Origin of the sequence: Burkholderia sp. Ac-20344, assembly GCF_017104975.1 — a bacterium.
GTDB lineage: Bacteria > Pseudomonadota > Gammaproteobacteria > Burkholderiales > Burkholderiaceae > Burkholderia.
On sequence record NZ_JAAGPP010000073.1, the window covers coordinates 1 to 43,304 of the forward strand.

44 protein-coding genes and 1 tRNA gene are annotated in these 43,304 nt (G+C 66.3%); 16 read left to right on the plus strand and 29 right to left on the minus strand.

Annotation, left to right across the window (positions count from 1 at the left end; translation table 11 throughout):
* The coding region (locus G3N64_RS22025) for a hypothetical protein (protein ID WP_205785810.1) at nucleotides 1-182 on the plus strand (182 nt) is incomplete at its 5' end.
* Between the two features lie 104 nt (nucleotides 183-286).
* Here the strand turns inward: G3N64_RS22025 and cydX are convergent.
* The 5 genes from cydX to rpoH all read right to left on the minus strand — a co-directional run bounded on the left by cydX (nucleotide 287) and on the right by rpoH (nucleotide 4,787).
* Nucleotides 287-403, minus strand: coding sequence for a cytochrome bd-I oxidase subunit CydX (gene cydX / locus G3N64_RS22030; RefSeq protein WP_011353251.1), 117 nt, complete (start codon nucleotides 401-403; stop codon nucleotides 287-289).
* Nucleotides 404-467: 64 nt separating this feature from the next.
* Nucleotides 468-1,604: a cytochrome d ubiquinol oxidase subunit II gene (gene cydB / locus G3N64_RS22035; RefSeq protein WP_205785811.1), complete on the minus strand. Its 1,137-nt coding sequence runs from the start codon at nucleotides 1,602-1,604 to the stop codon at nucleotides 468-470.
* A 31-nt stretch (nucleotides 1,605-1,635) separates the two neighbouring features.
* Nucleotides 1,636-3,216 carry a cytochrome ubiquinol oxidase subunit I gene (locus tag G3N64_RS22040; protein WP_205785812.1) on the minus strand — a complete coding sequence of 527 codons (1,581 nt, stop codon included), beginning with the start codon at nucleotides 3,214-3,216 and terminating at the stop codon, nucleotides 1,636-1,638.
* A complete protein-coding gene (gene cydP / locus G3N64_RS22045) occupies nucleotides 3,206-3,490 on the minus strand; it encodes a cytochrome oxidase putative small subunit CydP (RefSeq protein ID WP_174971627.1) in 285 nt (94 codons plus the stop codon). The genes G3N64_RS22040 and cydP overlap by 11 nt, the downstream gene beginning before the upstream one ends.
* 361 nt (nucleotides 3,491-3,851) lie before the next feature.
* Nucleotides 3,852-4,787, minus strand: a complete 936-nt coding sequence (rpoH, locus tag G3N64_RS22050) for an RNA polymerase sigma factor RpoH (RefSeq protein ID WP_205785813.1) — start codon at nucleotides 4,785-4,787, stop codon at nucleotides 3,852-3,854.
* Nucleotides 4,788-5,147: 360 nt separating this feature from the next.
* On the opposite strand from rpoH, the gene G3N64_RS22055 reads away from it, so the two are divergent.
* Entirely contained in the window at nucleotides 5,148-5,717 is a 570-nt protein-coding gene (locus G3N64_RS22055; protein ID WP_205785814.1) for an acyloxyacyl hydrolase, read from the plus strand.
* 45 nt (nucleotides 5,718-5,762) lie between these two features.
* Nucleotides 5,763-6,146: a nuclear transport factor 2 family protein gene (locus G3N64_RS22060; protein WP_205785815.1), complete on the plus strand. Its 384-nt coding sequence runs from the start codon at nucleotides 5,763-5,765 to the stop codon at nucleotides 6,144-6,146.
* Nucleotides 6,147-6,289: 143 nt separating this feature from the next.
* On the opposite strand, the gene leuA is transcribed toward G3N64_RS22060, so the two are convergent.
* Both leuA and ybiB read right to left on the minus strand, forming a co-directional pair.
* Entirely contained in the window at nucleotides 6,290-7,936 is a 1,647-nt protein-coding gene (gene leuA / locus G3N64_RS22065) for a 2-isopropylmalate synthase (RefSeq protein ID WP_205785840.1), read from the minus strand.
* 379 nt (nucleotides 7,937-8,315) lie between these two features.
* A complete protein-coding gene (ybiB, locus tag G3N64_RS22070) occupies nucleotides 8,316-9,290 on the minus strand; it encodes a DNA-binding protein YbiB (protein ID WP_205785816.1) in 975 nt (324 codons plus the stop codon).
* Between the two features lie 176 nt (nucleotides 9,291-9,466).
* Between ybiB and maiA the strand changes: the two genes are divergently transcribed.
* The gene (gene maiA / locus G3N64_RS22075; protein WP_205785841.1) at nucleotides 9,467-10,111 is read left to right on the plus strand and encodes a maleylacetoacetate isomerase; all 645 of its coding nucleotides are present in this window, start codon (nucleotides 9,467-9,469) and stop codon (nucleotides 10,109-10,111) included.
* Between the two features lie 85 nt (nucleotides 10,112-10,196).
* Here the strand turns inward: maiA and ftsY are convergent, their stop codons facing one another.
* Nucleotides 10,197-11,351, minus strand: a complete 1,155-nt coding sequence (gene ftsY / locus G3N64_RS22080; RefSeq protein WP_205785817.1) for a signal recognition particle-docking protein FtsY — start codon at nucleotides 11,349-11,351, stop codon at nucleotides 10,197-10,199.
* Nucleotides 11,352-11,566: 215 nt separating this feature from the next.
* Between ftsY and rsmD the strand changes: the two genes are divergently transcribed.
* The 3 genes from rsmD (at nucleotide 11,567) to G3N64_RS22095 (ending at nucleotide 13,116) form a co-directional block, all read left to right on the plus strand.
* A complete protein-coding gene (gene rsmD / locus G3N64_RS22085; RefSeq protein ID WP_205785818.1) occupies nucleotides 11,567-12,181 on the plus strand; it encodes a 16S rRNA (guanine(966)-N(2))-methyltransferase RsmD in 615 nt (204 codons plus the stop codon).
* Nucleotides 12,182-12,292: 111 nt separating this feature from the next.
* Nucleotides 12,293-12,790 (plus strand): pantetheine-phosphate adenylyltransferase, encoded by a 498-nt coding sequence (gene coaD, locus G3N64_RS22090; RefSeq protein WP_039346084.1) that lies wholly within the window; start codon nucleotides 12,293-12,295, stop codon nucleotides 12,788-12,790.
* 59 nt (nucleotides 12,791-12,849) lie between these two features.
* Nucleotides 12,850-13,116, plus strand: a complete 267-nt coding sequence (locus G3N64_RS22095) for a YfhL family 4Fe-4S dicluster ferredoxin (protein ID WP_205785819.1) — start codon at nucleotides 12,850-12,852, stop codon at nucleotides 13,114-13,116.
* An 83-nt stretch (nucleotides 13,117-13,199) separates the two neighbouring features.
* On the opposite strand, the gene hisC is transcribed toward G3N64_RS22095, so the two are convergent.
* From hisC to G3N64_RS22135, 8 genes are all read right to left on the minus strand, one after another.
* The gene (hisC, locus tag G3N64_RS22100) at nucleotides 13,200-14,267 is read right to left on the minus strand and encodes a histidinol-phosphate transaminase (RefSeq protein ID WP_205785820.1); all 1,068 of its coding nucleotides are present in this window, start codon (nucleotides 14,265-14,267) and stop codon (nucleotides 13,200-13,202) included.
* 115 nt (nucleotides 14,268-14,382) lie between these two features.
* On the minus strand, nucleotides 14,383-14,982 hold the full coding sequence (gene pth / locus G3N64_RS22105; protein WP_205785821.1) for an aminoacyl-tRNA hydrolase: 600 nt from the start codon (nucleotides 14,980-14,982) through the stop codon (nucleotides 14,383-14,385).
* A gap of 120 nt (nucleotides 14,983-15,102) precedes the next feature.
* Nucleotides 15,103-15,708 (minus strand): 50S ribosomal protein L25/general stress protein Ctc, encoded by a 606-nt coding sequence (locus tag G3N64_RS22110; protein ID WP_085042200.1) that lies wholly within the window; start codon nucleotides 15,706-15,708, stop codon nucleotides 15,103-15,105.
* Nucleotides 15,709-15,869: 161 nt separating this feature from the next.
* Nucleotides 15,870-16,832: a ribose-phosphate pyrophosphokinase gene (locus tag G3N64_RS22115; protein ID WP_205785822.1), complete on the minus strand. Its 963-nt coding sequence runs from the start codon at nucleotides 16,830-16,832 to the stop codon at nucleotides 15,870-15,872.
* A 44-nt stretch (nucleotides 16,833-16,876) separates the two neighbouring features.
* Nucleotides 16,877-16,953, minus strand: a tRNA-Gln gene (locus G3N64_RS22120).
* 55 nt (nucleotides 16,954-17,008) lie between these two features.
* Nucleotides 17,009-17,890 (minus strand): 4-(cytidine 5'-diphospho)-2-C-methyl-D-erythritol kinase, encoded by an 882-nt coding sequence (gene ispE, locus G3N64_RS22125; protein ID WP_205785823.1) that lies wholly within the window; start codon nucleotides 17,888-17,890, stop codon nucleotides 17,009-17,011.
* 25 nt (nucleotides 17,891-17,915) lie between these two features.
* Entirely contained in the window at nucleotides 17,916-18,536 is a 621-nt protein-coding gene (lolB, locus tag G3N64_RS22130; protein ID WP_205785824.1) for a lipoprotein insertase outer membrane protein LolB, read from the minus strand.
* Nucleotides 18,536-20,359: a tetratricopeptide repeat protein gene (locus G3N64_RS22135; protein ID WP_205785825.1), complete on the minus strand. Its 1,824-nt coding sequence runs from the start codon at nucleotides 20,357-20,359 to the stop codon at nucleotides 18,536-18,538. Before G3N64_RS22135 ends, lolB begins: the two co-directional genes overlap by 1 nt.
* 86 nt (nucleotides 20,360-20,445) lie before the next feature.
* On the opposite strand from G3N64_RS22135, the gene mutM reads away from it, so the two are divergent.
* Together mutM and mutY are read left to right on the plus strand one after the other, a co-directional pair.
* A complete protein-coding gene (mutM, locus tag G3N64_RS22140; RefSeq protein ID WP_166965048.1) occupies nucleotides 20,446-21,273 on the plus strand; it encodes a bifunctional DNA-formamidopyrimidine glycosylase/DNA-(apurinic or apyrimidinic site) lyase in 828 nt (275 codons plus the stop codon).
* 24 nt (nucleotides 21,274-21,297) lie between these two features.
* Nucleotides 21,298-22,404: an A/G-specific adenine glycosylase gene (mutY, locus tag G3N64_RS22145; RefSeq protein WP_205785826.1), complete on the plus strand. Its 1,107-nt coding sequence runs from the start codon at nucleotides 21,298-21,300 to the stop codon at nucleotides 22,402-22,404.
* 101 nt (nucleotides 22,405-22,505) lie between these two features.
* Here the strand turns inward: mutY and G3N64_RS22150 are convergent, their stop codons facing one another.
* The 11 genes from G3N64_RS22150 to kdsD form a co-directional block, all read right to left on the minus strand.
* Entirely contained in the window at nucleotides 22,506-23,141 is a 636-nt protein-coding gene (locus tag G3N64_RS22150) for an LON peptidase substrate-binding domain-containing protein (RefSeq protein ID WP_205785827.1), read from the minus strand.
* Nucleotides 23,142-23,168: 27 nt separating this feature from the next.
* On the minus strand, nucleotides 23,169-24,077 hold the full coding sequence (rapZ, locus tag G3N64_RS22155; protein ID WP_205785828.1) for an RNase adapter RapZ: 909 nt from the start codon (nucleotides 24,075-24,077) through the stop codon (nucleotides 23,169-23,171).
* A 75-nt stretch (nucleotides 24,078-24,152) separates the two neighbouring features.
* Nucleotides 24,153-25,121 (minus strand): HPr(Ser) kinase/phosphatase, encoded by a 969-nt coding sequence (hprK, locus tag G3N64_RS22160; protein WP_011353227.1) that lies wholly within the window; start codon nucleotides 25,119-25,121, stop codon nucleotides 24,153-24,155.
* A 129-nt stretch (nucleotides 25,122-25,250) separates the two neighbouring features.
* Nucleotides 25,251-25,706, minus strand: a complete 456-nt coding sequence (locus tag G3N64_RS22165) for a PTS sugar transporter subunit IIA (protein ID WP_006491636.1) — start codon at nucleotides 25,704-25,706, stop codon at nucleotides 25,251-25,253.
* Nucleotides 25,707-25,958: 252 nt separating this feature from the next.
* Nucleotides 25,959-26,318, minus strand: coding sequence for a ribosome-associated translation inhibitor RaiA (raiA, locus tag G3N64_RS22170; protein ID WP_006477786.1), 360 nt, complete (start codon nucleotides 26,316-26,318; stop codon nucleotides 25,959-25,961).
* Between the two features lie 158 nt (nucleotides 26,319-26,476).
* Nucleotides 26,477-27,982, minus strand: coding sequence for an RNA polymerase factor sigma-54 (locus tag G3N64_RS22175; RefSeq protein WP_205785829.1), 1,506 nt, complete (start codon nucleotides 27,980-27,982; stop codon nucleotides 26,477-26,479).
* A 159-nt stretch (nucleotides 27,983-28,141) separates the two neighbouring features.
* Nucleotides 28,142-28,918 carry an LPS export ABC transporter ATP-binding protein gene (lptB, locus tag G3N64_RS22180; RefSeq protein ID WP_059233172.1) on the minus strand — a complete coding sequence of 259 codons (777 nt, stop codon included), beginning with the start codon at nucleotides 28,916-28,918 and terminating at the stop codon, nucleotides 28,142-28,144.
* A complete protein-coding gene (lptA, locus tag G3N64_RS22185; RefSeq protein WP_006483139.1) occupies nucleotides 28,915-29,580 on the minus strand; it encodes a lipopolysaccharide transport periplasmic protein LptA in 666 nt (221 codons plus the stop codon). The genes lptB and lptA overlap by 4 nt, the downstream gene beginning before the upstream one ends.
* A gap of 20 nt (nucleotides 29,581-29,600) precedes the next feature.
* On the minus strand, nucleotides 29,601-30,215 hold the full coding sequence (lptC, locus tag G3N64_RS22190; RefSeq protein ID WP_205785830.1) for an LPS export ABC transporter periplasmic protein LptC: 615 nt from the start codon (nucleotides 30,213-30,215) through the stop codon (nucleotides 29,601-29,603).
* Between the two features lie 3 nt (nucleotides 30,216-30,218).
* On the minus strand, nucleotides 30,219-30,755 hold the full coding sequence (locus G3N64_RS22195) for an HAD family hydrolase (protein WP_205785831.1): 537 nt from the start codon (nucleotides 30,753-30,755) through the stop codon (nucleotides 30,219-30,221).
* Nucleotides 30,755-31,738, minus strand: coding sequence for an arabinose 5-phosphate isomerase KdsD (gene kdsD / locus G3N64_RS22200; protein ID WP_205785832.1), 984 nt, complete (start codon nucleotides 31,736-31,738; stop codon nucleotides 30,755-30,757). The genes G3N64_RS22195 and kdsD overlap by 1 nt, the downstream gene beginning before the upstream one ends.
* Before the next feature lie 125 nt (nucleotides 31,739-31,863).
* Here kdsD and G3N64_RS22205 point away from each other — a divergent pair, with 125 nt between their 5' ends.
* From G3N64_RS22205 to purU, 5 genes are all read left to right on the plus strand, one after another.
* Nucleotides 31,864-33,870, plus strand: a complete 2,007-nt coding sequence (locus tag G3N64_RS22205) for a monovalent cation:proton antiporter family protein (protein WP_205785833.1) — start codon at nucleotides 31,864-31,866, stop codon at nucleotides 33,868-33,870.
* A gap of 82 nt (nucleotides 33,871-33,952) precedes the next feature.
* Nucleotides 33,953-34,519, plus strand: coding sequence for an adenine phosphoribosyltransferase (locus G3N64_RS22210; protein ID WP_205785834.1), 567 nt, complete (start codon nucleotides 33,953-33,955; stop codon nucleotides 34,517-34,519).
* 50 nt (nucleotides 34,520-34,569) lie between these two features.
* Nucleotides 34,570-35,184 carry a LysE family translocator gene (locus G3N64_RS22215; RefSeq protein ID WP_205785835.1) on the plus strand — a complete coding sequence of 205 codons (615 nt, stop codon included), beginning with the start codon at nucleotides 34,570-34,572 and terminating at the stop codon, nucleotides 35,182-35,184.
* Between the two features lie 5 nt (nucleotides 35,185-35,189).
* Complete coding sequence (locus tag G3N64_RS22220) at nucleotides 35,190-36,056, plus strand: DUF4743 domain-containing protein (RefSeq protein WP_205785836.1); 867 nt, start codon at nucleotides 35,190-35,192, stop codon at nucleotides 36,054-36,056.
* Nucleotides 36,057-36,129: 73 nt separating this feature from the next.
* Nucleotides 36,130-37,014 carry a formyltetrahydrofolate deformylase gene (gene purU, locus G3N64_RS22225; protein ID WP_027789109.1) on the plus strand — a complete coding sequence of 295 codons (885 nt, stop codon included), beginning with the start codon at nucleotides 36,130-36,132 and terminating at the stop codon, nucleotides 37,012-37,014.
* Between the two features lie 108 nt (nucleotides 37,015-37,122).
* On the opposite strand, the gene G3N64_RS22230 is transcribed toward purU, so the two are convergent.
* Entirely contained in the window at nucleotides 37,123-38,208 is a 1,086-nt protein-coding gene (locus G3N64_RS22230; RefSeq protein ID WP_205785837.1) for an AI-2E family transporter, read from the minus strand.
* A gap of 254 nt (nucleotides 38,209-38,462) precedes the next feature.
* Nucleotides 38,463-41,348, minus strand: coding sequence for an excinuclease ABC subunit UvrA (gene uvrA, locus G3N64_RS22235; RefSeq protein WP_205785838.1), 2,886 nt, complete (start codon nucleotides 41,346-41,348; stop codon nucleotides 38,463-38,465).
* Nucleotides 41,349-41,612: 264 nt separating this feature from the next.
* On the opposite strand from uvrA, the gene G3N64_RS22240 reads away from it, so the two are divergent.
* Both G3N64_RS22240 and ssb read left to right on the plus strand, forming a co-directional pair.
* The gene (locus tag G3N64_RS22240; protein ID WP_059489870.1) at nucleotides 41,613-42,800 is read left to right on the plus strand and encodes an MFS transporter; all 1,188 of its coding nucleotides are present in this window, start codon (nucleotides 41,613-41,615) and stop codon (nucleotides 42,798-42,800) included.
* Nucleotides 42,801-42,901: 101 nt separating this feature from the next.
* Nucleotides 42,902-43,304, plus strand: a 403-nt coding sequence (gene ssb, locus G3N64_RS22245; RefSeq protein ID WP_205785839.1) for a single-stranded DNA-binding protein, incomplete at its 3' end; no start/stop codon positions are given.

A 43,304-nucleotide genomic window follows, 5' to 3' on the forward strand; every position in this document is an offset into this window, starting at 1 on the left:
TCCGCGCGCCGACGACGCGCAACCGGCCGCCGCACGCCGACGGCGAGACGGCGCGCACGCGCGCACCACAGACGGGATTCGCATGTCTCCCCCACCCAGATGGAATCGGCCTGTCAGCGGCCGTGTCCAAAGATCTTATGAAACCTTTTATTGGTATTCAAGTGGTATCAATCTGGCGCTAAATTGGCATCGGCGTGACGGGCTTCTCCGGCCGGCCGGGGCGAAAAAAAACCTCGCGCGAGGCGAGGTTCCTTCCGGACGGCGGCCGCATGACCGGCCGTGCGCGTCAGTCATGGCGCACGCGCGCTTCCTGCGTCTTCTGCCGCGCTTCGAGCCACATCGCATTGACGATGCCGAACGACAGCGCGACGCCGATACCGAGAATCCAGCTGAAATACCACATGATCCGACTCCTTGCGAAAACGGGGGCGGCGGGGCGCCTGCGCGCCCCGGCCGGGTTCAATGCATCAATACATCGAATGCTTGTTCTCTTCGAGCGACTGGTGCGTGACCTTGCCGCGCATCACGCGATACACCCAGCTCGTGTAGAGCAGGACGATCGGCAGGAACACGATCACCGCGAACAGCATCACCTGCAGCGTCATGTGGCTCGACGTCGAATCCCACACGGTCAGGCTGCTGCGCGGGTCGAGCGACGACGGCATGATGAACGGGAACATCGAGAAGCCGGCGGTCAGGATCACGCCGGCGATCATCAGGCCGGTGCAGAAGAATGCCGTCTTTTCCTGCTTCGAGCCGGCGAGCAGCAGCGCGAACAGGCCGCCCCCGATCCCGACGACGGGTGCCGCGATCATCCACGGGAATTCGCCGTAGTTCGCGAGCCACAGGCCCGAGCCGGCGGCGACGTCCTTGAGCAGCGGGTTCGCGACCGTGTCGGTCGGCGCGGCGTGCGTGATGTGGAAGCCGCCGATGGTGGATGCGATCAGCACGCCGGCCAGTACGAACAGCACGACCGCGAGGAACGACGCCACGCGCAGCGCGATCGACGCGCGGCGTGCGATCACGCCTTCCGTCTTCATCTTGATGAAGGCCGCGCCGTGCGCGACGAGCATCGTGAGGCTGACGAGCCCGCACAGCAGCGCGAACGGGTTCAGCAGCGCCCAGAAACCGCCGTAGTAGGTCACGCGCAGGTCGCTGTCGAACTTGAACGGCACGCCTTGCAGCAGGTTGCCGAACGCGACGCCGAACACGAGCGCCGGCACGAACCCGCCGACGAACAGGCCCCAGTCCCAGCCCGCACGCCAGCGCGGGTCAGGTCGCTTGCTGCGGTAGTCGAAGCCCACCGGCCGGAAGAACAACGCGAACAGCACGAGCAGCATCGCGAAGTAGAAGCCGGAGAACGACGCCGCGTAGACGAGCGGCCAGGCCGCGAACATCGCGCCGCCGGCCGTGATCAGCCACACCTGGTTGCCTTCCCATGTCGCACCGACGGTGTTGACGATGATGCGGCGTTCCTCGTCGGTCTTGCCGAGGAACGGCAGCAGCGCGGTCGCGCCCATGTCGAAGCCGTCGGTGACGGCGAAGCCGATCAGCAGCACACCGACGAGCAGCCACCAGATCAGCTTGAGAGTTGCATAGTCCATAGCGATTCCTTGTTCCGTTTCAGGTGCGTGCTCACGCCGTGGCGCGCTCGCTGGCGGCCGCGATTTCGTGGTGATAGCGGCCGGTATGCAGCGACGACGGGCCGAGGCGCGCGTACTTGAACATCAGCTTGATCTCGATGACGAACAGCGCGGTATAGAACAGGATGAAGCCCGCGAGACTCAGGTACAGGTCGCTCGGCTGCAGGCTCGACGCGGACAGGTGCGTCGGCAGCACGCCGGCGATCGTCCACGGCTGGCGGCCGAGCTCGGCGACGATCCAGCCGAATTCGATCGCGATCCACGGCAGCGGGATCGCCCACACCGCATAGCGGAGGAACCAGCGACGGTTGTCCTGCAGCAGTTCGCGGCGCGCGCAGAACCAGAACGCGGCAATGAACGTGGCAACGAACAGGAAGCCGAGGGCCACCATGATCCGGAACGAGAAGAACACGGGCGCGACCGGCGGGATCGTCTTCTTCGCGGCGGCCTTGATCTGCTCGGGTGTCGCATCGACCACGTTCGGCGTGAACTGCTTGAGCATCAGCCCGTAGCCGAGATACTGCTTGTGCTGGTCGAACAGCGCGCGGGTTGCGTCGCTCGTGTCGCCCTGCTTGATCTTCTGCAGCGCGCCGTACGCGATCATCCCGCTCTGGATGTGTTCCTCGCTGTGTTTCGCGAGATCGCGCAGGCCGATCACCGGTTCGTCGATCGAGCGCGTCGCGATCAGGCCGAGCGCGTACGGGATCTTGATCGCGTAGTCGGTGCGTTGTTCTTCCTGGTTCGGAATGCCGATCAGCGTGAACGACGCAGGTGCCGGCTGCGTTTCCCATTCGGATTCGATCGCGGCGAGCTTCATCTTCTGCACTTCGCCGGTCGTATAACCCGATTCGTCGCCGAGCACGATCACGCAGAGCGTCGCCGCGAGGCCGAAGCCGGCTGCGACCGCGAACGAGCGCAGTGCGAAGTCGACGTCGCGCTTCTTCAGCAGGTACCACGACGACACGCCGAGCACGAACATCGCCGCCGACACGTAGCCGGCCGACACCGTGTGCACGAACTTCACCTGAGCGACCGGGTTGAACAGCACGTCGAACAGGCTCGTCATCTCCATGCGCATCGTCTGGTAGTTGAACTCGGCGCCGACCGGGTTGTTCATCCAGCCGTTCGCGACGAGGATCCACAGCGCGGACAGGTTCGAGCCCAGCGCGACGAGGAACGTGACCATCAGGTGCTTGACCTTCGACAGTCGGTTCCAGCCGAAGAAGAACAGGCCGACGAACGTCGATTCGAGGAAGAACGCCATCAGGCCTTCGACCGCGAGCGGCACGCCGAAGATGTCGCCGACATAGTGCGAGTAGTACGACCAGTTCGTGCCGAACTGGAATTCGAGCGTGATGCCGGTCGTCACGCCCATCGCGAAGTTGATCCCGAACAGCTTGCCCCAGAACTGGGTCATGTCCTTGTAGACCTGTTTGCCGGTCATCACGTAGACGGCTTCCATGATGACGAGCAGCCAGGACAGGCCGAGCGTCAGCGGCACGAACAGGAAGTGGTAGAGCGCCGTGATGCCGAACTGCAGACGCGACAGATCGACGACTTCGCTACTTATCATGGTGGTCTCCCTCGGTGGGTGCAGGCGCCGGCACCGAGAGCAGCTTCTCGGCGACGGCGGCAGGCGGCAACGACATGTGCTCGGCCTGCGGATGATTGAAGAATGCGTATTTGAGCGACATCAGGAGGATCAGCTTGACGATCAGCACCAGGGTGATGTCGCGGGCGAGGGTCGGGCCGCGTGCCCACGCGGCGATGCGCGCGCGCCAGCCGATCGTACCGGCCGGCCGCGGGGGAGGCGGCGCAGGCTCTTTATTGATCGAGATCAAGGCGATTATCCTGAATCGATTTAGGTCTGATTTGGGGCGACTTTACGTCGGATTTATGACGGCCGTGAAGCTGTTTTAATCCTTTTGCGCCTGACATGCCAATTTTAAAAGGACGGCTTTCCGATGCCGAGTGCTGCGCTGCGGCAGACCGTCGCGAAACACGGGCTGAAACTTGAGGCAGATCAAGGTTATGCGGAAGGGGCCCGCAAACGGCCTATTGCCTGACGAATCAGGTCAATTAATCCGCACGGAAACGGGTGGAAAAACGGGCGAAAAAGCGGGTGAAAAACTGCGGAAAAGACGGGCGAAAAAAAACCGCTGCCGGTTAGGCAGCGGTTTTCGGTGAGGCGCGCTAAATCGCCGGGATTTATGCGTATTCGGCGAGGGCGGTGCGCATCTTTTTCATGGCGCTCGCTTCGATCTGGCGGATGCGTTCCGCCGACACGCCGAACTCGGCGGCGAGATCGTGCAGCGTCGAGCCGCCCGAGCCGTCGTCGTCGACGTGCAGCCAGCGCGCCTCGATGATGCGGCGGCTGCGTGCGTCGAGCGCGTCGAGTGCCTGCGCGATGCCGTCCGTCTGCAGCGTGTCGCGCTGACGCGCGGCGAGCACGGCGGTCGGTTCGTTGTGCGAGTCGGCCAGGTAGGCGATCGGCGCGTACGACTCCTCGCCGTCTTCGACCTGCCCTTCGAGCGCGATGTCGCCGCCCGACAGGCGCGTTTCCATTTCGGTCACGTCTTCGCGCTTGACGTTGAGTTCCTTCGCGAGGCCGTCGATCTCCTCGGGCGTCATCGCCTGCAGGCCCTTCTTGTGGCTGCGCAGGTTGAAGAACAGCTTGCGCTGCGCCTTCGTCGTCGCGACCTTCACCGTGCGCCAGTTGCGCAGGATGTACTCGTGGATCTCAGCCTTGATCCAGTGGATCGCATACGACACGAGACGCACGTTCTGGGCCGGATCGAAGCGCTTCACGGCCTTCATCAGGCCGATGTTGCCTTCCTGGATCAGGTCGCCGTGCGGCAGGCCGTAGCCGAGATAGTTGCGCGCGATCGACACGACGAGCCGCAGGTGCGACAGCACGAGGCGGCGTGCCGAGTCGAGATTGTTGCTTTCGCGGAATTCGGTCGCGTACTGGCGTTCCTCTTCGGGCGTCAGCAGCGGAATGCGATTGACGGCCTGGATATACGCGTCGATGTTGCCAAGCTGGCCCGGCAACATCGATTGAGCTGCGAGCGCCAGCGAGCCTGCCGATGCGGCCTTGGCCGGCGTCGGGCTCAGGGTGTTCGGGAGGGTCAGGGCATTGCTCACTAAAAAACTCCTTTGGAATCAGGGACAAGCCCCCGGTCTCGAATGAAATTCCGTGGGCCATCTTAGCACTCCCGTAAGCCGAGTGCTAATTCCTTAGAGCAAGCGTGGGCATCGGAGTTCCCACTTTTTCTATCGAGCTAGTCGAGTCGATAGTCTAATTTGCGACAGAGGGGGCGCAGCGAAGTTCCGTAAGCCGTTGTTTCTGATGGCAATCAGTAGACGATTTCAATTTTTGTCGTTTTGGAAGCAAGCCATTTCGCTTTGTGATGCCGATCCGAAAAGTCCTTTACCATACCATTCAGTTCGCTCGAGCTGGCCGAAGCGGCAGGCTCAATTCAACCCACAAAGTTGGAGTGTCAGATGAACAATAAGAAGAATCGCCGGCCCCGCAGCCGGCTTGCGCTGCACGCGATGCTGGCGGCGTCCCTCCTGGGCGGATCGGGTGCGGCATGCGCGGATCGATGGGGCATTCAGGCGGGCGGCGGTTTTTCGGATCGCCACGGGGTCGACAAGGCCGATCTCGGCGTGGTGTGGGATCCGGGCTGGAACTGGTGGGAAATCGGAGGCTGGCACTTCGCGTTCGTCGTGGAAGGGCACGCCGGCTACTGGCACACGGGCGGCAACGTCCACGGCAACATCGGTGAATTCGGCGTGACGCCGATGTTCCGCTTCATCAAGAGCGCCGGGGAGATCCGCCCGTACATCGAGGCCGGCGGCGGCGTCCGGCTGCTGACGCATCCGACGATCTCGGATCATTTTTCGATGGGGACCGCGTTCCAGTTCGCGCCGACGGCGGGGGTGGGCGTGCAGTTCGGCCAACGGCAACAGTATCAGGTCGGCTACCGTTTTGAACATGTGTCTAACGCGGGTATCAAAGAGCCGAATCCTGGTATAAATTTCCACCAGTTCTACTTGCAGTACAACTTCTGATCCGCACGCCCGCGCACGGCGTGCGCGTTGCCGAGGAGTCAGGCGATGGCGAAGGTGGTCGATGCGATCCGCGCGCTCGAGCGCGATCGGTTCCGGGCGATGGTGGACGGGGACGGCGAGGTGCTCGACGCGCTTTTGTCGGACAAGGTGTTCTTCGTGCACACCAACGGCAAACGCGAAACCAAGCAGCAGTTCATCGACGCGATCGTCGCCGGCCGCCGCCGCTATCGCCAGATCGAAATCCAGTCGCAGGACGTGCTGCCCGTCGGCGACGAAACCTGCGTCGTCACCGGGCGCGCGTTGATCGAGATGGAAACGAACAACGGCGGCCTGGTCTTCCCGATTGCATATACCTCCGTCCATACCCACGAACAGGGCCGCTGGAGCCTGTTCGCGTGGCAGGCGACGCGGTGCGCGACCGAGACATGAGCGCGCGTGGCGCTCCTTTTCATGTCCCGACCGAAGCGGCCTTCTGGGCCGCTTTTTGCTGCCTCGTGCGGCGCGGATCGCGCGGCGCACGGGCGGTCACGCCCCGCTCGCTGACGTTTGAACCCTGAAACGGAACCGGACGGTCAGGCCGCTGCGCGGCGATCCGTGCAGTGCCAGGCCGAGCGGTTGATCGCGCTGACGACCGCATCGAGCGCGGCGCTCGCCGCATCGGCGTGCAGGCCGACGCCGTGCCGCAGCGGCGCATCGCCGACCCGGCAGCCGACCGATACCGCGATCCGCCCGTCCGTCGTGCGCGTGTGTTCGCACGACGCGACGTCGATCGCGGCGCTGGCGGCCGCCGCGAATGCTGCGGCCAAACGCCGCACGGCATCGTCGGGCGTCGTGTCCGCCGCGGGCACTGCCGCGATCTCGCGGTTCTGCCAGCGCGCGCCGTTGCCGTGACGCGCGGCCGGCCCGTCGGTGTCGAAGAATTCGCGCGCGAACAGCGTGCAGATCGCGTCGCCCGTCACTTCCTCGCCGGACGCGTCGGCAAGCGTCTGCACCGCATGGCTGAATTCGATCTGCACGCGGCGCGTCGGCGTGAAGCCCATCCCGCGTTCGAGCAGGAACGTCGCGCCGCCCTTGCCGGACTGGCTGTTCACGCGGATCACGGCGTCATAGCTGCGGCCGAGGTCGGCCGGGTCGATCGGCAGGTACGGCACTTCCCAGGCCGCGTCGGGGCGCTGCTGCGCGAAGCCCTTGCGGATCGCGTCCTGGTGCGAGCCCGAGAATGCGGTGAACACGAGGTCGCCCGCGTACGGATGGCGCGGATGCACGGGAATCTGGTTGCAGCGTTCGACGACGCGGCGCACGGCGTCGATGTCGGAGAAATCGAGGCCCGGATCGATGCCCTGCGTGTAGAGATTCAGCGCGAGCGTGACGAGATCGACGTTGCCGGTGCGCTCGCCGTTGCCGAACAGGCAGCCCTCGATCCGGTCGGCGCCCGCGAGCAGCGCGAGCTCGGCCGCCGCGACCGCGGTGCCGCGGTCGTTGTGCGGATGCACGGACAGCACGATGCTGTCGCGATACGCGAGGTTGCGGTCCATCCACTCGATCTGGTCCGCGAACACGTTCGGGCTCGCGGCTTCGACGGTGGCCGGCAGGTTGACGATCATCTTGTGGTCGCGGGCCGGGCGCCAGGTCTGCGCGACCGCGTCGCAGATCTCGCGCGCGAACGTCAGCTCGGTCATGCTGAAGGTTTCCGGCGAGTACTGGAAGGTCCACTGCGTGTCGGGGCGGGCGGCGGCGTGCGCCTTGATGATGCGCGTGCCGTCGATCGCGAGCGCCTTCACGTCGGCCTTCGACATCCCGAACACGATGCGGCGGAACGACGGGCAGACCGCGTTGTACAGGTGCACGATCGCGCGCGGCACGCCCTCGAGCGCGTCGAACGTGCGGGCGATCAGGTCTTCGCGCGCCTGCACGAGCACTTCGATCGTCACGTCGTCCGGAATCCGCTTGTCGTCGATCAGCTTGCGGACGAAATCGAAGTCGGTTTGCGACGCCGACGGAAAACCGACTTCGATCTCCTTGAACCCGATCGCGACCAGCATCTCGAAGAACTCGAGCTTCTGCTCGATGCTCATCGGCTCGATCAGCGACTGGTTGCCGTCGCGCAGGTCGGTGCTCATCCAGACGGGCGCGCGCTCGATGGTGCGCGACGGCCATTTGCGGCCATTGAGGCGGACGGGTTCGAACGGACGGTACTTGTCTTGCGGATTGCGCTGCATCTTCTGGACCTCGGGTCTCAAGTCGCGAGCGAAGACGGGCGGCATGGGCGACGGTTGGCGCTGCCTCGCTCCACGGCACGTAAGCGCGCTGTGGATGCGGATGATCTTCGCGAATCGGCCGACGGATAGACGGACGAAGGCTGACGACTTCGGGTTGTAAAAACTGCGAGAGGGTACTGCGAGGAACTGCTGGGAGGGACCGTGCGGACAGCACACGGCGCTACGACAGCCTTAGGCTAGTCGTAGCGATAGCGGCCGCGCTAGGCGGCCGGAGGTAATTCGGAGGGTGTTCGGAAAGGAACGCATGACGGCAACTCTATGCCAGGATGTGCCAGCGTGTCAAATGCCCGGCAAGCGGGGCCGGTTCGCGTGCGTGCGGTCAGCGCGCGATGCGGGCGATCTGCGCGATCGTCGCGACCTGCCGGGCGACCGTGTCGGGCACCGGCTGCTCGCCGCGCAACACGGCGTCGGTCCACGCGGCCGTCGTGGCCGCATCGCGCGATTCGGGCAGGGCGACAGGCGGCGCATCGGTCGACGAGCGCTCGGCCTCGATCAGCGTGTCGCACACGCCGTCGTGCAGCCAGTCGACCTGCACCTGGCGCCGCGTATCGGCAACGGCTTCGCCCTCGGTGCCGCGGGCCAGCAGGGCGCCGCCGAGCGCGGCGTCCGGATGGTCGCGGAACAATTGAGCCAGGCTGTCGCGGTACGGCGGGTGTGTGTAGTTGACGAGCCGCAGGCCGGCCGGCGCGAACGGCTGCAGGATCTTCACGAGCGTGTGCGTCGAGTTGCGCACGCCGAGCACGCTGCGCATCGACAGCAGGCGAGCAATGCGCGGCGCCAGCACTTCGATCGACGCGAACGCGACGCGGCGCTCGGCAAGCGTGTCCTCGATCGCATCGTGCGACGCCGACGGCGCGAGCGACAGCGCCGAGAAGATCTCGGCGCTCGTCACGCGGCCCGGATCACGCTCGACGCCATGCACGAGCACCGGCACGCCTTCGCGCGCGAGCAGCAGCGCGAGCAGCGGCACGAGGTTCGGCTGCTTGCGTGCACCGTTGTAGCTCGGGATCGACACGGGGCGGAACGCGGCGTCCTGCACGTGCACTGGCTCGAACGATGCCTGCGCGGCGGCGAGCATCGCGGCCAGCTCGTCGGCGGATTCTCCCTTCAGGCGATAGGCGATCAGGATCGCGCCGAGTTCGACGTCCGACACGCGCGCGTCGAGCATCGCGCGATAGAGCTCGAACGTGTCCTCGGCGGACAGCGCGCGGGCGCCGTTCGGGCCGCGGCCGATTTCCTTGATGAAGCGGGCGCACGGGAACGGAACGGCGGCGGAATCGTGGGAAGCGGTCATCGGGGCGTGGGGCGGGCGGCCGGCATCGGGCCGCGCTGTGAGCGGTGAGGAATGCCCCGAGTATCGCACGGGCGCGGCCGGCGCAAGCGGGGCCGCGCATCGTGGCGCGCTACACTCTGGTTCCCGGCGCCGCGCCCGTGCCGTCGCCGGCCGAATACGACTACGAGAGACATCCCATGGAGCTTTACAGCTATTTCCGCAGTTCCGCGTCGTACCGCGTGCGGATCGCCCTGAACCTGAAGCAGCTGCCGTTCGACTATGTCCCCGTGCACATGCTGCGCGACGGCGGCGAGCAACTGAAGGACGCGTACCGTGCACTGAATCCGGATGCGGTCGTGCCGACGCTGATCGACGGCGACGCGACGCTGCAGCAGTCGCTCGCGATCATCGAATATCTCGAGGAAACCCATCCTGAGCCGGCGCTGCTGCCGAAGCAACCGGTCGATCGCGCGTATGTGCGCGCGGTCGCGCTGCAGATCGCGTGCGAAATCCATCCGCTCAACAACCTGCGCGTGCTGAAGTACCTGAAGCACACGCTGAAGGTGCCCGAGGAGGCGAAGAACGCGTGGTACCGGCACTGGATCGAGGCGGGCTTCGAAACACTCGAGACGCGTCTCGCGAGCGATCCGCGCACCGGTACGCTGTGCTTCGGCGACACGCCGACGCTTGCCGACGTGTGCCTCGTACCGCAGGTGTTCAACGCGAACCGCTTCTCGATCGACACGACGCGCTATCCGACGATCCAGCGGATCGTCGACCATGCGTCGACGCTCGATGCGTTCAAGGCCGCCGAGCCTGGCGCGCAGCCCGACGCCGAGTGAGCGCGGTGCGCCCGGGGCAGGCATGACCGGGCGTGCATGAAAAAGGGCGCCCGAAGGCGCCCTGAGCGATGCGTGCCGGCGGTGTTCAGCCGAGCAGTGCGTCCGCGAATTCGACCGCGCTGAACGGCTGCAGATCCTCGACCTTCTCGCCGACGCCGATGAAGTAGACCGGTACCGGGCGCTGCCGCGCGATCGCGGCGAGAATCCCGCCCTTCGCGGTGCCGTCGAGCTTCGTGACGATGAGGCCCGTGAGGCCGAGCGCGTCGTCGAATGCCTTGACCTGCGTGAGCGCGTTCTGTCCGGTGTTCGCGTCGATCACCAGCAGCACTTCGTGCGGCGCGCCGTCGTGCGCCTTCGAGATCACGCGCTTCACCTTCTTCAGCTCCTCCATCAGGTGGAGCTGCGTCGGCAGGCGGCCGGCCGTGTCGGCCATCATCACGTCGATCTTGCGCGCGCGCGCGGCGCTGACCGCGTCGAAGATCACCGCGGCCGGATCGCCGCTTTCCTGCTGCACGACCGTCACGTTGTTGCGCTCGCCCCAGACCGCCAGCTGTTCGCGCGCGGCCGCGCGGAACGTGTCGCCCGCGGCCAGCAGCACCGACTGGTCGAAGCTCTGCAGGTGCTTCGCGAGCTTGCCGATGCTGGTCGTCTTGCCCGCACCGTTTACGCCGGTGATCATCATCACGAGCGGCTGCGCGCGGCCGAGCATCAGCGATTTCTCGAGCGGCGTCAGCAGCTCGACGAGCAGGTCGTGCAGCGCGGCCTTCACCTGCTGCGGGTCGGTCAGGCGGCCCGTGCGCACCTTTTCGCGCAGCGCGCCGAGCAGGTACTCGGTCGCGTCGACGCCGGCGTCGGACATCAGCAGCGCGGTCTCGAGCTCCTCGTACAGATCCTCGTCGATCTTCGTGTTGACGAAGACGCCGGTGATGCTCGAACCCGTCTTGGCGAGCCCCGTTTTCAGGCGCGCGAGCCACGATTTCTTCGCGGATGCGTCCTGCAGCGGCGGCGGGACGATTTCGACTGTCTCGACGACTTCGTCGCGGCCGTCGTTGGTCGGCGTGACCGTCATCACGACGGCCGGCGCGGCCGGTTGCGCGGGCGCCTGCGGCACGTCGGCCGCGGGCGGGGCCTCGACCACGGGCGCATCGGACGGTTCGTCCGTTTGCGGCGCGTCGGCCGATTGCGATTCCGCCGGATCGGGCTCCTGCGTTTTCTTGAATCGTTTGAAGAAGCTGAACATGGTCTGACGTCGGGAAGAGGGCGGGCTGCCGCCAGGGGCGGGGCACCGGACGGGCCGTTCTGCGTTCGCGCGGGCGCGGCGCACGGCGGCCGAAACCGTGCATTTTATCAGTGCGGCGTGGCGCTCGCGTCAGTGTGCGCCGCCGCTGTGGTAACGTGCGCCTGTTTAGCGGTGCGCCCTGCGCGCGCCCGGTCCCTCCGTCGTCGATATTCCGTATGTCCCGTTCCTCTCCCGGCCGCCCGGCGGCCCCTTCTGGCCGCGGCAAGCCGCACACGATCCGCATCATCGGCGGTGACTGGAAACGCACGCCGCTCGCGGTGCTCGATCTCGATGGCCTGCGGCCGACGCCCGATCGCGTGCGCGAGACGCTGTTCAACTGGCTCGGCCAGGATCTCGAAGGCCGACGTTGCCTCGACCTGTTCGCGGGCACCGGCGCGCTCGGTTTCGAGGCCGCGTCGCGCGGCGCGTCGAGCGTCGTGATGGTCGAGCGCCACCCGCGCGCCGCGCAGCAGCTGCGTGCGATCAAGGACAAGCTCGGCGCGCGTGCGGTCGAGGTCGCGGAGGCGGACGCGTTGCGGCTCGCGGCCGGGCTCACGCCGGGCGCGTTCGACGTCGTGTTTCTCGATCCGCCGTTCGATGATTCGGTCGCGCTCGAGCGCGCGATCGCGCTGGCGGCACCGCTCGTCGCGGCGGGCGGCGCGCTGTATGTCGAGACGGGGGCGGAACTCGATCCGGCCGCGCACGACGCCCTCGCCGGCTGGCAGGTCGTGAAGCACGGCAAGGCCGGTGCGGTTCACTATCATTTGCTGCGGCGCGAAAATGATGAATAATGCGCGTTCCATACGAGGCGGCGCGCCGCAAAGGCGACGCATGCCCATCTCGGCAGCGGCGTGCGCATCGCACGGCTGCCATCCCGTTTGCGTGATGACAGGAGGAGCGACATGGTAGTCGCCGTGTATCCCGGTACGTTCGATCCGCTGACGCGCGGGCACGAAGACCTCGTGCGGCGTGCGTCGAGCATTTTTGATACGCTGGTGGTCGGTGTCGCCGACAGCCGCGCGAAAAAGCCGTTCTTCTCGCTGGAAGAACGTCTGACGATTGCGAACGAGGTGCTCGGCCATTATCCGAACGTGAAGGTGATGAGTTTCACCGGCCTCCTGAAGGATTTCGTCCGCACCAACAATGCGCGCGTGATCGTGCGCGGCCTGCGCGCCGTGTCCGATTTCGAATATGAGTTCCAGATGGCGGGGATGAACCGCTACCTGCTGCCCGACGTCGAGACGATGTTCATGACGCCGTCCGATCAGTACCAGTTCATCTCGGGGACGATCGTGCGCGAAATCGCGCAGTTGGGCGGCGATGTCAGCAAGTTCGTGTTCCCGTCCGTCGAGAAGTGGCTGACCGAGAAAGTCGCTGCGATCGGAGGCCCTGCCGCGTGACGCGGCGCCGGCCGGTTTCGTTGCGGAGCCGGCCGCCGGCCTGAAGAAGTGAGATCAGTATGGCTTTGATGATTACCGACGAGTGCATCAATTGCGACGTGTGCGAGCCCGAGTGCCCGAACGGCGCGATTTCGATGGGCCCGGACATCTACGTAATTGACCCGAACAAGTGCACCGAGTGCGTCGGCCATTTCGATGAGCCGCAGTGCCAGCAGGTGTGTCCGGTCGAATGCATTCCGCGCGATCCGCAGCATGACGAATCGCATGCGCAATTGATGGAGAAGTATCACGCGTTGATCGCCGCAAAGGGCGACGACGCGTCGTGACCTGTGGTGACGCGCGCGCTCGAATTCTTCGGCACGCACGTCACGCATCCGGATCGGCGCCGCCCGACGCCGGTTCTTTCGTTTCAGGCCAGCAGCTCGCGCAACGCCGCGACGAGCGCATCGCATTCGGCGTCGGTGCCGACGGTGATGCGCAGGTGCTGGTCGATCCGCGGCAGCCGGAAGTGCCGCACGAAAATTTCCCGTTCCTTCAGCTTCGCTGCAATCGCACTCGCATCGTGCGCGGGATGGCGCGCGAACACGAAATTCGCCGCCGACGGCACGATGTCGAAGCCGAGCGTGTCGAGCGCGTGCATGAGCCGCGTCCGGCTGTCGATCACGCGCCGGCAGGTCGCGTTGAAATAATCGGTGTCTTCGTACGCGGCCTGCGCGGCAACCTGCGCGAGCCGGTCGAGCGGGTACGAGTTGAAGCTGTCCTTCACGCGGTTCAGCGCGTCGATCAGCGCGGCATTGCCGAACGCGAAACCGACGCGCATGCCCGCGAGCGAACGCGCCTTCGATGTCGTGTGCACGACGAGCAGGTTCGGGTAGCGGTCGATCAGTGTAATCGCCGACTGCGCGCCGAAATCGACATACGCCTCGTCGATCACGACGACCGACGAGGGATTCGCGGCCGCGATCCGCTCGACGTCCGCGAGCGGCAGCGCGCGCCCGGTCGGCGCGTTCGGGTTCGGAAACAGCACGCCACCGGCATCGTCGAGGTAGTCGTCGACGCGGATCGAGAAGTCGTCCGCGAGCGGCACGACCGTCGTCTCGACGCCGTACAGGCGCGCATAGGTCGGATAGAAGCTGTACGTGATGTCGGGGAAGCGCAGCGGCCGGTCGTGCTTGAGCAGCGCCTGGAATGCGTGCGCGAGCACTTCGTCTGAGCCGTTGCCGACGAACACCTGCTCGGGCTCGATGCGATGATGGGCCGCGACCGTCTCGCGCAGTGCGCGTGCGACCGGGTCGGGATAGCGGCGCAGCGTGTCGCCGGTCTCGCCGAGTTCGCGCGCGATCGCCGCGACGACGCGCGGCGACGGCGGATAGGGATTCTCGTTGGTGTTCAGCTTGACGGGGTGTGCGAGTGCGGGCTGCTCGCCCGGCACGTAAGGCACGAGTTGCTGAACGACGTCGCTCCAGTAACGGCTCACCGCTTGGCTCCTGTCGGGCAAAGCGACCAGATTACCGCAAGTGCGTGCCGGGTGGGGCGGGCGGGGCCGCCCGGCGACGCCGGACGGCTCGATGCACGGTAGCGGTGCGATGCGGTCAGTTGCGATGCAGCTGCATCGTCGCGCGGTCGAGTTCGCCCTTGACGACCATCGGCATCACGGCGAGCGCGCGTTCGATCGACGCGTCGATCACGTCCTGTTCCTCGCGGCGCGGCGGTTTCAGCACGAAGTTCGCGACGTCGGGCTTCGCGCCGGCGCGGGCGCTTTCCGGAATCAGGTCACGCGGATGGCCGATGCCGATCCGCAGCCGCCAGTACTGCTGCGACGACAGGTGCGCGGAGATGTCCTTCAGGCCGTTGTGGCCGCCGCTGCCGCCGCCGAGCTTCAGCTTCACGGAGCCGGGCGGCAGGTCGAGCTCGTCGTGTGCGACGAGGATCTGGTCGGGCAGGATCTTGAAGAACTGCGCGAGCGCGACGACCGACTGGCCGGAGCGGTTCATGTAGGTTTGCGGCTCGAGCAGGTGGACTTCCTCGCCGTGCAGGCGCGCTTTCGCGTAGAAGCCGTGGAAGCGGCGTTCGTCGCGCAGCGTCGTGCCTGCTTCTCGGGCAAGCTGGTCGACCAGCCAGAAGCCGGCGTTGTGGCGCGTCGCGGTGTATTCCGCCCCGGGATTGCCGAGGCCGACGATCAGTTTGATCATGACGTTTCGAAGGCGGCAACGGCCGCCTGGGCGCAAAAAAAGAAAAACCCGCCGGGCAAGCCGCGGCGGGTTGCGTCGACCGTTTCGTGAAACGGATCGATGGGGCGCGCAGGCAGCCGCTTAGGCAGCCGGCGTTTCGCCTTCTGCTGCGTCCGACACGGCACCAGCCGGGACCGTCGCCGATGCGACAACCGGGTTTTCCGCGTCGATGTGCGCAACCAGCGCGACGCCCTTCGGCAGCGTGATGTCCTTCGCGTGCAGCGATTGACCGGCTTCGATCTTCGACAGGTCGACTTCGAGGAACTCCGGCAGGTCGGCCGGCAGGCACTCGATTTCGATTTCCGTCGCGACGTGCGAAACGATCGCGCTCGACAGCTTCACGGCCGGGCTGATTTCAGCGTTCAGGAAGTGCAGCGGTGCCTTCGTGTGCAGCTTCTTCTTCGCGTCAACGCGCTGGAAGTCCACGTGCAGCACCAGTTGCTTGAACGGGTGGTATTGCACGTCGCGCAGCAGAACCTGTTGCGACTGGCCAGCCACTTCGAGGTCGAGGATCGACGAGTGGAAAGCTTCCTTCTTCAGGGCGTGCCACAGGGCGTTGTGATCGAGTTCGATCTTTTGCGGGGCTGCTTCGCCACCGTAAACGATACCCGTGGTCTTACCAGCGTTGCGCAGGCGGCGGCTCGCACCCGTACCTTGCTCTTGGCGCTCGAAAGCGACGACTTTCATATGATTCTCCAATGGCTGCCCGCGACCAGGCAGTAAAACGGGGCCGTCAAACGGCGGCCCCCGATGAAACGGCCGGGGTTTCGTCTATCCCGTCCGATTGTGCAAAAAGCGAAGCGTTGCCGCTTCGCTTTCTGCGCATGCTTTGTTCAGTCGATTCGCGATCAGGATTCCGCGAACAGCGACATTACCGAATCGCCGCGGCGGATCCGCGAGAACGTTTCGGCCAGCAGGCTCGCGCTCGTCAATGCACGGATCTTCGAGCAGCCCAGCGATTCGGCGGACAGCGGGATCGTGTCGGTGACGACCAGCTCGTCGAGCGCCGACGCAGCGATGCGATCGCCTGCGCCGCCCGACAGCACCGGGTGCGTCGCGTAGGCGAATACCTGCTTCGCGCCGCGCTCCTTCAGCACTTGCGCGGCCTTGCAGAGCGTGCCTGCCGTATCGACCATGTCGTCCATGATCACGCAGGTGCGGCCTTCGACTTCACCGATGATGTTCATCACTTCGGAGACGTTCGCCTTCGGGCGACGCTTGTCGATGATCGCGAGATCGCAGTTGAGCTGCTTCGCGAGTGCCCGGGCGCGCACCACGCCGCCGACGTCCGGCGACACGACGAGCAGATCCGAGTAGTTCTGCTTGCGCAGGTCACCCAGCAGGATCGGCGTTGCGTAGATGTTGTCGACCGGGATGTCGAAGAAGCCCTGAATCTGGTCGGCGTGCAGATCCATCGTGATGATCCGCTCGACGCCGGCGATTTCCAGCATGTTCGCGACGACCTTCGCCGAGATCGCGACACGCGCCGAACGCGGGCGGCGATCCTGGCGGGCGTAGCCGAAGTAGGGGATGGCAGCGGTGATCCGGCCAGCGGATGCGCGCTTGAGCGCATCGACCATGATCATCAGTTCCATCAGGTTGTCGTTTGCCGGCGCGCACGTGGATTGCAGGACGAAGACGTCCTTGCCGCGCACGTTTTCCTGGATCTCGACCTGGATCTCGCCGTCGGAGAAACGGCTGACCATTGCTTTGCCGAGGGGGATTCCAAGGATATTGACGACTTCCTGGGCGAGCGCGGGATTCGCGTTGCCAGTAAAGACCATCAGGCCATCATGGCTGTGGCTGCTCATCGTGCACCTGCTTCAGGCTTGGGCGGGAAATGCGGGAAAATTTTTGGCAGGGGAGGAAGGACTCGAACCCTCGCATGCCGGAATCAAAATCCGGTGCCTTGACCAACTTGGCGACTCCCCTACACTTAACTGATAACTTCACCGGACTTGTGTAGGCCATCCGGCAAAGTAAAACTTCATGACGCGAAAGCGAAGAGCGGATGCTCGTTCAGACTCTCGGCAACTGCACCGCTCCAACCGGTGGGCAGCTTGGCTTGCGCCGCTTCTGCCTCATGTTTGCTTTGAAACGCTGCAAACACGCTTGCTCCGGAGCCGGTCATCCTCGCGGGGGTCACATCATACAACCATTTGACCACCTGCGCAACTTCCGCGTACTTACTTGTCACAACTTGCTGCATATCGTTCCGACCGAAACTATCTGGCCATCCCGCGTCGCTGCTTTGCTGTGCAAGAAAGTCCGTAATTGTGACGCGCTTCGAATCTCTTGTCAACAACTCATCTGAAAATATTTCAGCGGTTGGGACATGAACGCGGGGCGTTACAACCAAGAACCAGCGAGTCGGCAATTCTACCTCAGCTAATTCTTCTCCGATACCCTCTGCGAACGCATTTTTTCCAAAAATAAAAAACGGGACGTCTGCGCCGAGTTTTACCGCGAGCGACTGAAGCTCGGTGCGCGGCAGGTCGAGTTGCCACAGTCGGTTCAATGCGAGCAGCGTCGTCGCCGCATCGGAGCTGCCGCCGCCGAGGCCGGCCCCCATCGGCAGGCACTTGTCGATCTCGATGTCGATGCCGTTTGCGGTGCCCGTATGCGCTTTCAGCAGGTTGGCCGCGCGCACGACGAGATCGCTTTCCTCGGGCACGCCGGGCACGTCGGTGACGCGCGCGACGCGACCGTCGTCGCGCAGCGTGAAGTGCAGCGTGTCGCCCCAGTTCAGCAACTGGAACACGCTCTGCAGATCGTGATAGCCGTTCGGACGGCGGCCGGTGATGTGCAGGAACAGGTTGAGTTTCGCGGGCGCAAGGCAGTTGCGCAGCGAGCGGGTCGAATCGGTCATGCGGTTGTCTGGGCTAGGCGGGTGATCACTGATCGAGCACGAGCTTGATATCGAGCGGCGGAGTCGCGCGCACGAGGTTGACGCGTTTGACGCCCGTGGCCGGGGCATCCGCGTAGGCGAGGTAGTCGATCGTCCAGCCGTCCTGGCGGATCTGCTTGACGCGCGTACCGTCGGCCGGATCGCGCACCGTCTCCGCGGGCGTTGCGGGCGCGGGCGTCGGCAGCAGCCAGTAGCGCAGGCCCGCGAGCGGCAGTTCGAAGCCGAGCGTTTTCTGCATCAGGTCGCCGACGTCCGGCGCATATTGCGTTGGACGGTTCGGCAATTCGAGCGACGCCGCCTGCGGCGTCGATTTCACGACCGCGAGCGTCTGGCCGAGCGGGCTTCGCAGCTCGAGCGACACGTCGTTGCCGTGCTCCTGCCAGTCGAAGTTGCCGTACACGTTCTGCTGCTTGCCGAGACGGTCGTCGTACTGCACCGCGAAGCGGCCATGGTAAGCGTGCGTTGCGGCGGTCTGCAGCGGCGCGCCCGTCGGCGCGCTTGCCGACGGCGGCGTGCTCGCGCAGCCGGCGAGCACGAACGCCGCGCCGGCTGCGGCCAGCGTGCGCTGCGCGCGGGAGGACAGGGAAAACGTCGGGAACATCTGCATCAGAGACCGTCGATCTGGAGGCGTTTCAGCGTCTGCACGAGCGTGTCGTTGTCCGGCTCGAGCTTCTGTGCGGCCCGCAACGCGGAGCGCGCGTCGTCCTGCGCGCCGCTCTTCCACAGCACTTCGCCGAGATGCGCGCCGATTTCGGCGTTCGGCTGCAGTTCGTACGCGCGCCGCAGCACCTTCGCCGCACCGGCCGTATCGCCCATCCGGTACTTCACCCAGCCGAGGCTGTCCATGATGTAGGCGTCGTTCGGCGCGAGCGTCATGGCCTTGTCGATCAGCTTGCTGGCTTCAGGCAGCCGCTGGTTGCGGTCGGCGAGCGAATAGCCGAGCGCGTTGTACGCCTGCGGATTGTCGGGCTGCGTGCGGATCAGCTCGCGCAGCTGCTTTTCCATCGTCGTGTAGTGGCCGGTTTTTTCGGCCGCCATCGCGTAGTCGTAGCGCAGGTCGGGATCGTCGGGGAAGTCCTGGACCGCCTGCCCGAGCCGTGCCTCGGCTTCCGGATAGCGCTTCGCGGTAAACAGGATCGACGCGTCGGTGCGTGCGACCACGGCCGCATCGCGCGGATCCGTGATCGGCAGGTTGTCGAGCACCTTGCGCGCCTCGTCGGTCTTGCCCTGTTTCTGCAGCAGTTGCGCGCGCGTGATCTGCGCGGGGAGGTAGTGCTGGCTCGTCTGGTCGACCTTGTCGAGCCATTGCGACGCCTGCGCGTCGTTGTTCTGGTCGATCGCGATCTGAGCGAGGTAGATGTAGCCCTGGCCGACGTCGAGGTTCGGCTGCTTGTCGCCGAGCTGTACGTACTGCTTCAGGTAGCCGGTCGCTTCGTCGAGCTTCTTCTGCTGGATCTTGATCAGCGCGAGCGCCATCAGCGGCGTCGGATCCTTCGAGTCGAGCTTGCGCATCGTCTCGAACTGCTTCTGCGCGTCGTCGAGGCGATCGTCGGCGAGATAGAGCTGCGACAGCGCGAGCCGCGCATCGCGCGACTTCGGATTCTGCTGAACATACTTTTCGAACGACGCGATGCCCGCCGCGCGCTCCGCGGGGCCCATCTGCGACAGCATCAGGGCCGCCGGCAGGTAGTCGGGGCGGATCTGCAGCGCCTGCTTCAGCGACTGCGCGGCGCCGTCCTTGTCGTCGACCGCGAGCTGCTGGCGCGCGATCGCGAGCTGGGCCTCGGGCCGGTTCAGGTCGTTCTTCAGCATGTCCTTCAGCACCGCGAGGCCGCCGACGCGGTCGGGGCCGCGCACGAGCAGCGCCTGCAGCGCGAGGATCGCCGGGCCGCGCGTCTCGCCGGTCGCCCGGGCCAGCTCGCGCGCGAGCATCGGCTGCGCATCGGCAGGCTTGCCGGCGAGCACCAGCAGCGCGGCGTCGACCTGCGACGCGCGGTTTGAATCCGGTGCGTACTGGCGCCACAGGTTCGCGGCGGACAGCGCGTCGGCCGGGCTCTGCGCGCCGAGCGCGATCTCGGTCGCACGCTGCGCCATGCGCGGATCGCGCGTGTCGCGGGCGAGCGCGAGGTAGGTCTGGTAGGCCGGCGCGGGCTGGTTACGCTGCAGCGCGACTTCGGCAGCGAGCACCTGGTAGACGATCTGGCTCGTCAGCGGCACGCCGGGAAGATTCTTCTGCTCGTCCGGCATCACATGCTCGAACGCGCCCTGCGGCTCCGCGTCGTCCGATGCCGGATCCTGCGCGTGGGCCGGGAAGGCGGTGAGGGTCCAGGCGGCAAACAGCGCGGCGCCGAGTGCACGGCGGACCGGGAAGGCACGCACGCCGCGTTCGGCGGCGGGGCGCTTCTGAAGCAGCTTCGAGGGCAGGGTCATGGAAATCCGTTCGATGTTTCAACCGATTGTAACGCGCTCGCTACAATACACGCACGATCGTGAATCCAGCCTCAGACCAGCAAAACATGCCAGAGTTGCCAGAAGTCGAAGTCACGCGCCGGGGCATCGAGCCCTTTGTCGCGGGCCGCCGCGTCGAGCGTGTCGACGTCCGTACCGCGATGTTGCGCTGGCCCGTGCCGGCCGGGCTCGCCGAGCAGTTGCGCGCGCGCGAGGTGCTCGCCGTCGAGCGTCGCGGCAAGTACCTGCTGTTCGAGGTCGACGCGGGCTGGTTCATCGTCCACCTCGGCATGACGGGCACGCTGCGCGTGCTGCCCGCGGACGGCGTGCCGGTCGCCGCGAAGCATGACCACATCGACTGGATCTTCGACGAATTCGTGCTGCGATTCCGCGATCCGCGACGCTTCGGCGCGGTGCTGTGGCACCCGCGCGAAGCGGGCGACGTGCATGCGCATCCGCTCCTCGCGAGCCTCGGCGTCGAGCCGTTCTCGCCGGCGTTCACCGGTGCGCTGCTGCACGCGCGCACGCGCGGGCGCACCGTGTCGGTCAAGCAGGCGCTGCTCGCGGGCGACATGGTCGTCGGCGTCGGCAATATCTATGCGTCGGAAAGCCTGTTTCGCGCCGGCATCCGGCCGACAACGGCCGCCGGCAAGGTCTCGCTGCCGCGCTACGAGCGGCTGGCCGACGCGGTGCGTGCGACGCTCGCCGACGCGATCGAGCGCGGCGGCAGCACGTTGCGCGATTTTGTCGGCAGCAACGGCGAAAGCGGGTATTTTCAGCTCGACTGCTTCGTCTACGACCGTGCGGGCCAGCCATGCCGCGTATGCGGCACGCCGATCCGCCAGATCGTACAGGGCCAGCGGTCGACCTATTTCTGTCCGACCTGCCAGCGTTGAAACCTTTTTCCACGATTAGATAACTTGAAGCCGCCCCGCATCGCCCCCGCTCCGTTCCCCGTCACGCCGCTGCACCGCACGTTCGCTATGCGCCTGGTCGCGTGGCAGCGCGAGCATGGCCGCCACGATCTGCCGTGGCAGAACACCCGCGATCCGTACCGGATCTGGCTGTCGGAAATCATGCTGCAGCAGACGCAGGTGTCGACCGTCATCCCGTATTACACGCGCTTTCTCGAACGCTACCCCGACGTCGCCGCGCTCGCGGCCGCGCCGTCCGACGACGTGATGGCGCTGTGGGCCGGGCTCGGCTACTACTCGCGTGCGCGCAACCTGCACCGCTGCGCGCAGGTCGTCGTCGCCGAGCACGGTGGCGCGTTTCCGGCAACGCCCGACGCGCTGGCCGAACTGCCGGGCATCGGCCGTTCGACGGCCGCGGCGATCGCGTCGTTCGCGTACGGCGCGCGCGCGACGATCCTCGATGGCAACGTGAAGCGCGTGCTTGCACGGGTGTTCGGCGTCGAGGGCTTTCCGGGCGAGAAGCGCGTCGAGAACGACATGTGGGCGCTTGCCGAATCGCTGTTGCCCGACGCCGCGAACGCGGCCGACGTGAGCGCGTATACGCAGGGGCTGATGGATCTCGGCGCGACGCTGTGCATGCGCGGCAAGCCCGATTGTGCGCGTTGCCCGTTCGCGGGCGACTGCGTCGCGCAATCGACGGGCCGCCAGCGCGAACTGCCGGCCGCGCGACCGAAGAAAGCCGTGCCGACGCGCAAGACCTGGATGCTCGTGCTGCGCGACGGCGATGCCGTGCTGCTCGAGCGGCGGCCGCCGACCGGTATCTGGGGCGGGCTGTGGAGCCTGCCGCAAGCGGACGGCGATGCCGCGCTCGCGGAACTCGCGCGCGGCTTCGGCGGCGGCGGCACGATGCCGCTCGCGCCGCTCACGCACACGTTTACGCATTTCCGGCTCGAGATCGAGCCGCGGCTGAGCGACATGGCCGATGGTGGCGGCCTGCCTTCCGGTGCGCGGGATGCGGATACTGCCTGGGTGCCGCTGAGCCGGCTCGACGCGTATGGCGTGCCGGCGCCCGTGCGCAAGCTGCTCGATGCGTTGAGCGGGCCGCTGCTGTAACGAAGGGGGAGGGGCGCGCGCTCAAGAAAACGCCGGGCCGTCCCAAGTTTTCTTGCCCCCCCTCGGCGGGCCTGGCGCGAAGCGACGGGTCTGGGGACCTTTTATAACCAGCCGTGCCGGTCGAGCACGTGGTGCACGGCGTCGATGCGTGCGCCGACGTCCGGAAACTCCATCAGCTTCTGCCGCGCGCGCAGGTCGAGCGGCAGCAATTCCGCGAGGCGGTTCGACACCCAGCTCGGATCGTCGAGGCGGAACGGTTCGCCGAACGGCAGCTTGCCCGGTTCGGATTTCTTCAGCGCGTGGATGATGCGCTCGAGCACCTCGGCGCACGAGCCGAACTGCGCGAGCGTCTGCTCGCCTTCGAGCGGGATGTCGTCGGGCAGCGGCTCCGCGATGCCGACCAGCAGCCCGTTGCCTTCGACGCGATACGACAGCAGCTCGAAACGCTGCGTGCCGACCGCCTGCAGGTACAGCATGCCGAATTCACCGGTATCGCATTCGGTGATGCGCGCCATGCAGCCGATGGTTTCGGGCACCGACACGGCGCCGTCCTGCGCGACTTCGGGCCCGCTCTTCAGCAGGCACACGCCGAACGGCGCGTCGTCGCGCAGGCACGCGCGGGACATGTCGAGATAGCGCGCCTCGAACACCTTGAGCGGGAGCAGGCCCCCAGGAAACAGCACCGTATGCAGCGGAAACAGCGGCAGGTCGATCAGGGTGGTCGATAGGGAGGACATGGCGCGCGGGCGTTGGGGCGTGCGTCGCTAGGGTCGATCGACCTCGGAGACGAGCCGCGACGACGCGTCGACATCCACTGGCGCGTCACGATGCCGCACGATCACGTTCGCCTCGTGCGCAAGGCGCGCGGCGAGCGTTTCCGCGATGAACACCGAACGATGCTGCCCGCCCGTGCAGCCAATGGCGACGGTCAGGTAGCTGCGGTTGTCATCGCGGAAGTGCGGCAGCCATTTCATCAGGAACGCATGGATGTCGTCGATCATCTGGTGGACGATCGGCAGTGCGTCGAGAAAGGCGATGACCGGCTGGTCGAGCCCGGTGAGCGGGCGCAACTCGTGGTCGTAGTACGGATTCGGCAGCGCGCGCACGTCGAACATCAGGTCGGCATCGAGCGGCACGCCGCGCTTGAAGCCGAACGATTCGAACATCACCATCAGGTCGTTGTTCTTCTGCTCGATGAGGCGCTTGACCCACGTACGCAGCGCGTTCGCGCGCAGCGTGCTCGTGTCGATCTGGTGGCCGAATTCGGCGAGCGGCGCGACGAGGTCGCGTTCGCGCTCGATCGCTTCCTCGAGCGACGACAGCAGGCCGACGTCCGCGTCGTGCGACAGCGAGCCGGACAGCGGATGGCGGCGGCGCGTTTCGGAGAAGCGCTGGATCAGTGCCTGGGTGCTCGCGTTGAGGAACAGCACGCGCACGTCGTGCTCGCGCGACAGATCGCGGATCAGGCCGGGCAGTTCGTCGAGCGACGCGCTCGAGCGCGCGTCGATCGCGACCGCGAGCCGGTGCTGGCCCTCTCCGGCGAGGTATTGGGCGAGTTCGGGGAGCACGTGCGGCGGCAGGTTGTCGACGCAGTAATAGCCTGCGTCTTCGAGCGCGTTCAGCGCGACGGACTTGCCTGAGCCGGAGATGCCGGTGATGAGGACGATGCGCATGGGAAGCAGTGAATCCTGACGTTTCATCATAGCACCGGCTCGACGCGTCGGCGTTGCGTGCCCGGCGCGTGCGGGTTACACCAGTTTGCCGGGGAACTGACTGTCGGGATCTTGCATCGCGAGTCGTTGCCGATCCATGAAATCGCGCAACGTGTCGATTCCGCGCAACTGCAGGATCGTGTTCCGGACGGCCGCCTCGACGAGCACCGCGAGGTTGCGGCCGGCCGCGACCTGAATCGTGACCTTGCTGATCGGCAAGCCGAGCACGTCGACGGTCTGGCTTTCGAGCGGCAGGCGCTGGAATTCGCCGTCGGGGCGCCGGACGAGCTGGACGATCAGCTTCAGCTTCATTTTCCGCCGCACGGCGGTTTCGCCGAAGATCGTCTTGATGTCGAGCAGGCCGAGGCCGCGCACTTCGAGCAGGTTCTGCAGCAGCGGCGGGCAGCGCCCTTCGACGAAATCGGGGCCAAGTCGGACGAAATCGACCGCATCGTCGGCGACGAGGCCGTGGCCGCGGCTGATCAGCTCGAGGCCGAGTTCGCTCTTGCCGAGGCCCGAATCGCCGGTCAGCAGCACGCCCATCCCGAGGATGTCGATGAACACGCCGTGCAGCGTCGCGCGCGGCGCGAGGATCCGCGACATGTAGAGCCGCAGGCTGTCGATCACCGCGGCGGCCGACATCGGCGTCGTGAACAGCGGGGTCGACGAGCGCGTGCAGCGCAGCACGAGTTCGGGCGGCGCCGCGGCGCCGCCGGCGACGACGAGGAATGGCGGTTCGAGCGCGATCAGCTCGGCCATGTGGCGCGAGCGGTCTTCGTCGGTCTGCCGCTGGTAGTAGTCGATTTCGGCTTCGCCGAGCACCTGGATCCGGTTCGGGTGGATCAGGTTCAGGTGGCCGACGAGGTCGGCGCTCGAGGTTGCATTGCCGACGGTGTCGGCCGAAAAGCCGCGCTCCCAGCCTTCATGCCCCGTCAGCCAGCTCAGTTTCAGCGTGGCGGCGTTGTCGTCGAAGATGCTCTGGGCGTTGATGCTGGACGTATCCATGACTCTCGTCACTCCAATGGGCCGGTGCGTGCGCGTGGCGACGGGCGTCGCCATGCCGGGCCGGCGCCGGGCGGCCCTGAACGGCGGCGTGTGCCGCCGCGTACGGGAAAATATTCCGCCCGGATCAACTCAAGGTTGCCACTGAGTGAGCAGGCGATGCAACTCGGCGATATCCGTTTCGTTGTGCAGACGCTCGCGCGCGTCGCGATCGGACAGCAGTTGCGCGATTTCCGACAGGATCTCGAGGTGCTGCTGGGTGGCTTGCTCGGGCACGAGCAGGAAAATCAGGAGGCCGACCGGCTGGCCGTCGGGGGCTTCGAACGGGATCGCGTCGGCGAGCCGGACGAACGCGGCGAGCGGGTGCTTGAGACCCTTGATGCGCCCGTGCGGAATCGCGACGCCTTCGCCGAGCCCGGTCGAGCCGAGGCGCTCGCGCGCGAACAGATTGTCCGTGACGGTGCTGCGGGCGATGCCGTTCTGATTCTCGAACATCAGTCCGGCTTGTTCGAACACGCGTTTCTTGCTGGTGACTGAGAGGTCGATGACGACGTTCTCTATGGGCAGGATTTTGGCTAGGCGATTCATGTTGGCAGGCGATTAGGCGGCCTGGGGTCTCCTTGCGGCGGCAGACTGATTACCCATGTTCGGCGATATCAAGGCGTTCGGCATCGGCAACCTGCAAGGCAGCTACCGCATCCAGCGCCCCCCGGCGATAACCGGAACATTATAGAGCACAGCCGCGTGCGTGGCGCAGCGCGGACGGACCGGTTGCACCACTGCGCGGAGTCGCAAAAAAAACGCCCGGCGAACCGGGCGACGTGTGTGTTGCGGTGAAGGTTACTGCGGCGGCAGTTCGATCTGGTCGATCGACGGTTGAAGCTTGATCGGGTCGTGCGCGTGCGTTTGCAGGCGCTCCATGTGCTTGACGACCTGGCGGTCCAGCTTGTCGATCAGCAGGTCGATCGCCGCGTACAGGTTACCGTTCGCGCTTTCGACGAAGATGTCCTTGCCCTTCAGGTGCAGGTTGATTTCCGCGCGCTGCTGCTTGTCCTTTTCCTTGTGGTTGTCGACCGAGAGGATCACAGTGCCATCGATCACCTGATCGCTATGCCGTAGCACCCGGTCCAGCTTGGTGATCACGTATTCGCGAATTGCAGGCGTGACTTCGAGATGATGTCCACTGATCTTCAGGTTCATAGTGCTTCTCCAAGCGAGTGACCACGCGGCCGCATCGAGGCGGCGCTCCGGTCGACTTGCCCGTGCCGCACGAGACGGCGTATCGCGGACAGGTCGCCCGGCCTGTTCCCCGTATGCGCGGTGGCCGGAACACGCCTGCCGCCGGGCAGGCAGCAGGCTTAAAGAGACTTGCGCAGATTCACTGCCGGGATCTTGAGGGCTTCGCGATATTTCGCAACCGTGCGGCGCGCGACCACGAAACCCTGTTCTGCCAGCAGCTCGGCAATGCGGCTGTCCGAAAGTGGCGCTTTTGGGTCTTCAGCTCCTATCAGTTGCTTGATGAGGGCTCGGATGGCAGTCGACGATGCGGCGCCTCCGGTGTCGGTCGAGACGTGAGATCCGAAGAAGTACTTAAATTCAAGCGTCCCGAACGGGGTCAGCATGTACTTCCCGGTTGTCACACGGCTGACAGTCGACTCGTGTAGGCCCAGCGTATCAGCTATTTCCCGCAAAACCAAGGGGCGCATGGCAATTTCACCGTGCGCAAAGAAGTTCTTCTGACGCTCGACAATAGCCTGTGCGACACGCAGGATCGTGTCGAATCGCTGCTGAATGTTTTTGATCAGCCAGCGTGCTTCCTGGAGCTGTTGCTTGAGCGAACCGGCCGACGGATCGCCGCGGCTGTTGCGCAGGATGTTCGCGTAGAGGTTGTTGATCCGCAGGCGCGGCACGACCTCCGGATTGAGCTCCGCGAGCCATCCCTGGCCGGCCTTCTTCACGATGATGTCGGGCACGACGTAGTCGGCCTCGGCCTTGCCGTACGCGGCGCCGGGGAACGGCTCCAGCGAGCGGATCAGCATGTGCGCGTCGCGCAGCGCGTCGTCGCTCGCCTTCAGGTGCTTGCGCAGCCGCGTGAAGTCGCGGGCGGCGAGCAGTTCGAGATGCTGCGACACGATCTCGAGCGCGAGCGTGCGTGTCGGGGACGGATCGAGGCGCAGCAACTGCAGCTTCAGGCACTCGGATGCCGAGCGGGCACCGACCCCGGCCGGGTCGAAGCTGTGCAGCAGCGCGAGCGCCGCGTTCAGTTCGTCGCAGTCTATCTCCAGCTCGGGCGGCAGGTCGGCGAGCACTTCGTCGAGCGTGGCGGTCAAGTAGCCGTCGTCGTCGAGCGATTCGATCAGGAACATCACGAGCGCGCGATCGCGCGGGCCGGCCTGCGTGACGCGCAACTGCGCGGACAGGTGGTCGCGCAGCGACGTCGCCGCTTCCTGCACCTGCAGCGGCGGGAGGTCGTCGTCGTCGGACGCGCCGCTCGAGCGGCCGAATTCGTCGAGGTTCCACTGCGGGCCGTCGTTGCCGTCGCCGGACGCATAACTGTCGTATTCGTCCGCGCCGGCCGGCTCGTCACGCTCGGCGCGGTCGCTTGACGAACTGCTGCTATTTGTCGCAGCAGGCTCGGTGTTCTGTGCGGGAGGCGTCTGCGCGATCAACGATCCGTCCGCTGCGACCCGCAGCGGGCTCGCGATCCATTCGTCGTCGTTCTCGAGCAGCGGATTCTGCGCGACGGCCATCGCGACTTCCTGCTGCAATTCGAGCGTCGACAACTGCAGGAGCCGGATCGACTGCTGTAGCTGGGGCGTCAGCGCCAGATGTTGCGACAGGCGGAGTTGAAGGCTGGCTTTCATGGCAAGGAGGGAGTCATACCGGCAGTTTGCCACGACCCAGGCGCGTTGAGCCATCCGCGATTACGCGCGGCGCGCCGCCTGGCCGCGGGCATGGCCGCGAAGCGGGGCGCGGCCCCGCGCGGCGATGCCGGGCGGGGTGCAGCCAGCCACGAGGGAGAGTTACATCCGGAAATGTTCGCCGAGGTACACGCGGCGTACGCTTTCGTTTTCGATGATTTCGCTCGGCGCACCGGCGGCGAGCACCGAGCCGTCGCTGATGATGTAGGCGTGGTCGCAGATGCCGAGCGTTTCGCGGACGTTGTGATCGGTAATCAGCACGCCGATGTTGCGCTGCTTCAGGAACTTGACGATCTTCTGGATCTCGAGCACCGCGATCGGGTCGACGCCGGCGAACGGTTCGTCAAGCAGGATGAAGTTCGGGTTGGTTGCCAGCGCGCGTGCGATTTCGACCCGGCGCCGCTCGCCGCCCGACAGCGACAGCGCGGGATTCTCGCGCAGGTGGCCGATCTGCAGCTCGTCGAGCAGCGCTTCGGTGCGCGACGAGATCGCGTCCTTCGACAGCCGCTTGCCGTCTTCGCCGTACTGCAGCTCGAGCACCGCGCGGATGTTCTCCTCGACGGTCAGCTTGCGGAACACGGACGCTTCCTGCGGCAGGTACGACAGGCCGAGCGATGCGCGCTTGTGGATCGGCAGCAGGCTGATCGAGCTGCCGTTCAGCGAGATCTCGCCCGCGTCGAGCGGCACGAGGCCGACGATCATGTAGAACGACGTGGTCTTGCCGGCGCCGTTCGGGCCGAGCAGGCCGACGACTTCGCCGCTCTTCACGTCGAGCGACACGTCCTTGACGACCGTGCGCGAGCCGTAGCGCTTCTTCAGGTTGCGGACGACGAGCGAGCTCGTGGTGCCGGCCGGCTGGCGGTTCGGTAGCGCGTTCATTGGCCCGGCGCCCCCTGGATCGTGGTCGACGGCGACAGCTTCGCCGGCGCGCCGTTCAGCGGCGCGGGGCCGCCGTTCTTCGGCGACAGCATCGCGCGCACGCGGCCGTTCGGGTTGCCCGGCGCGGCGACGTCCTTGCCGCCCTTCGCGGTGTAGAAGTCGCGCTGGCCGTCGTACGTGATCACGCTGCCGTGCACGGTATCGGCGACAGTCGACGTGCCCTGCAGGCGGCGCACGGTCGCGGCGGTGGTCAGCGTGGTCAGGTCCTGCTTGCCGTCGTAGTCGATGCGCTCGGCGTCGCCGTCGATGTACTCGTCGAGGCCTTCGCGCTTCTGGCGGAACGTCGCGTGCTTCTTGCCGCTGCCGAACGAGGTGGCGTACTGATAGCCTTCCGGGTCCTGGCGCACTTCGACGCGATCGCCCTTGATGATGATCGTGCCCTTCGTGATCACGACGTTGCCGGTCGCGACCGTGACCTGCTTCAGATCGTCATAGGTCAGGTTGTCGGCCTCGACGTTGATGGGCTTGTTCTGGTCGGCCTTCTCGGCATGGGCGAGCGGCGCCAGCCCGACCAGCGGGAGCGCCACGAGCGTCGCGGCAAGCGCGGCGCGGACGGCGCGCGCAGCGCCGCCGGAAATCTGTCGAGGGAACGGTTCGTTCATGCAGTCACGTGAGGGAAGCGTCACTTGGGTTGACCTTTCGAGCCGCCGGACGTGTCCGCCGCGGCAATCGTGCCGCGCACGTTGCCGTAAAGCTCGATGACCCGGGTGACGTTGTTGTACTTCATGCCGTCGGTCGCGTTGACGAGCGACAGGCCGCGCTGAAGTTTAACCGGCTTTTCGGTCTGGATCACATCGTCATTGACGAAGATCCGGAAATGCTGGGAATCGGCCTGCATCTGCGGATCGCCGCCGCCGGCCGCGCGCAGGATACGCGCGTCGTCGTACAAGTCGACGATCGACACGTCGCCGTTGACGGTGCCGCGCTTCGCGGTGGTCGTCACGACCGGCTTGCCGGGCTGGAACGCGCGCATGGCCGGATCGGTCAGGTCGCTGTTTTCGGTGTCTTCGTAATGGATCAGCTTCGCGGCCGTCAGCCGGTACTGGGTCGAGCCGGACTGGTCGAGCTCGGTGACCGAGAAGTTGTCCGCGAAATAGTCGGGCGTATGGCGCTTCGGCTGCACGGTACCTTCACCGGGCGGCGGCAGCGTGGCCTGCAGCAGCCACCAGGTGATGCCCGCGAGCGCGGCGACCGCGGCGAGCGGCAGCAGCTGGGTCCAACGGAAATGCGAGTTCATCCGTCAGGCTCCGCAGGCGGCTGCGAGCAGCGCGTCGTAGCGGCGCTGCGCGCGCAGGAGCGCGTCGCAGACTTCGCGCACGGCGCCCTGGCCGCCGCGGGCCTCGGCCACCCAGTGCGCGCGGGCGATCACCTCGGGGTGTGCGTTCGCGGGGGCCGTCGCGAAGCCGCAGCGCAGCATCACGGGCAGGTCGGGCCAGTCGTCGCCCATGTACCCGCACTGGTCGGCGGTGAGGCCGAGCGAGGCGATCAGGTCCGCGAACACGGCGAGCTTGTTCTCGACCCCCTGGAACAGGTGGGCGATCTTCATTTCCTTCGCGCGCGCCGCGACGATGTCCGAGCGGCGGCCCGTGATGATCGCGGTTGCGATGCCGGCTTCGCCGAGCAGCTTCACGCCGTGGCCGTCGAGCGAATTGAACGACTTCATCGTGTCGCCGGCCGCGGTAAACAGCAGGCCGCCGTCGGTCAGCACGCCGTCGACGTCGAAAATCATCAGCTTCACGCGGCTTGCGCGTTCGGCCGCAGTCAGCGCTGCGCTCATCAGATCACCTTCTTCGAAAACAGGTCGTGCATGTTCAGCGCGCCGATCAGCACGCCGTCGGCATCGACCACCAGCATCTGGTTGATCCGGTGGCGCTCCATCAGTTCCACGGCCTCGACCGCCAGGTGATCCGGCGCAACCGTGCGCGGGTTGCGCGTCATGACATCGGTGATCGGCAGCGTGCGGAAGTCGCCGTCGCGCGCGAGCACGCGGCGCAGGTCGCCGTCCGTGAAGATGCCGGCGACCTTGCCGTCGGCATCGACCACGGCGGTCATGCCGAGGCGCTTCGCGGTGATCTGGAACAGGGCGTCCGACAGCGTCGCGTCGAGCCCGACGGACGGGACGTCGTCGCCCGAGCGCATCACGTCGCGCACATAGGTGAGCAGGCGCCGGCCGAGTGCGCCGCCCGGGTGCGAGCGCGCGAAATCTTCCGAACCGAAGCCGCGCGCGTCGAGCACGGCGACGGCGAGCGCGTCGCCGAGGGCGAGCGCGGCGGTCGTGCTCGCGGTGGGCGCGAGGTTCATCGGGCACGCTTCCTTTGCGACCGCGGCATTCAGGTTCACGTCGGCGAGTGTGCCGAGGCTCGATTCCGCGCGGCCCGTGATTGCGATCAGCTTCGCGCCGATCCGCTTCACGAGCGGCAGGATCGCGACGAGTTCTTCGGATTCGCCGGAATAGGAGATGCCGATGAAGACGTCGTCGGAGGTGACCATCCCGAGGTCGCCGTGGCTGGCCTCGGCAGGGTGGACGAAGAAGGCCGGCGTGCCGGTGCTGGCCAGCGTGGCCGCGATCTTGCGGGCGATATGCCCCGATTTGCCGATGCCGGACACCACCACGCGGCCGCGGCAGCCGAGCAGCAGCGCAACGGCCTGGACGAAGCCGCCGTTGAGCTGGTCGCGCAGCGCGCGCACGGCGTCCGCCTCGATGTCGAGCACGTCGCGGGCGAGCGCGAGCGCCCGATCATCATTGATTTTCGCTATCATGCGCGGAGTATAGCAAAGGCGTTTGTTCGCCGCGCCGGGCCTTCGGACTCGTCCGATGTCGCCTGACCACCGCCACCACCCGCGCCCGCATTGCCGTGGCCCCGACGAACGAGGACGCTTCGCCCGTGATTTCCCCGCTCGAAATGACCCTGCTGCTGCTGCTGGCCTCAGTGGTGGGCGTCGTCGTATTCCGCTCGTTGAACCTGCCGCCGATGCTCGGCTACCTGACCGTCGGCATCCTGGTCGGCCCGCATGCGTTCGGCATCGCGGAAGATCTGGAGCGGGCCGAGCATCTCGCGGAATTCGGCGTGGTGTTCCTGATGTTTTCGATCGGCCTCGAGTTCTCGCTCGCGAAGCTGAGGGCGATGCAGCGGCTCGTGTTCGGGCTCGGGCTGCTGCAGGTCGTCGCGACGCTCGTGCTCGCAGTCGTGCTTGGCTTCCTGTTCGAGCGCTGGGTGCACATCACGTGGCAGGGCGCCGTCGCGCTCGGCGGCGCGCTCGCGATGTCGTCGACGGCGATCGTGTCGAAGATGCTCGCCGAGCGGCTCGAGATCGAGACCGAGCACGGCCGCAACATCTTCGGCGTGCTGCTGTTCCAGGATCTCGCGGTGGTGCCGCTGCTGATCGTGATCGCCGCATTCGGCGCCGAATCGTCGAAGGACCTCGCGATCACGCTCGGCTTCGCGGCCGTCAAGATCGTGATCGCGCTTGCGCTGCTGCTGATCGTCGGCCAGCGCTTCATGACGCGCTGGCTCAACGTCGTCGCGCGGCGCCGCTCGCAGGAGCTGTTCGTGCTGAACCTGCTGCTCGTCACGCTCGGCGCCGCGTTCATCACCGACCGCTTCGGCCTGTCGCTCGCGCTCGGCGCGTTCATCGCGGGGATGCTCATTTCCGAGACGCCGTTCCGCCATCAGGTGGAGGAGGACATCAAGCCGTTCCGCGACGTGCTGCTCGGCCTGTTCTTCGTGACGACCGGGATGCTGCTCGATCCGCGCGTGATCTGGGAGCACCCGTTCCTCGTGCTCGGTTTCTTCGTCGGGCAGATCCTGTTCAAGGGGACGATGATCGCCGGGCTCGCGCGGCTGTTCGGCGCGACGCCGGGCGTCGCGATGCGCACCGGCATCGGGCTCGCGCAGGCCGGCGAATTCGGCTTCGTGCTGCTGAACCTGATCCTCGACCGGCATCTCGTCGATTCGACGCTGTTGCAGGCGATCCTCGCGTCGATGCTGCTGTCGATGCTCGCCGCGCCGTTCCTGATCCAGAACGCCGACCGGATCGTGATGCGGCTGTCGTCGACCGAATGGATGCAGCAGTCGCTGCAAATGACGCGGATCGCGACGCAAAGCCTCAAGCAGCGCGGCCACGTGATCATCTGCGGCTACGGCCGCGCGGGCCAGAACCTGGCGCGGATGCTCGAACAGGAAGGCATTTCGTACGTCGCGCTCGACCTCGACCCCGATCGCGTGAGCGCGGCCGCGGCGGCCGGCGAATCGGTCGTGTTCGGCGACGCGGCGCGCCGCGAGTCGCTGCTCGCGGCCGGTATCCACCGCGCGGCGGCGGTGGCGATCACCTACGCGAACACGCCGTCCGCGCTGCGCGTGCTGCATCACGTGCACGAGCTCGAGCCGACGCTGCCCGCGATCGTGCGCACCGTCGACGATGCCGATCTGGAGAAGCTGCTCGCGGCCGGCGCGACCGAGGTGATTCCGGAGATCGTCGAGGGCAGCCTGATGCTCGCGTCGCACACGCTGGTGCTGGTCGGCGTGCCGATGCGCAAGGTCGTGCGGCGCGTCGAGGAAATGCGCGACGAACGCTACAGCCTGCTGCGCGGCTATTTCCGCGGCGCGGACGACGCGGACGACGACGACCACGAGCAGGTGCGGCTACAATCGGTGCCGGTCGATGCGCGCGCGGACGCGGTCGGGCGTTCGCTGGAAGAACTCGGGCTGTATGCGCTCGGGCTCGAAGTCACGGCGATCCGCCGGCACGGCATCCGCGGCGTCGAACCCGATCCGCAGACCAAGCTGCGCGCGAGCGACATCGTCGTGCTGCGCGGGCTGCCCGAGGCGCTCGCGCTCGCGGAGGAGCGGCTGTCGCGCCATCGACGCGATCCGCCAGCCGCGGCCGCCTGAGCCGGGCTCGGTTTGATAATCCGACCCGTATTGATTCGAAACGGTGCCCGATCTTCGCGCACCGTTTTTTTCGGAGAGTTTCATGCCGCATTCGTCGCCGGGCGCACCGCTCGATCCGGTCGCCTTCATCCACAGCCAGATCCGCACGGTGCCCGACTGGCCGCAGCCGGGCGTGATGTTCCGCGACATCACGACGCTGCTGCAGAGCCCGAAGGCGCTGCGCATCCTCGTCGACCTGTTCGTCGAGCGCTATGTCGATGCGAAGCTCGACTATGTCGCGGGCCTCGACGCGCGTGGCTTCATCATCGCGCCGATCGTCGCGTACGAACTGAGCGTCGGCTTCGTGCCGATCCGCAAGGTCGGCAAGCTGCCGTACAAGACGCGCTCGGAATCGTACGACCTCGAATACGGCAGCGCGACGGTCGAGATCCATGAGGACGCATGCCGCCCCGGCGACCGCGTGATCATCATGGACGACCTGATTGCGACCGGCGGCACGATGATGGCGGGGCGCAACCTGCTGCAGCGGCTCGGCGCGGAAGTGGTCGAAGGCGCGGCGATCATCGACCTGCCCGATCTCGGCGGCTCGGCGCTGCTGCGCAACGCGGGGCTACCCGTCTATACCGTCACCGAATTTGCCGGCCACTGAACGCCGGCCTGCCTGAATCCACCTGAATTCACGTTAGCAGCGAGGTCACGATGCCCAACTTCATGCTGTTTCTCGCCACGTCGATCGCGATCACGTTCGCGCCGGGGCCCGACAACCTGCAGGTGCTCGCGCGCGGCATCTCGCAGGGCCGCGCGGCCGGCTTCGTCGCCGCGCTCGGCTTCACCGCCGGGATCCTGTTCCACACGACGCTCGCGGCGCTGGGCGTCGCGGCCGTGCTGCGTTCGTCGCCGGTCGCGTTCGAGATCCTGAAGCTCGCGGGCGCCGCGTACCTCGTGTGGATCGGCATCAAGGCGCTGCGCAGCCAGGGCCTCGCGAATGCGCATGCGCGTCCGCCGCAGCCGCTCGGCACGATCTTCCGGCAGAGCGTGATCGGCAACCTGATGAACCCGAAGGTCACGCTGTTCTTCGTCGTGTTCCTGCCGCAGTTCGTCGATCCGCGCGGCGGGCAGAGCGTGACGCTGCAGATGTTCGAACTCGGCGCGTTGTTCATGCTGCAGACGGCCGCGATCTTTTCGCTGTTCGGCGTCGGCGCAGGCATGATCGGCGCGTGGCTGAAGCGCCGCCCGAAGGCTGGCGTGTGGCTCGACCGGATCGCCGGCGCGACGTTCATCGCGATCGGTATCCGCGTCGCGCTGAAGGACTGATCGCGATGACGTTTCCGTGCATTGCGGCCGCGCGCCGCTTCGATCCGGCCGCGCACCTGCGTTTCGAGATCGCCGGCCAGGCGGTCGGCTGGGTGCGCCGCCAGGACGTCGCCATGCTCGCCCGCTGGCCCGACGTGTTCGAGCTGACCGCTGAGCGCGTCGCGCTGTCGGCGCGCTACGACTCGGTCGACGCACGCAGCATGGCGCTGGCGAGCGCAATCGGCGCACTCGCGGCCGAAGGCGCGATTCCCGGCTGGCGCGACGAGATCTACGCGATCCGCAACCGCTTCGACGATCCGCCGCTCGCGTACATCGAGCGCGCCGCGTCGCGCTTCTTCGGCACGCAGACTTATGCGGTGCATCTGAACGGCATCGTAGAATATGCGGTTGCGCCGGGCGAAACGTCCGCCGCGGCCGTCCCGCAGATGTGGCTCGGCCGCCGCAGCGAGACCAAGGCAACCGACCCCGGCATGCTCGACAACGTCGTCGCGGGCGGGATCGGCTGGGGCCTGGGCGTTCACGAGACGCTCGCGAAGGAATGCTGGGAAGAAGCCGGCATTCCGGCCGAACTGGCCGCGCGCGCGATCGCGGGCCGCGCGGTGCAGGTGCTGTGCTCGCTGCCGGAAGGCACGCAGTCCGAACTGATCTTCGTGTACGACCTGCCGCTGCCGCGCGATTTCGCGCCGCGCAACCAGGACGGCGAAGTGGCCGAGCACCTGTTGGCCGGCGTGCCCGAGGTGATCGGCTGGCTGCGCGCCGGCCGCGCGACGATGGATGCGAGCCTCGCGACGCTCGACACGCTGCTGCGCCACCGCTGGATCCCGGCGGCCGACGCGGCGGGCATCGACGCACTGTTCGCACCGGCCGCGTGACGCGTGCCGCGCACGCAGTCCGGCGGCGCGAACGGGCAATTTGACGAATACGGAAACGAAGGGAGTAGCGGTCATGCCGACCGATCACAGCTTTATCTTGAAACTGTCGTGCCCCGACCGGCACGGCATCGTCCATGCGGTCTCGGGCTTCCTGTTCGAGCGCAGCAACAACATCCTCGATTCGGCGCAGTTCGGCGACAGCCGCACCAGCGAATTCTTCATGCGCGTGCACTTCGAGCAGGACGGCGGCGGCGCGGATGTCGCGACGGCGCTCGACACGCTGCGCAAGGAATTCGCGCCGCTCGCCGAACAGTTCTCGATGCGCTGGGAACTGCACGACGCGGCCGTGAAGCCGCGCGTCGTGATCATGGTGTCGAAGATCGGCCACTGCCTGAACGACCTGCTGTTCCGCTATCGCACCGGCCAGCTGCCGATCGAGATTCCGGCGATCGTGTCGAACCACAAGGAGTTCTATCAGCTCGCCGCGAGCTACAACATCCCGTTCCATCACTTCCCGCTGATCGGCGGCTCGTCCGATGCCGCGAAGGCTGCACAGGAAGCGCGCGTGCTGGAAGTGATCGACGAGCACCAGGCCGATCTCGTCGTGCTTGCGCGCTACATGCAGATCCTGTCGCCGAACATGTGCGAGCAGCTCGCCGGCCGCGCGATCAACATCCACCATTCGTTCCTGCCGAGCTTCAAGGGCGCGAAGCCGTACTACCAGGCGTTCGATCGCGGCGTGAAGCTGATCGGTGCGACCGCGCACTACGTGACGACCGATCTCGACGAAGGCCCGATCATCGAGCAGGAAGTCGAGCGCGTCGACCACAGCATGACGCCCGACCAGCTGACCGCGATCGGCCGCGACGTCGAGTGCGTGACGCTCGCGCGTGCGGTGAAGTGGCACGTCGAGCACCGGATCGTGCTGAATGGCACGAAGACGGTCGTGTTCCGCTGATTTGCCGGGCGCGGGCCATCCGGCCCCCGGATCGCGGGCTTCCACAAGCAAAAACGCCGCGCCCTTCACGGGCGCGGCGTTTTTTATCGCTTTGACGCGCGGGCTGCTTCAGATCAGCCGCAGCAGGTACAGCTCGCGCTTCAGGTACGCATAGAAGATCGGCGCGGCGATCACGCCCGGCAGCCCGAACGCGGCTTCCATGATCAGCATCGCGAGCAGCAGCTCCCACGCACGCGACTCGATCTGGCCGCCGATGATCTTCGCGTTCAGGAAGTATTCGAGCTTGTGGATGACCACGAGGAACGCCAGCGACGCGATCGCGGTGCCCATGCTGACCGACAGCGACACGGCGACGATCAGCGTGTTCGAGATCAGGTTGCCGATCACGGGCAGCAGCCCGACGATGAACGTGACGAGCACGAGCGTTTTCGACAGCGGCAACCGCTGGTGGAAGATCGGCAGGGCGACGAGCAGGTAGATGCCCGTGAACACCGCGTTGATCGCCGAGATCTTGATCTGCGCGAACACGATCCGGCGGAATGCGTCGGCGAAGCGCGACACGCGCGTGACGAGCGCCGTGGACAGTGGCCGGCGCACCTTGCCGTGCTCGACGCCGATCGCGATCATCGCGCCGATGATCATCCCGAACAGCACGTGGCCGAAGCCGCGCGCGACGCTCTTGCCGCTTTGCTGGAGCTGGTCCATGTGCGAGTGCATCAGCACGGCGGCCTTCGTCTTCATCTGCTCGACGTCCACGGGCAGCAGGCTCGCAATCCAGGCCGGCGTGCGTGCGCGGGTCTGCTCGACGATCTGCATCAGCTGGTCGAGCAGGCTTTGCAGGTTCGGCACCGTGCGCTCGAAGTGTTCGATGATGCCGATCGTCAAGCCCGTCAGTGCGCCGACGATCGCGATCGCCAGCAGCACGACGGCGACCCAGCGCGCGCGCATGCTCGTGGTGTGGCGTTCGATCACGGGGGCGATCGTGTGGATCAACTGGTAGACGAGCAGGCCGGCCAGCAGCCCGCCGAGCAGCTTGAGCTCGATCACGAGCCACATGGCGACGATCGCGAACGCATAGCTGCCGATCTCGAGTGCTGACAGCTTCGGCAGGCTGAAGTCACTCGTCAGCCGCACGCTGCGCAGGTGCGGTTCGCGATTCTGCGCATCGCGCGACGAGTCTGGTTGCTTCTCCATCATGGATTCCTGTCGTTCGTGTGTCATGCCGCGGAATGCGCGGCAGAGCCGTGTTCGCCCGGCGCTGCACCGGATTGGTGCGTGCGGCGAACCTTACGACCGTAAAGTATAGCCGCCATTATGGTCCGCAACGGGGCCGTTTGGCGCGTGGTGTAAACGCAGAAGGGAAAACGAGAGGAGACCGGTTGCGCGGTGCGGAGAGGGGGCGCGCGGCCGGGCGGCCGCGCGCGGGAGGGGAGGGGCGGCGGGAAGCGTCAGCCCGCGGCGACCTTGCGGGTCGGACGCTTGAGCAGCGGTGCGAGGTACTTGCCGGTAAAGCTCGCTTTCGTCTTCGCGACCTGCTCGGGCGTGCCCTGCGCGATGATCTGGCCGCCGCCGGCACCGCCTTCGGGGCCGAGGTCGATCACCCAATCGGCCGTCTTGATCACGTCGAGGTTGTGCTCGATGATCACGACCGTGTTGCCCTGGTCGCGCAGCCGGTGGATCACTTCCAGCAGCAGTGCGATGTCGTGGAAGTGCAGGCCGGTGGTCGGTTCGTCGAGGATGTACAGCGTGCGGCCGGTGTCGCGCTTGGACAGTTCGAGCGACAGCTTCACGCGTTGCGCCTCGCCGCCCGACAGCGTCGTGGCCGACTGGCCGAGGCGGATGTAGCCGAGGCCGACGTCGAGCAGCGTCTTCAGCTTGCGCGCGATGACCGGCACCGCACTGAAGAACGCGTACGCGTGCTCGACGGTCATGTCGAGCACTTCGCTGATGTTCTTGCCCTTGTACTGCACTTCGAGCGTTTCGCGGTTGTAGCGCTTGCCGTGGCACACGTCGCACGGCACGTAGACGTCCGGCAGGAAGTGCATTTCCACCTTCAGCACGCCGTCGCCCTGGCACGATTCGCAGCGGCCGCCCTTCACGTTGAACGAGAAGCGGCCCGGATCGTAGCCGCGCTCCTTCGAGGTCGGCACGCCCGAGAACAGCTCGCGGATCGGCGTGAACAGGCCCGTATACGTAGCCGGGTTCGAGCGCGGGGTGCGGCCGATCGGCGACTGGTCGACGTTGATCACCTTGTCGAAGTGCTCGAGGCCTTCGATCGCCTCGTGCGGCGCCGGCTCGGCCGACGAGCCGTACAGGTGGCGCGCGACCGCGTGATACAGCGTGTCGTTGATCAGCGTCGACTTGCCGGAGCCCGACACGCCGGTGATGCAGGTCAAGAGGCCGACCGGCAGCTCGAGATCGACGTGCTTCAGGTTGTTGCCGTGCGCGTCGACGATGCGCAGCATCCGCTCGGGATCGGGTGCGATCCGCTCGTCCGGGTATTCGATCGTGCGCTTGCCGACCAGGTACTGGCCGGTGAGCGACTGCGGGTTCGACTGCACCTGCTTCGGCGTGCCTTCGGCCACCACCACGCCGCCGTGCTCGCCGGCGCCCGGGCCCATGTCGACGACATAGTCGGCCGTGCGGATCATGTCCTCGTCGTGCTCGACGACGATCACCGAGTTGCCGAGGTCGCGCAGGTGCTTGAGCGTCGAGATCAGGCGGTCGTTGTCGCGCTGGTGCAGGCCGATCGACGGCTCGTCGAGCACGTACATCACGCCCGTGAGGCCCGAGCCGATCTGCGACGCGAGCCGGATGCGCTGCGCCTCGCCGCCCGACAGCGTTTCGGCGCTGCGCTCGAGCGACAGGTAGTCGAGGCCGACGTTGTTCAGGAACGTCAGGCGCGCGACGATTTCCTTGATCACCTTGTCGGCGATCTCGCGCTTCGCGCCGTCGAGCGTCAGGCCGTCGAAATAACCGAGCGCGTCGCGCAGCGGCCAGCCGCTGATTTCATAGATGCCGCGCGCGTAGTCGCCGGTGCCGACCCGCACGTGGCGCGCCTCGCGGCGCAGGCGCGTGCCGTCGCACGACGGGCACGGCTGGTTGTTCTGGTACTTCGACAGTTCTTCGCGCACCGCGACCGAATCGGTCTCGCGGTAGCGGCGCTCGAGGTTCGGGATGATCCCTTCGAACACGTGTTCGCGGATCGTCGTGCGGCCGCGCTCGTTGATGTACGAGAACGGGATCGTCTGCTTGCCCGAACCGAACAGCAGCACCTTCCGGATCTTTTCCGGCAGGTCCTCGAACGCGGCGTCGATATCGAATTCGTAGAAGGCTGCAAGACTCTGCAGCATCTGGAAGTAGAACTGGTTGCGGCGGTCCCAGCCCTTCACGGCGCCGGCGGCGAGCGACAGCGACGGGTGCGCGACGACCCGCTTCGGGTCGAAGAACGTGATCTGGCCGAGGCCGTCGCATTCCGGGCACGCGCCCATCGGGTTGTTGAACGAGAACAGGCGCGGCTCGAGCTCCTGCAGCGAGTACGAGCAGATCGGGCACGCGAACTTCGAGCTGAACAGGTGCTCGTGGTCGGACTCCATCTCGAGCGCGATCGCGCGGCCGTCGGCGAGGCGCAACGCCGTCTCGAACGACTCGGCGAGGCGCTGCTTCATGTCCGGGCGCACCTTCAGGCGGTCGACGACGACGTCGATCGTGTGCTTGTCGTTCTTCTTCAGCTTCGGCAGCGACTCGACCTCGTAGATCTTCGCGACGCCTTCGTTCGCGGTGCCGCCGCCCGAGCGCACGCGAAAGCGCACGAAACCCTGCGCCTGCATGTCCTCGAACAGCTCGGCGTGCTCGCCCTTGCGGTTCGCGACGACGGGCGCGAGGATCATCAGCTTCGTTTCCTCGGGCAGCGCCAGTGCGGCGTCGACCATCTGCGACACGCTCTGCGCTTCCAGCGGGATGTCATGGTCGGGGCAGTACGGCGTGCCGACACGTGCGAACAAAAGTCGCAGGTAGTCGTGGATTTCCGTGACCGTGCCGACGGTCGAACGCGGGTTGTGGGACGTCGCCTTCTGCTCGATCGAGATCGCGGGCGACAGGCCTTCGATCAGGTCGACGTCGGGTTTCTCCATCAGTTGCAGGAACTGGCGGGCATACGCGGACAGGCTTTCGACGTAGCGGCGCTGGCCCTCGGCATAAAGGGTATCGAACGCGAGCGACGATTTCCCCGACCCGGACAGCCCGGTAATCACGACCAGCTTGTGGCGCGGCAGGTCGAGATTGACGTTTTTCAGGTTGTGGGTACGCGCCCCACGGATACGGATCTGTTCCATGAACCTGGCGAAAATGGAGGGAACCAAACCTGCTACTATAACGGCTTTTCGAGGCCGTCGTTTGGGGCCCCCAGCCTTAGCAGCAGGTGGCAGCAAGGCGGCGCCTGCGCCGGGAAAGCGGCCGCGCCGCGCGGTTCCGGGCGGCCTGCGGGTTGCCTGAATCCTGCCCCGACGTGTCGCCCGCCAAGCCTCCCGGGCCGCTGGTCCTGATCTTCCGCCGCCCGGTGTCGGGCGGACATTCCGATCATTCGAAATTCATTCCCGATGTCCAATCCGTCTGCCACGTCTTCCCGCATGACTGCGCCCGAATTGCGCGCGACCACGTCGCTCGCCGCGATCTTCGCGCTGCGCATGCTCGGCCTGTTCATGATCATGCCGGTGTTCTCGGTCTACGCGAAAACCATCCCGGGCGGCGACAACGTGCTGCTCGTCGGCATCGCGCTCGGGGCCTACGGCGTCACGCAGTCGCTGTTCTACATCTTCTACGGCTGGGCGTCCGACAAGTTCGGCCGCAAGCCGGTGATCGCCACGGGCCTCGTGATCTTCGCGATCGGCAGCTTCGTCGCCGCGTTCGCGCACGACATCACGTGGATCATCGTCGGCCGCGTGATCCAGGGCATGGGTGCGGTGTCGTCCGCGGTGCTCGCGTTCATCGCCGACCTGACCTCCGAGCAGAACCGCACGAAAGCGATGGCGATGGTCGGCGGCTCGATCGGCGTGTCGTTCGCGGTCGCGATCGTCGGTGCGCCGATCGTGTTCCACTGGGTCGGGATGAGCGGGCTGTTCGCGATCGTCGGCGTGCTGTCGATCCTCGCGATCGGCGTCGTGCTGTGGATCGTGCCCGACGCGGCGAAGCCCGTGCACGTGCCCGCGCCGTTCGCCGAGGTGCTGCACAACGTCGAGCTGCTGCGCCTGAACTTCGGCGTGCTGGTGCTGCACGCGACGCAGACGGCCCTGTTCCTCGTCGTGCCGCGTCTGCTCGTCGACGGCGGCCTGCCGGTCGCCGCGCACTGGAAGGTCTACCTGCCGGTGATGGGGCTCGCGTTCGTGATGATGGTTCCGGCGATCATCGTCGCGGAAAAACGGGGCAAGATGAAGCCGGTGCTGCTCGGCGGCATCCTGGCTATCCTGATCGGCCAATTGTTGTTGGGCAGCGCGCCGCATACCATCCTGATTGTGGCGGCGATTCTTTTCGTTTACTTCCTTGGTTTCAACATCCTGGAAGCGTCGCAGCCGTCGCTCGTGTCGAAGCTCGCGCCCGGTTCGCGCAAGGGCGCGGCCACGGGCGTCTACAACACCACGCAGTCGATCGGGCTCGCGCTCGGCGGCATCGTGGGCGGCTGGCTGCTGAAGCACGGCGGCGCGAACACCGTGTTCTACACGTGTTCTGGGCTCGTGGCCGCGTGGCTTATAATCGCGGCCAGCATGAAAGCGCCGCCGCGCAAGGCCTGAACTCACTTTTGGCAGGTACCGGCGGCGTTCGCCGGCTTGCCCGGCGGGCCGCCCCGACAGCATGAGCGGGCGGCCCGGCATCGAATTTACTGGAGAAACACATGGCATCCGTCAACAAGGTCATCCTCGTCGGCAATCTCGGCGCCGATCCTGAAGTCCGTTACCTGCCGAGCGGCGACGCGGTTGCGAACATCCGTCTCGCGACGACCGACCGCTACAAGGACAAGGCAAGCGGCGATTTCAAGGAAATGACCGAGTGGCATCGCGTCGCGTTCTTCGGCCGTCTGGCGGAAATCGTCAGCGAATACCTGAAGAAGGGTTCGTCGGTCTATATCGAAGGCCGCATCCGCACGCGCAAGTGGCAGGGCCAGGACGGCCAGGATCGTTACTCGACCGAAATCGTCGCCGACCAGATGCAGATGCTCGGCGGCCGCGGTGGTGCGGGCGGCGGCGGTGGTGGCGGTGACGAAGGCGGTTACGGCGGCGGCTACGGTGGTGGTGGTG

Coding starts and splice junctions, on each gene's coding strand:
- cydX (WP_011353251.1), bottom strand. CDS start 403: ATGTGGTATTTCAGCTGGATTCTCGGTATCGGCGTCGCGCTGTCGTTC.
- cydB (WP_205785811.1), bottom strand. CDS start 1,604: ATGGACTATGCAACTCTCAAGCTGATCTGGTGGCTGCTCGTCGGTGTG.
- G3N64_RS22040 (WP_205785812.1), bottom strand. CDS start 3,216: ATGATAAGTAGCGAAGTCGTCGATCTGTCGCGTCTGCAGTTCGGCATC.
- G3N64_RS22055 (WP_205785814.1), top strand. CDS start 5,148: ATGAACAATAAGAAGAATCGCCGGCCCCGCAGCCGGCTTGCGCTGCAC.
- G3N64_RS22060 (WP_205785815.1), top strand. CDS start 5,763: ATGGCGAAGGTGGTCGATGCGATCCGCGCGCTCGAGCGCGATCGGTTC.
- leuA (WP_205785840.1), bottom strand. CDS start 7,936: ATGCAGCGCAATCCGCAAGACAAGTACCGTCCGTTCGAACCCGTCCGC.
- ybiB (WP_205785816.1), bottom strand. CDS start 9,290: ATGACCGCTTCCCACGATTCCGCCGCCGTTCCGTTCCCGTGCGCCCGC.
- maiA (WP_205785841.1), top strand. CDS start 9,467: ATGGAGCTTTACAGCTATTTCCGCAGTTCCGCGTCGTACCGCGTGCGG.
- ftsY (WP_205785817.1), bottom strand. CDS start 11,351: ATGTTCAGCTTCTTCAAACGATTCAAGAAAACGCAGGAGCCCGATCCG.
- rsmD (WP_205785818.1), top strand. CDS start 11,567: ATGTCCCGTTCCTCTCCCGGCCGCCCGGCGGCCCCTTCTGGCCGCGGC.
- coaD (WP_039346084.1), top strand. CDS start 12,293: ATGGTAGTCGCCGTGTATCCCGGTACGTTCGATCCGCTGACGCGCGGG.
- G3N64_RS22095 (WP_205785819.1), top strand. CDS start 12,850: ATGGCTTTGATGATTACCGACGAGTGCATCAATTGCGACGTGTGCGAG.
- pth (WP_205785821.1), bottom strand. CDS start 14,982: ATGATCAAACTGATCGTCGGCCTCGGCAATCCCGGGGCGGAATACACC.
- G3N64_RS22110 (WP_085042200.1), bottom strand. CDS start 15,708: ATGAAAGTCGTCGCTTTCGAGCGCCAAGAGCAAGGTACGGGTGCGAGC.
- G3N64_RS22115 (WP_205785822.1), bottom strand. CDS start 16,832: ATGAGCAGCCACAGCCATGATGGCCTGATGGTCTTTACTGGCAACGCG.
- ispE (WP_205785823.1), bottom strand. CDS start 17,890: ATGACCGATTCGACCCGCTCGCTGCGCAACTGCCTTGCGCCCGCGAAA.
- lolB (WP_205785824.1), bottom strand. CDS start 18,536: ATGCAGATGTTCCCGACGTTTTCCCTGTCCTCCCGCGCGCAGCGCACG.
- G3N64_RS22135 (WP_205785825.1), bottom strand. CDS start 20,359: ATGACCCTGCCCTCGAAGCTGCTTCAGAAGCGCCCCGCCGCCGAACGC.
- mutM (WP_166965048.1), top strand. CDS start 20,446: ATGCCAGAGTTGCCAGAAGTCGAAGTCACGCGCCGGGGCATCGAGCCC.
- G3N64_RS22150 (WP_205785827.1), bottom strand. CDS start 23,141: ATGTCCTCCCTATCGACCACCCTGATCGACCTGCCGCTGTTTCCGCTG.
- rapZ (WP_205785828.1), bottom strand. CDS start 24,077: ATGCGCATCGTCCTCATCACCGGCATCTCCGGCTCAGGCAAGTCCGTC.
- hprK (WP_011353227.1), bottom strand. CDS start 25,121: ATGGATACGTCCAGCATCAACGCCCAGAGCATCTTCGACGACAACGCC.
- G3N64_RS22165 (WP_006491636.1), bottom strand. CDS start 25,706: ATGAATCGCCTAGCCAAAATCCTGCCCATAGAGAACGTCGTCATCGAC.
- raiA (WP_006477786.1), bottom strand. CDS start 26,318: ATGAACCTGAAGATCAGTGGACATCATCTCGAAGTCACGCCTGCAATT.
- G3N64_RS22175 (WP_205785829.1), bottom strand. CDS start 27,982: ATGAAAGCCAGCCTTCAACTCCGCCTGTCGCAACATCTGGCGCTGACG.
- lptB (WP_059233172.1), bottom strand. CDS start 28,918: ATGAACGCGCTACCGAACCGCCAGCCGGCCGGCACCACGAGCTCGCTC.
- lptA (WP_006483139.1), bottom strand. CDS start 29,580: ATGAACGAACCGTTCCCTCGACAGATTTCCGGCGGCGCTGCGCGCGCC.
- lptC (WP_205785830.1), bottom strand. CDS start 30,215: ATGAACTCGCATTTCCGTTGGACCCAGCTGCTGCCGCTCGCCGCGGTC.
- G3N64_RS22195 (WP_205785831.1), bottom strand. CDS start 30,755: ATGAGCGCAGCGCTGACTGCGGCCGAACGCGCAAGCCGCGTGAAGCTG.
- kdsD (WP_205785832.1), bottom strand. CDS start 31,738: ATGATAGCGAAAATCAATGATGATCGGGCGCTCGCGCTCGCCCGCGAC.
- G3N64_RS22210 (WP_205785834.1), top strand. CDS start 33,953: ATGCCGCATTCGTCGCCGGGCGCACCGCTCGATCCGGTCGCCTTCATC.
- G3N64_RS22215 (WP_205785835.1), top strand. CDS start 34,570: ATGCCCAACTTCATGCTGTTTCTCGCCACGTCGATCGCGATCACGTTC.
- G3N64_RS22220 (WP_205785836.1), top strand. CDS start 35,190: ATGACGTTTCCGTGCATTGCGGCCGCGCGCCGCTTCGATCCGGCCGCG.
- purU (WP_027789109.1), top strand. CDS start 36,130: ATGCCGACCGATCACAGCTTTATCTTGAAACTGTCGTGCCCCGACCGG.
- G3N64_RS22230 (WP_205785837.1), bottom strand. CDS start 38,208: ATGGAGAAGCAACCAGACTCGTCGCGCGATGCGCAGAATCGCGAACCG.
- uvrA (WP_205785838.1), bottom strand. CDS start 41,348: ATGGAACAGATCCGTATCCGTGGGGCGCGTACCCACAACCTGAAAAAC.
- G3N64_RS22240 (WP_059489870.1), top strand. CDS start 41,613: ATGTCCAATCCGTCTGCCACGTCTTCCCGCATGACTGCGCCCGAATTG.